General features: G+C 62.8%; 60 protein-coding genes (2 of these 60 only partly in view). 21 read left to right on the top strand and 39 right to left on the bottom strand.

What is annotated here, in order from left to right; genetic code table 11:
• Nucleotides 1-221 carry the final stretch of a threonine aldolase family protein gene (locus tag J3456_RS00865; RefSeq protein WP_349578501.1) on the top strand. Its footprint begins 814 nt before the window's first position, so 221 of the gene's 1,035 nt are visible here — the last part of the coding sequence; the start codon falls outside the window, past its left edge; the stop codon is at nt 219-221.
• Nucleotides 222-225: 4 nt separating this feature from the next.
• Here the strand turns inward: J3456_RS00865 and J3456_RS00860 are convergent, their stop codons facing one another.
• Entirely contained in the window at nt 226-1,023 is a 798-nt protein-coding gene (locus J3456_RS00860) for an alpha/beta fold hydrolase (RefSeq protein WP_349578500.1), read from the bottom strand.
• A complete protein-coding gene (locus J3456_RS00855) occupies nt 1,020-1,616 on the bottom strand; it encodes a 2-hydroxychromene-2-carboxylate isomerase (RefSeq protein ID WP_349578499.1) in 597 nt (198 codons plus the stop codon). Before J3456_RS00855 ends, J3456_RS00860 begins: the two co-directional genes overlap by 4 nt.
• 102 nt (nt 1,617-1,718) lie before the next feature.
• On the opposite strand from J3456_RS00855, the gene J3456_RS00850 reads away from it, so the two are divergent.
• On the top strand, nt 1,719-2,738 hold the full coding sequence (locus J3456_RS00850; RefSeq protein WP_067629570.1) for a ribose-phosphate pyrophosphokinase: 1,020 nt from the start codon (nt 1,719-1,721) through the stop codon (nt 2,736-2,738).
• 80 nt (nt 2,739-2,818) lie between these two features.
• Here J3456_RS00850 and J3456_RS00845 read toward each other — a convergent pair whose 3' ends face one another.
• The 7 genes from J3456_RS00845 to J3456_RS00815 all read right to left on the bottom strand — a co-directional run bounded on the left by J3456_RS00845 (nt 2,819) and on the right by J3456_RS00815 (nt 9,212).
• Nucleotides 2,819-3,169, bottom strand: a complete 351-nt coding sequence (locus J3456_RS00845) for an H-type lectin domain-containing protein (RefSeq protein ID WP_349578498.1) — start codon at nt 3,167-3,169, stop codon at nt 2,819-2,821.
• A 110-nt stretch (nt 3,170-3,279) separates the two neighbouring features.
• Nucleotides 3,280-3,720 (bottom strand): F0F1 ATP synthase subunit epsilon, encoded by a 441-nt coding sequence (locus J3456_RS00840; protein ID WP_349578497.1) that lies wholly within the window; start codon nt 3,718-3,720, stop codon nt 3,280-3,282.
• Nucleotides 3,721-3,732: 12 nt separating this feature from the next.
• Complete coding sequence (gene atpD, locus J3456_RS00835; protein ID WP_349578496.1) at nt 3,733-5,157, bottom strand: F0F1 ATP synthase subunit beta; 1,425 nt, start codon at nt 5,155-5,157, stop codon at nt 3,733-3,735.
• Nucleotides 5,158-5,175: 18 nt separating this feature from the next.
• The gene (locus J3456_RS00830; RefSeq protein WP_349578495.1) at nt 5,176-6,057 is read right to left on the bottom strand and encodes a F0F1 ATP synthase subunit gamma; all 882 of its coding nucleotides are present in this window, start codon (nt 6,055-6,057) and stop codon (nt 5,176-5,178) included.
• Nucleotides 6,058-6,072: 15 nt separating this feature from the next.
• Nucleotides 6,073-7,611, bottom strand: coding sequence for a F0F1 ATP synthase subunit alpha (atpA, locus tag J3456_RS00825; protein WP_349578494.1), 1,539 nt, complete (start codon nt 7,609-7,611; stop codon nt 6,073-6,075).
• Nucleotides 7,612-8,172: a F0F1 ATP synthase subunit delta gene (locus tag J3456_RS00820; RefSeq protein WP_349578493.1), complete on the bottom strand. Its 561-nt coding sequence runs from the start codon at nt 8,170-8,172 to the stop codon at nt 7,612-7,614.
• Between the two features lie 293 nt (nt 8,173-8,465).
• Nucleotides 8,466-9,212 carry a methyltransferase domain-containing protein gene (locus J3456_RS00815; RefSeq protein ID WP_259984325.1) on the bottom strand — a complete coding sequence of 249 codons (747 nt, stop codon included), beginning with the start codon at nt 9,210-9,212 and terminating at the stop codon, nt 8,466-8,468.
• A 63-nt stretch (nt 9,213-9,275) separates the two neighbouring features.
• Between J3456_RS00815 and gloB the strand changes: the two genes are divergently transcribed.
• From gloB to J3456_RS00800, 3 genes are all read left to right on the top strand, one after another.
• Nucleotides 9,276-10,043: a hydroxyacylglutathione hydrolase gene (gene gloB, locus J3456_RS00810; protein WP_349578492.1), complete on the top strand. Its 768-nt coding sequence runs from the start codon at nt 9,276-9,278 to the stop codon at nt 10,041-10,043.
• Between the two features lie 175 nt (nt 10,044-10,218).
• Nucleotides 10,219-12,540: an ATP-dependent Clp protease ATP-binding subunit ClpA gene (clpA, locus tag J3456_RS00805; protein WP_349578491.1), complete on the top strand. Its 2,322-nt coding sequence runs from the start codon at nt 10,219-10,221 to the stop codon at nt 12,538-12,540.
• The gene (locus J3456_RS00800) at nt 12,537-13,487 is read left to right on the top strand and encodes a M23 family metallopeptidase (protein ID WP_349578490.1); all 951 of its coding nucleotides are present in this window, start codon (nt 12,537-12,539) and stop codon (nt 13,485-13,487) included. The genes clpA and J3456_RS00800 overlap by 4 nt, the downstream gene beginning before the upstream one ends.
• A gap of 16 nt (nt 13,488-13,503) precedes the next feature.
• On the opposite strand, the gene J3456_RS00795 is transcribed toward J3456_RS00800, so the two are convergent.
• The 3 genes from J3456_RS00795 to J3456_RS00785 all read right to left on the bottom strand — a co-directional run bounded on the left by J3456_RS00795 (nt 13,504) and on the right by J3456_RS00785 (nt 17,242).
• Nucleotides 13,504-15,441 carry a peptidoglycan -binding protein gene (locus J3456_RS00795; RefSeq protein ID WP_349578489.1) on the bottom strand — a complete coding sequence of 646 codons (1,938 nt, stop codon included), beginning with the start codon at nt 15,439-15,441 and terminating at the stop codon, nt 13,504-13,506.
• Complete coding sequence (locus tag J3456_RS00790) at nt 15,441-16,640, bottom strand: biopolymer transporter ExbB (RefSeq protein ID WP_349578488.1); 1,200 nt, start codon at nt 16,638-16,640, stop codon at nt 15,441-15,443. Before J3456_RS00790 ends, J3456_RS00795 begins: the two co-directional genes overlap by 1 nt.
• 71 nt (nt 16,641-16,711) lie before the next feature.
• A complete protein-coding gene (locus J3456_RS00785; protein WP_349578487.1) occupies nt 16,712-17,242 on the bottom strand; it encodes a gamma-glutamylcyclotransferase in 531 nt (176 codons plus the stop codon).
• 66 nt (nt 17,243-17,308) lie between these two features.
• Between J3456_RS00785 and J3456_RS00780 the strand changes: the two genes are divergently transcribed.
• Nucleotides 17,309-18,316: a DUF2125 domain-containing protein gene (locus J3456_RS00780; RefSeq protein ID WP_349578486.1), complete on the top strand. Its 1,008-nt coding sequence runs from the start codon at nt 17,309-17,311 to the stop codon at nt 18,314-18,316.
• A 17-nt stretch (nt 18,317-18,333) separates the two neighbouring features.
• Here J3456_RS00780 and J3456_RS00775 read toward each other — a convergent pair whose 3' ends face one another.
• The 5 genes from J3456_RS00775 to J3456_RS00755 form a co-directional block, all read right to left on the bottom strand.
• Entirely contained in the window at nt 18,334-19,128 is a 795-nt protein-coding gene (locus tag J3456_RS00775; RefSeq protein WP_349578485.1) for an extensin-like domain-containing protein, read from the bottom strand.
• Nucleotides 19,125-20,045, bottom strand: a complete 921-nt coding sequence (locus tag J3456_RS00770) for a prephenate/arogenate dehydrogenase family protein (RefSeq protein WP_349578484.1) — start codon at nt 20,043-20,045, stop codon at nt 19,125-19,127. Before J3456_RS00770 ends, J3456_RS00775 begins: the two co-directional genes overlap by 4 nt.
• Entirely contained in the window at nt 20,045-21,127 is a 1,083-nt protein-coding gene (hisC, locus tag J3456_RS00765) for a histidinol-phosphate transaminase (RefSeq protein WP_349578483.1), read from the bottom strand. Before hisC ends, J3456_RS00770 begins: the two co-directional genes overlap by 1 nt.
• A gap of 182 nt (nt 21,128-21,309) precedes the next feature.
• Nucleotides 21,310-21,930 (bottom strand): 30S ribosomal protein S4, encoded by a 621-nt coding sequence (gene rpsD / locus J3456_RS00760; protein WP_007118979.1) that lies wholly within the window; start codon nt 21,928-21,930, stop codon nt 21,310-21,312.
• A 168-nt stretch (nt 21,931-22,098) separates the two neighbouring features.
• Complete coding sequence (locus tag J3456_RS00755; protein ID WP_349578482.1) at nt 22,099-22,668, bottom strand: DNA-3-methyladenine glycosylase I; 570 nt, start codon at nt 22,666-22,668, stop codon at nt 22,099-22,101.
• Between the two features lie 106 nt (nt 22,669-22,774).
• Between J3456_RS00755 and J3456_RS00750 the strand changes: the two genes are divergently transcribed.
• The 3 genes from J3456_RS00750 to phbB all read left to right on the top strand — a co-directional run bounded on the left by J3456_RS00750 (nt 22,775) and on the right by phbB (nt 25,756).
• Nucleotides 22,775-23,617, top strand: coding sequence for an EAL domain-containing protein (locus J3456_RS00750; RefSeq protein WP_349578481.1), 843 nt, complete (start codon nt 22,775-22,777; stop codon nt 23,615-23,617).
• Between the two features lie 164 nt (nt 23,618-23,781).
• Nucleotides 23,782-24,957, top strand: coding sequence for an acetyl-CoA C-acetyltransferase (locus J3456_RS00745; RefSeq protein WP_067629601.1), 1,176 nt, complete (start codon nt 23,782-23,784; stop codon nt 24,955-24,957).
• 76 nt (nt 24,958-25,033) lie between these two features.
• Nucleotides 25,034-25,756 (top strand): acetoacetyl-CoA reductase, encoded by a 723-nt coding sequence (gene phbB / locus J3456_RS00740; RefSeq protein ID WP_349578480.1) that lies wholly within the window; start codon nt 25,034-25,036, stop codon nt 25,754-25,756.
• A 187-nt stretch (nt 25,757-25,943) separates the two neighbouring features.
• On the opposite strand, the gene J3456_RS00735 is transcribed toward phbB, so the two are convergent.
• From J3456_RS00735 to J3456_RS00725, 3 genes are all read right to left on the bottom strand, one after another.
• Nucleotides 25,944-26,108, bottom strand: a complete 165-nt coding sequence (locus J3456_RS00735) for a YdcH family protein (RefSeq protein ID WP_082849498.1) — start codon at nt 26,106-26,108, stop codon at nt 25,944-25,946.
• Nucleotides 26,109-26,208: 100 nt separating this feature from the next.
• Nucleotides 26,209-26,976, bottom strand: a complete 768-nt coding sequence (locus J3456_RS00730; protein WP_349578479.1) for a tRNA1(Val) (adenine(37)-N6)-methyltransferase — start codon at nt 26,974-26,976, stop codon at nt 26,209-26,211.
• Nucleotides 26,973-27,188, bottom strand: a complete 216-nt coding sequence (locus J3456_RS00725; RefSeq protein WP_349579121.1) for a putative signal transducing protein — start codon at nt 27,186-27,188, stop codon at nt 26,973-26,975. The genes J3456_RS00730 and J3456_RS00725 overlap by 4 nt, the downstream gene beginning before the upstream one ends.
• Before the next feature lie 55 nt (nt 27,189-27,243).
• Here J3456_RS00725 and J3456_RS00720 point away from each other — a divergent pair, with 55 nt between their 5' ends.
• Nucleotides 27,244-28,242: a polyprenyl synthetase family protein gene (locus J3456_RS00720; protein WP_349578478.1), complete on the top strand. Its 999-nt coding sequence runs from the start codon at nt 27,244-27,246 to the stop codon at nt 28,240-28,242.
• Here the strand turns inward: J3456_RS00720 and J3456_RS00715 are convergent.
• From J3456_RS00715 to soxR, 4 genes are all read right to left on the bottom strand, one after another.
• Nucleotides 28,239-29,111: a 4-(cytidine 5'-diphospho)-2-C-methyl-D-erythritol kinase gene (locus tag J3456_RS00715; protein ID WP_349578477.1), complete on the bottom strand. Its 873-nt coding sequence runs from the start codon at nt 29,109-29,111 to the stop codon at nt 28,239-28,241. The genes J3456_RS00720 and J3456_RS00715 overlap by 4 nt on opposite strands.
• Entirely contained in the window at nt 29,108-30,817 is a 1,710-nt protein-coding gene (locus J3456_RS00710) for a tetratricopeptide repeat protein (RefSeq protein ID WP_349578476.1), read from the bottom strand. Before J3456_RS00710 ends, J3456_RS00715 begins: the two co-directional genes overlap by 4 nt.
• Before the next feature lie 168 nt (nt 30,818-30,985).
• Nucleotides 30,986-32,638 (bottom strand): electron transfer flavoprotein-ubiquinone oxidoreductase, encoded by a 1,653-nt coding sequence (locus tag J3456_RS00705; protein WP_349578475.1) that lies wholly within the window; start codon nt 32,636-32,638, stop codon nt 30,986-30,988.
• A gap of 126 nt (nt 32,639-32,764) precedes the next feature.
• Nucleotides 32,765-33,220 (bottom strand): redox-sensitive transcriptional activator SoxR, encoded by a 456-nt coding sequence (gene soxR, locus J3456_RS00700; protein ID WP_349578474.1) that lies wholly within the window; start codon nt 33,218-33,220, stop codon nt 32,765-32,767.
• A gap of 86 nt (nt 33,221-33,306) precedes the next feature.
• On the opposite strand from soxR, the gene J3456_RS00695 reads away from it, so the two are divergent.
• From J3456_RS00695 to J3456_RS00685, 3 genes are all read left to right on the top strand, one after another.
• Nucleotides 33,307-33,687: a VOC family protein gene (locus J3456_RS00695; RefSeq protein WP_349578473.1), complete on the top strand. Its 381-nt coding sequence runs from the start codon at nt 33,307-33,309 to the stop codon at nt 33,685-33,687.
• Nucleotides 33,688-33,829: 142 nt separating this feature from the next.
• A complete protein-coding gene (gene greA, locus J3456_RS00690; protein WP_349578471.1) occupies nt 33,830-34,300 on the top strand; it encodes a transcription elongation factor GreA in 471 nt (156 codons plus the stop codon).
• A 14-nt stretch (nt 34,301-34,314) separates the two neighbouring features.
• On the top strand, nt 34,315-35,382 hold the full coding sequence (locus tag J3456_RS00685; RefSeq protein ID WP_502989476.1) for a hypothetical protein: 1,068 nt from the start codon (nt 34,315-34,317) through the stop codon (nt 35,380-35,382).
• A gap of 9 nt (nt 35,383-35,391) precedes the next feature.
• Here the strand turns inward: J3456_RS00685 and J3456_RS00680 are convergent, their stop codons facing one another.
• The 3 genes from J3456_RS00680 to J3456_RS00670 are packed head-to-tail and all read right to left on the bottom strand — an operon-like array spanning nt 35,392 to nt 38,649.
• Nucleotides 35,392-37,155 carry a bifunctional molybdopterin-guanine dinucleotide biosynthesis adaptor protein MobB/molybdopterin molybdotransferase MoeA gene (locus J3456_RS00680; RefSeq protein ID WP_349578470.1) on the bottom strand — a complete coding sequence of 588 codons (1,764 nt, stop codon included), beginning with the start codon at nt 37,153-37,155 and terminating at the stop codon, nt 35,392-35,394.
• Entirely contained in the window at nt 37,152-37,754 is a 603-nt protein-coding gene (gene mobA / locus J3456_RS00675; RefSeq protein WP_349578469.1) for a molybdenum cofactor guanylyltransferase MobA, read from the bottom strand. Before mobA ends, J3456_RS00680 begins: the two co-directional genes overlap by 4 nt.
• A gap of 4 nt (nt 37,755-37,758) precedes the next feature.
• Complete coding sequence (locus J3456_RS00670) at nt 37,759-38,649, bottom strand: formate dehydrogenase accessory sulfurtransferase FdhD (protein ID WP_349579119.1); 891 nt, start codon at nt 38,647-38,649, stop codon at nt 37,759-37,761.
• 49 nt (nt 38,650-38,698) lie between these two features.
• Here J3456_RS00670 and J3456_RS00665 point away from each other — a divergent pair, with 49 nt between their 5' ends.
• Together J3456_RS00665 and J3456_RS00660 are read left to right on the top strand one after the other, a co-directional pair.
• On the top strand, nt 38,699-39,424 hold the full coding sequence (locus J3456_RS00665; protein ID WP_342852202.1) for an AzlC family ABC transporter permease: 726 nt from the start codon (nt 38,699-38,701) through the stop codon (nt 39,422-39,424).
• Nucleotides 39,421-39,747 carry an AzlD domain-containing protein gene (locus J3456_RS00660; RefSeq protein WP_349578468.1) on the top strand — a complete coding sequence of 109 codons (327 nt, stop codon included), beginning with the start codon at nt 39,421-39,423 and terminating at the stop codon, nt 39,745-39,747. Before J3456_RS00665 ends, J3456_RS00660 begins: the two co-directional genes overlap by 4 nt.
• Nucleotides 39,748-39,756: 9 nt before the next feature.
• Here J3456_RS00660 and J3456_RS00655 read toward each other — a convergent pair whose 3' ends face one another.
• The 5 genes from J3456_RS00655 to J3456_RS00635 all read right to left on the bottom strand — a co-directional run bounded on the left by J3456_RS00655 (nt 39,757) and on the right by J3456_RS00635 (nt 43,954).
• The gene (locus J3456_RS00655) at nt 39,757-40,365 is read right to left on the bottom strand and encodes a hypothetical protein (protein WP_349578467.1); all 609 of its coding nucleotides are present in this window, start codon (nt 40,363-40,365) and stop codon (nt 39,757-39,759) included.
• 33 nt (nt 40,366-40,398) lie between these two features.
• Complete coding sequence (locus J3456_RS00650; protein WP_067625061.1) at nt 40,399-40,533, bottom strand: aa3-type cytochrome c oxidase subunit IV; 135 nt, start codon at nt 40,531-40,533, stop codon at nt 40,399-40,401.
• A 155-nt stretch (nt 40,534-40,688) separates the two neighbouring features.
• Complete coding sequence (locus J3456_RS00645; RefSeq protein WP_349578466.1) at nt 40,689-41,147, bottom strand: DUF6173 family protein; 459 nt, start codon at nt 41,145-41,147, stop codon at nt 40,689-40,691.
• Between the two features lie 3 nt (nt 41,148-41,150).
• On the bottom strand, nt 41,151-42,227 hold the full coding sequence (locus tag J3456_RS00640) for an MBL fold metallo-hydrolase (RefSeq protein ID WP_349578465.1): 1,077 nt from the start codon (nt 42,225-42,227) through the stop codon (nt 41,151-41,153).
• Nucleotides 42,227-43,954 (bottom strand): acyl-CoA dehydrogenase, encoded by a 1,728-nt coding sequence (locus tag J3456_RS00635; RefSeq protein WP_349578464.1) that lies wholly within the window; start codon nt 43,952-43,954, stop codon nt 42,227-42,229. Before J3456_RS00635 ends, J3456_RS00640 begins: the two co-directional genes overlap by 1 nt.
• A gap of 158 nt (nt 43,955-44,112) precedes the next feature.
• Here J3456_RS00635 and J3456_RS00630 point away from each other — a divergent pair, with 158 nt between their 5' ends.
• A complete protein-coding gene (locus tag J3456_RS00630; RefSeq protein WP_349578463.1) occupies nt 44,113-45,045 on the top strand; it encodes an L-threonylcarbamoyladenylate synthase in 933 nt (310 codons plus the stop codon).
• Here J3456_RS00630 and J3456_RS00625 read toward each other — a convergent pair.
• Nucleotides 45,042-45,596, bottom strand: a complete 555-nt coding sequence (locus J3456_RS00625) for a YqgE/AlgH family protein (RefSeq protein WP_349579118.1) — start codon at nt 45,594-45,596, stop codon at nt 45,042-45,044. The genes J3456_RS00630 and J3456_RS00625 overlap by 4 nt on opposite strands.
• Nucleotides 45,597-45,760: 164 nt before the next feature.
• Between J3456_RS00625 and J3456_RS00620 the strand changes: the two genes are divergently transcribed.
• On the top strand, nt 45,761-46,573 hold the full coding sequence (locus tag J3456_RS00620) for a protein-disulfide reductase DsbD domain-containing protein (RefSeq protein WP_349578462.1): 813 nt from the start codon (nt 45,761-45,763) through the stop codon (nt 46,571-46,573).
• A gap of 9 nt (nt 46,574-46,582) precedes the next feature.
• On the opposite strand, the gene moaB is transcribed toward J3456_RS00620, so the two are convergent.
• Genes moaB through J3456_RS00605 form a run of 3 tightly spaced genes read right to left on the bottom strand, consistent with a single transcriptional unit; the run spans nt 46,583 to nt 48,493 of the window.
• A complete protein-coding gene (gene moaB, locus J3456_RS00615) occupies nt 46,583-47,125 on the bottom strand; it encodes a molybdenum cofactor biosynthesis protein B (RefSeq protein ID WP_349578461.1) in 543 nt (180 codons plus the stop codon).
• Complete coding sequence (locus J3456_RS00610) at nt 47,122-47,736, bottom strand: LysE family translocator (protein ID WP_349578460.1); 615 nt, start codon at nt 47,734-47,736, stop codon at nt 47,122-47,124. The genes moaB and J3456_RS00610 overlap by 4 nt, the downstream gene beginning before the upstream one ends.
• Nucleotides 47,729-48,493, bottom strand: a complete 765-nt coding sequence (locus J3456_RS00605) for a uracil-DNA glycosylase (protein WP_349578458.1) — start codon at nt 48,491-48,493, stop codon at nt 47,729-47,731. Before J3456_RS00605 ends, J3456_RS00610 begins: the two co-directional genes overlap by 8 nt.
• 108 nt (nt 48,494-48,601) lie before the next feature.
• On the opposite strand from J3456_RS00605, the gene J3456_RS00600 reads away from it, so the two are divergent.
• The 4 genes from J3456_RS00600 (at nt 48,602) to plsY (ending at nt 52,279) form a co-directional block, all read left to right on the top strand.
• Nucleotides 48,602-49,549 carry an aspartate carbamoyltransferase catalytic subunit gene (locus J3456_RS00600; protein WP_007118949.1) on the top strand — a complete coding sequence of 316 codons (948 nt, stop codon included), beginning with the start codon at nt 48,602-48,604 and terminating at the stop codon, nt 49,547-49,549.
• Nucleotides 49,550-49,605: 56 nt separating this feature from the next.
• Entirely contained in the window at nt 49,606-50,139 is a 534-nt protein-coding gene (locus J3456_RS00595) for a hypothetical protein (RefSeq protein WP_349578457.1), read from the top strand.
• Between the two features lie 251 nt (nt 50,140-50,390).
• Complete coding sequence (pyrC, locus tag J3456_RS00590; protein WP_349578456.1) at nt 50,391-51,671, top strand: dihydroorotase; 1,281 nt, start codon at nt 50,391-50,393, stop codon at nt 51,669-51,671.
• Nucleotides 51,671-52,279 (top strand): glycerol-3-phosphate 1-O-acyltransferase PlsY, encoded by a 609-nt coding sequence (gene plsY, locus J3456_RS00585; protein ID WP_132444247.1) that lies wholly within the window; start codon nt 51,671-51,673, stop codon nt 52,277-52,279. The genes pyrC and plsY overlap by 1 nt, the downstream gene beginning before the upstream one ends.
• Before the next feature lie 34 nt (nt 52,280-52,313).
• Here plsY and J3456_RS00580 read toward each other — a convergent pair whose 3' ends face one another.
• From J3456_RS00580 to J3456_RS00570, 3 genes are all read right to left on the bottom strand, one after another.
• Entirely contained in the window at nt 52,314-53,684 is a 1,371-nt protein-coding gene (locus J3456_RS00580; protein ID WP_349578455.1) for a glutamate--cysteine ligase, read from the bottom strand.
• Between the two features lie 96 nt (nt 53,685-53,780).
• Nucleotides 53,781-54,311 carry a hypothetical protein gene (locus tag J3456_RS00575; RefSeq protein ID WP_349578454.1) on the bottom strand — a complete coding sequence of 177 codons (531 nt, stop codon included), beginning with the start codon at nt 54,309-54,311 and terminating at the stop codon, nt 53,781-53,783.
• A gap of 16 nt (nt 54,312-54,327) precedes the next feature.
• Nucleotides 54,328-55,033: the 3' portion of a 16S rRNA (uracil(1498)-N(3))-methyltransferase gene (locus tag J3456_RS00570; protein WP_349579117.1), read on the bottom strand. 14 nt of this gene lie beyond the right edge of the window; the window shows 706 of its 720 coding nt (coding positions 15-720); the start codon falls outside the window, past its right edge; the stop codon is at nt 54,328-54,330.

Raw genomic sequence — 55,033 nt, 5'->3', positions numbered from 1 at the left:
TGCGCAAGGCGGGGGCGGAATTTCTACATGAGCCTGCGGCAAATATGATCTTTACCCGTTTCCCCCGCGCCATTCACCGCAAGCTGCATGACGCAGGCGCGCGCTATTACCTCTGGGATGGCACGCTGGACGGCGACGATGATGAGATGCTGGCCGCGCGGATGGTCTGCGACTGGTCGATCAGCCGCGACCAGATCGACCAGTTCCTAAGCCACTTCTAAGCAGTCACGCCAGCGGCACGTCGTTCAGGAAATCGCGTATCGCTTCGGCGACTTCTGCGGGGTGCGTGATCGGCACCATATGCCCTGCCCCGTCGACTGAAATCCGCCGCGCGTTCGGGAGGCGGCGCATCAGCGACGCATTGATCGCATGCGCCGCCTTGGGCGATGCGCCTCCCTCTACCAGCAGCGCGGGCATTGACGCGCGGTCGAACATGCCCGGCGCCAGCAACCCGGCGCTGTCCTCTCCAAGGAAGGGCGAAGAGGCGGGGATGAAACCGATCCGATCCACCATATAGGCGCGGGTCGGTTCGGGAATTTGGTCCCATTTCGTCCCATCGCCCCAAACCCGGTTGAACAGCCGTGCGGCGGTCTCCTTGTCGCCCTCTGCCAAGGCGGCCTCAAATGCCGCGTTCTGGTCGTTGTATTCGGCCATCGCCTCGGGATCGTCCTGCTTGGCAGCGGCGAAATAGACCGGCTCAATCAGGGTAATGCTGCGCACCAAATCGGGGTGCTCGATCGCCAAACGCATCGCCACCGTCGCACCAAAGGAATGGCCAATCAGATCCATCGGCGCTTCGAGCAGGCTGAGCGCCATGTCGGTCGCCACGTCGTGGATATTGCCCTGCCCGTCCCAATCGCCGGACCGGCCGTGCATCGGCAGATCGAAGGCGCGCAGGGTCAACTCGTCCGATAGGGCAGCCCCAACGCCCCGCCACGCGCCGGAATGCGCAAGCGAGCAATGGATTGCCAAGGCCGGGCGCGGGCCGTGACCGAAACGGCGCGCGTTGACCTCTGGGATCACAGCTTACCCCCGAGATGCAGATCAAGGTCTTCCAAACGGTCCTGTCCCCAGAACTTCTGATCACCGACGATATAGAATGGCGCGCCGAAGACACCTTGAGCGACGGCTTCCTCAAGGTTCGCGGCATAGGTCTCGGCCCCCTGCAGCAGCCCGCTGTTCGCCAGATCGGGGTCAAAACCGGCCTCTTCCAAACAGGCCCGGACCACATCGTCATGGCCGATGTCCTTTTCTTCGGCCCAGACAGCGCGGGTGATGGCATGGGTCAATTTGCCCAGATCACCGCCCCCTGCATTCTGCGCGGCGATCACCGCATAGGCCGCAGGTGCGCCGTTGGTGGGCCAATGCGCGGGCTTGAGATTGAAGGGCAGACCCAGCTTGCGCGCCTGACGCGGCAGGTCTTGCGCGCGGTACTCATTGCGGCTGGGGTGACGCTCTGCCGGGGGCATGCCGCCGGTGCGCGGGAAGGCCGCGATAATGTCGAACGGCTTGTACACGATCTCAGCACCGTGCTTTTCGGCGATCTCCTCAAGCCGATTCCCGGCGAGGTAGCAATAGGGTGACAGGGTCGCGAAAAAATAGTCGATCCGGGCCATTTGGCTCTCCTTCGGGGGCGGTGCAGCTTTGCCCGACCGTAAGCGCATGCTAAGCGGTGTCAACGTCACGAATCTGCAACCTACCGCTGCCCCGGAGCCCCTATGCCACGCACTTCAGAACCAAAACTGATCTCAGGCAATGCCAATATGCCGCTTGCCAAGGCCATCGCGCGGCGCATGTCGCTGCACCGCGGCGTTAACGTGGGGCTCGTCGATGCGCGAGTCGAACGGTTCAATGACGGCGAGATTTTTGTCGAAGTCTACGAGAACGTGCGTGGCGAGGATATGTTCATCATCCAGCCCACGTCGAACCCCGCGAACGACAACCTGATGGAACTGATGATCATGGCCGACGCGCTGCGCCGGTCCTCGGCGGCGCGGGTCACTGCGGTGCTGCCCTACTTCGGCTACGCCCGTCAGGACCGCCGCACCAAGGCCCGGACCCCGATCACCGCCAAGATGGTTGCCAATATGCTGACCGGCAGCGGCATTGAGCGGATCCTGACGATGGACCTGCACGCGGCACAGATTCAGGGCTTCTTCGACATCCCGGTCGACAACCTCTACGCCTCGCCGATCTTCGCGCTCGACATCAAGGACGCCTTTAAGGACCAGATGGACGATCTGATGGTCGTCAGCCCCGACGTTGGCGGCGTGGCCCGTGCGCGCGAGCTGGCCAAGCGTATCAACTCGCCCCTGTCAATCGTCGACAAACGCCGCGAGAAGGCGGGCGAAGTGGCTGAAATGACTGTAATCGGCGACGTGAAAGGCAAGACCTGCCTGATCGTAGACGACATCTGCGACACGGCTGGCACGCTGTGCAAAGCCGCCGAAGTCTTGCTGGAGAATGGGGCGAAGGAAGTACACTCCTACATCACCCACGGCGTCATGTCCGGCCCTGCGGTTGAGCGGGTCGAGAACTCGGTCATGAAATCACTGGTTATCACCGACAGCATCGCGCCGACCCCTGCGATCAAGAAAGCGCCGAACATCCGCATCGTCCCGACCGCGCCGATGTTTGCCCAAGCGATCCTGAACATCTGGAACGGCACCTCGGTCTCTTCTCTGTTCGAGGCGGAAACGCTGGGCCCGATCTATGACGGGATGTACGCGGCAAACTAAGCCGCAGGCTGTGATCTAGGGCTGGCCCCCGCGGGCCGCCCTCCCCCTGCTGGGCTGCTCTCTCTCACCGAGCGATGTACCTAGCCGACGACCCAGTCGTCATCCTCCCCAACCGCGCCAATCGCTGTCCATGCCAAACGCGCCCGTGCGACGCGGGTGTCGCCCCATGTGCGAAACACCATGTCAAAGCCGGTCTCGGTCACCGCCTCGGCGCCGATATCGGCGCGGGTGACGGTGCTGGCGTCGATGTCCCAAAGCGACATGTTCACCTGAACATGCGGCGGCTCCCGGAAGGGTTCTGAAAAGCTGATCCGGCGGCGGCGTTCGCGCTGGCCCTCGCCCGTCCACATCGATCCGCCGTCTTCGAACTCAGAAAACAGCATGACATCGCCACTGGCTACGCCGATGGTATGGCTGCGAAGTCGTTTCATATCTCGGGCCTGCTTGCGTTTAGGGTCACCGCTCGATGATGCCGCAGCAGGGGGAAGCATAAAAGCAAAAAGCCCCGCCGAGGCGGGGCTTTTCACTGATTTTCAAAGCATTACAGGCTGGGCTGTTTGCTCGACAATCCGATGTGATCGCCAACGGCAACCATATCGGCCAGAAGCTTGGCTGCGTCATCCACGGGACCGGGTTCGTTTTCCCAGTCGTCCTTGGCGCGGGTGTAGACGGCATGCGCCTCTGCCACCATGCTGTCCATCTGCTCCTGCGTCATGTCGGCACGCGACACGGCACGTTCCGCCAGCACAGACACGCCGCCCTGACCGCCGATTTCGGCGAAACCGCCGGTCACGACATATTCAGACGTGCCCTCCGGCCCTTCCACGCGCAGAAGACCCGGACGCAGGGTGGTGATGGTGGGCGCATGATCGGCCATGGCCGTCATGTCACCCTCAGTGCCCGGAATCTGCACGGCCGTCACCTGCATCGATGCCAGCCGCCGTTCCGGCGAAACGAGGTCGAATTGCATTGTGTCTGCCATTGTCAGCGCTCCTTAAGCGGCGTCTGCCGCCATTTTTTCGGCTTTCGCCTTCACGTCATCGATGCCACCAACCATGTAGAAGGCACCTTCGGGCAGGTGATCGTATTCACCGGCAACCACGGCCTTGAAGGACGCGATTGTTTCTTCCAGCGGCACCTGAACACCGTCGGAGCCTGTGAAGACTTTCGCCACGTCGAAGGGCTGGCTGAGGAAACGCTCGATTTTACGGGCGCGTGCCACGGTCAGTTTGTCTTCTTCGCTCAGTTCGTCCATGCCGAGAATGGCAATGATGTCCTGAAGCGATTTGTAGCGCTGAAGCACCTGCTGCACGTCTGTCGCCACCTTGTAGTGCTCGTCGCCGATGATCAGCGGGTCGAGCAAACGCGAGGTGGAGCCAAGCGGATCAACCGCCGGGTAGATGCCCTTTTCCGAGATCGAACGGTCAAGAACCGTTGTCGCGTCGAGGTGCGCAAAGGAGGTCGCAGGCGCCGGGTCGGTAAGGTCATCCGCAGGAACGTAAACGGCCTGAACGGAAGTAATCGAACCGGATTTGGTCGAAGCAATCCGCTCCTGCATCACGCCCATGTCGGTCGCCAGTGTCGGCTGGTAGCCCACAGCGGAAGGGATACGGCCCAGCAAAGCGGACACTTCGGAACCGGCCTGTGTGAAGCGGAAGATGTTGTCGACGAAGAACAGAACGTCGGAACCGGATTCGTCGCGGAACTGCTCGGCCAGTGTCAGGCCGGTCAGGGCGATCCGCATCCGCGCGCCGGGAGGTTCGTTCATCTGGCCGTAGACCAGCGCAATTTTCGAATCGACGAGGTTGTCAGGGACGATAACGCCGGATTCGATCATCTCGTGGTAAAGGTCGTTGCCCTCACGGGTACGCTCACCGACGCCCGCGAACACCGACAGACCGGAGTGCACTTTGGCGATGTTGTTGATCAGTTCCATGATGAGAACCGTCTTGCCCACGCCAGCACCGCCGAAGAGACCAATTTTACCACCCTTGGTGTAAGGCGCCAGAAGGTCGATGACCTTGATGCCTGTCACGAGGATTTGTGTCTCGGTGGACTGCTCAGCGAACTCAGGCGCTTCGCCGTGAATGGCGCGTGTCGCGTCAGAGTTTACCGGACCCTGTTCGTCAACCGCGTCGCCGGTGACGTTCATGATGCGGCCCAGTGTGGCGTTGCCCACGGGCACGCGGATCTGGTCGCCCGTGTCGCTTACGGCCTGACCGCGAACGAGACCTTCGGTCGCGTCCATGGCGATGGCACGAACTGTGTTTTCGCCAAGGTGCTGCGCCACTTCGAGAACCAGCGTTTTGCCCTGGTTCTGGGTGTGGAGCGCGTTGAGAATCTCCGGCAGGTCGCCTTCGAATTGAACGTCAACGACAGCGCCGATGACCTGTGTGATTTTACCGACAGCATTTGCCATGTCGTTTCTCCGATTTGCTTACAGCGCTTCCGCGCCGGAAATGATTTCGATCAGCTCGTTGGTGATGACAGCCTGACGCGAGCGGTTGTACTGGATGGTCAGTTTGTCGATCATCTCACCCGCGTTGCGTGTTGCGTTGTCCATCGCCGACATCCGCGCACCCTGCTCGGACGCGCCATTCTCCAGCAGAGCCGAGAAGATCGCCGTGGCGACCCCGCGCGGCAGAAGATCGGCCAAAACCGCCTCTTCGCTGGGTTCATAGTCGAACAATGTGGACGCACCGCTGTCTTCGTCCGCGTCTGCTTCGAATTTGGCCGGGATGATCTGCTGCGCCGTCGGCGTCTGCATGACCACGTTCACGAACTTCGCATAGAAGATCGTCGCCACGTCAAATTCGCCCGCGTCAAAGCGGTTCAGCACGTCCTGCGCGATGTTTTGCGCATCACCATAGCCGATCTTTTTGACTTCGCTGAGGTCAACGTGACCGACCAGATGGTCGCCCAAGTCACGCCGCAGCGCATCACGGCCTTTTTTGCCAACGGTGAGGATTTTCACCTCTTTGCCCTGGGCCAGCAAGTCACGCGCATGGGCTTTCGCCTTCTTCGCGATGTTGCTGTTGAAGCCGCCGCACAGCCCGCGTTCGGCGGTCATGACCACCAGCAGATGCACTTTGTCTTCACCCGTGCCGCTGAGCAGCTTGGGCGCGCTGTCGGAGCCGCCGACACTGGCCGCGAGCCCTGCCATCACGGCATTGAACCGCTCAGTATAGGGACGCGAAGCCTCGGCAGCCTCCTGCGCGCGGCGAAGTTTCGCCGCGGCAACCATTTGCATGGCCTTGGTGATCTTGCGGGTCGATTTGACCGACGCGATCCTGTTCTTCAGGTCCTTGAGATTTGGCATTGCCTTATCTCCCGTTTAAGCGAAGTCGGCGGCGAAACCGTCAATGGCGGCTTTGATCTTCTCTTCCAACTCGCCTTTGACCTTACGGTCATTGTTGGTGATGTCCTTGAGAAGGTCGTCATGCTTGCTGCGCAGATGCGCCAGCAGGCCCGCTTCGAAGCGGCCAACGTCGTTCAAGTCCACCTTGTCGAGATAGCCGTGTGTACCGGCGTAGATCACGCAGACGATTTCCGAGTTGGTCAGCGGCGCGTACTGCGGCTGCTTCATCAGTTCGGTCAGACGCGCACCACGGTTCAGCAGCTGCTGAGTTGCGGCATCAAGGTCGGAGCCGAACTGAGCAAAGGCGGCCATTTCGCGGTACTGAGCCAGCGACAGTTTCACCGGACCCGCGACCGAAGACATCGCCTTGGTCTGAGCCGAGGAGCCAACGCGCGAAACCGACAGACCGGTGTTCACAGCAGGACGGATGCCTTGGTAGAACAATTCGGTCTCAAGGAAGATCTGACCGTCGGTGATCGAGATCACGTTGGTCGGAATAAACGCGGAAACGTCACCGCCTTGGGTTTCAATGATCGGCAGAGCCGTCAGCGAGCCGTTGCCAGCTTCGTCACCCAGCTTCGCGGAACGCTCAAGCAGACGGGAGTGGAGGTAGAAAACGTCGCCCGGGTAGGCTTCGCGGCCCGGTGGGCGGCGCAGCAGCAGGGACATCTGACGGTAGGACACGGCCTGCTTCGAGAGGTCATCATAGATGATCAGGGCGTGACGGCCATTGTCGCGGAAATGCTCGGCCATCGCGGTGGCGGCATAGGGCGCGAGGAACTGCATCGGCGCAGGCTCGGACGCGGTCGCGGCCACAACGATGGAGTAGTCAATCGCGCCGGTTTCTTCGAGCTTTTTCACTAGCTGAGCAACAGTCGAACGCTTCTGGCCGATGGCGACATACACGCAGTACATCTTCTTGCCTTCGTCGTCGCCAGCAGCGGCGTTAACCTGCGCTTGGTTCAGCATCGCGTCGAGGGCGACAGCGGTTTTACCGGTCTGACGGTCACCGATGATCAGCTCACGCTGGCCACGGCCAATTGGGATCATCGCGTCAACGGACTTAAGGCCAGTTGCCATCGGCTCATGCACCGATTTACGCGGGATGATGCCCGGCGCTTTGACGTCGGCGATGCCGCGCTTGGTGGCGCCAATGGGGCCTTTGCCGTCGATGGGGTTACCAAGGCCGTCAACAACGCGGCCCAGCAGTTCGTCACCGATTGGCACGTCCACGATGGAGTTGGTGCGCTTTACGGTGTCGCCTTCTTTGATGTCACGGTCGGAACCGAAGATAACAACACCGACGTTGTCCGCTTCGAGGTTCAGGGCCATGCCCTGAATGCCACCGGGGAATTCGACCATTTCACCGGCCTGAACATTGTCCAGACCATAGACGCGGGCGATACCGTCACCGACGGAGAGAACGCGACCCACTTCGGCCACTTCGGTTTCCTGACCGAAATCCTTGATCTGGTCCTTCAGGATCGCAGAAATCTCTGCTGCTTGGATACCCATTTATCCGACCTCTTTCATTACATTCTGGAGGGAATTGAGCTTGGAGCGGATCGAGGTATCGATCATCTTCGAGCCCACTTTGACGACAAGACCGCCGATGAGGCTTTCATCAACGGTCGCATGAAGTGATACTTTTTTGCCGGTGGAGGCATTGAGCGACTTGGTCAGCTTGTCCGACTGCGTCTTGGTCAGTGCCTTGGCCGATGTAACGTCTGCGGTGATCTCGCCCTTGGCTTCGGCAATCGTCTCGCGCAGCGCTTTGACCAGCGCGGGCAGCACAAACAGACGACGCTTTTGCGCCATCAGCGCCAGCGTGTTCGCCATGGTCTTGGTCAGGCCCATCTTGTCGGCCAGCACTTTGATCGCCCCGGCCTGCTGATCGCGGGTATAGAGCGGCGAAGAGATCAGGCGCTGAAAGTCATCGCTGTCGGTCAAGGCCGCTTCAAGCGCGGTAAGATCGCCCTCGATGGCATCGACCTGATTGGCCTCGCGGGCCAGATCATACACGGCTGTCGCGTAGCGTTCCGCGATGCCGGTGGAAATGGAAGCAGGTTCGGACACGTCCATCCTCTCGTTCAATAAGCGCCGGATATGCGAAGATGTCGCGTCACCAGCAGTTGGCGCGGCTTGAAGTTACCCAAGACGTCTAAATCAGGGGCGATGTAGCAGACAGGTTCACGCCCGGCAACACAGTATAGGCAGGTAATGTTCCCCCGTGCTGCAATATTGCAAGGCCAGCGGCCTGTCGCGGCTCTTTGACGCAGTTAAATGCTGGCTTTGTCACCACGAGCGTGCGGGCAGGCGAATCCTCCGCCCCTCACCGTAGGCCCTAAGCCTACATGGCGATGGGGGACTTAAACCGGTTTGGCCTGTGGCTCAGCGATCCCCTCCAGCACCCCGATGGCGCGCCTTGCGGTGCTGCGCTGCGGGCGACCTCGCGGTGGATAGACCAGTTTCGTGGCCTCCACCAAGATCGCACCGCCGCCCATCATCGTCGGCATCTGGCGACCGATTTTCTCAAACAAGGGCGCAGATTTCATCCAGATTCGCTGCTGCGAGGGGAATTGGAACAGCGCACCAAGGTGCCTTTCGGGCAGGAACTGATGTTTGCGCAGCTGCGTTTCCAACTGCCCCGGCGAATAGGGCCGCCCATAGCCGAATGGCGTGCGATCCCGCCGCGCCCACATGCCCGCGCGGTTCGGCACGATGAACAGCGCCTTGCCCCCCGGCCCCAGCACGCGCCAGCATTCGTCCAGCAGTTCACTGGGCCGCTCCGAGGTCTCAAGCCCATGCATCAGCACCAGCTTGTCCACCGCCCCCGTCTCGACCGGCCAGAGCGTTTCTTCGGTCAGGACCGAGGTATTGGGCATCCCCGCAGGCCAAGGCATCACGCCTTGCGGCCCGGGCATCAAGACCATCACGCGCCGAGCATCGGCCAGATAGGGCCGCAGCAGAGGTGCTGCAAAGCCAAAGCCGACGACGGTTTGCCCCTTCGCCTCGGGCCAAAGCTCCAACAATCGCCCGCGCAGGGATTTCTGCGCGGCACGCCCCAACGCGCTGCGATAATAGAAATTGCGCAGATCCTGTACATCAAGATGCATTGCAGCCCGCCTTGGTGAGTGTCACTCTGACCCGACCATAACAACACAGCGAGGTAAGACGCCATGGCCTTTGATCTGGTCACGATTCCCTGTCTGTCGGACAATTACGCTTTCCTGCTGCGCGACCATGACAGCGGCGCTGTGGCGCTGATCGACGTGCCCGAAGCCGCCCCGATCATGGCAGAGCTGGACCGCCGGGGCTGGACGTTGAGCCAAGTCTGGTTGACCCACCACCACCCCGACCACGTCCAAGGGCTGGCCGAGGTGCTGACCCGCTTCCCCGCCGAGGTGATTGGGGCCAAGGCCGACGCTCACCGCCTGCCCCCGCTAGACCGCGACGTGGCAGAAGGCGACACCGTTGAGCTTGGCGCGCTGAAGGCCGAGGTGCTGGATGTCTCCGGCCACACCGTCGGCCATATCGCCTTTCACGTGCCGGATGCCAAAGCGGCCTTTACCGCCGACAGCCTCATGGCGCTTGGCTGTGGCCGTCTGTTCGAAGGCACGCCCGCGCAGATGTGGGACAGTCTGCAAAAGTTGGCCGCCCTGCCCGGCGATACGACGATCTGCTCCGGCCACGAATACACCGCCACGAACGCAAAATTCGCCCTGACCGTTGATCCGGATAATCCCGCTCTTATATCAAGGGCCAAGGACATCGACAGCGCCCGCGCCAAGGGGCAGCCGACCGTCCCCTCACCGCTTTCACTGGAACTAGAAACCAATCCCTTCCTGCGCCCTGCCGACCCGGCCATTCGCGCGACATTGGGGATGCCAGACGCCACCGACACAGAAGTGTTCACCGAAATCCGCAGGCGCAAAGACCAGTTCTGAATGCCTGCAATCATGGCCCAAAGTCCTCGCTCACGGCAAATGTGACCGATTCGGACCAGAATCTTCTTGAAGATGGGCGATGATCAACCAAACTCTAATACTATGAGGCCATGGTCGGACCGGGGCCTGAGATATCTCAGCACCTCACCGACCCCGATCGAAAAGGAGCACGCCCGTGCCTTCATTCTCGACTACACTTGAGCAGGCAATCCACGCGGCCCTCGCGCTGGCAAACGCCCGCCGCCACGAATTCGCAACGCTCGAACATCTGCTGCTGGCCTTGCTCGACGAACCCGACGCCGTGCAGGTCATGAAAGCCTGTTCCGTTGATGTCTCTGACCTGCGCGAAACGCTGGTCGAATTCGTCGACGATGATCTGAGCAATCTGATCACCGACATTGACGGTTCCGAAGCGGTGCCCACGGCGGCCTTCCAGCGCGTGATCCAACGCGCCGCGATCCACGTACAATCCTCGGGCCGGACCGAAGTGACGGGCGCGAACGTGCTGGTCGCCATCTTCGCCGAACGTGAAAGCAACGCCGCCTACTTCCTGCAAGAACAGGATATGACCCGCTATGACGCGGTAAACTTCATCGCCCACGGCGTCGCCAAAGACCCGGCATATGGTGAATCCCGCCCCGTCACAGGCGCACCGGAAGCCGAAGAAGAGGCGCAAGGCGTCACTGATGGCGACAAGAAGGAATCCGCGCTGGCAAAATACTGCGTGGACCTTAATGCCAAATCCCGCGAGGGCGATATCGACCCGCTGATCGGCCGCGAGAGCGAAGTTGAGCGCTGTATTCAAGTGCTCTGCCGCCGCCGCAAGAACAACCCGCTTCTGGTGGGTGATCCGGGCGTCGGCAAAACCGCCATCGCCGAAGGTCTGGCGCGCAAGATCGTCGCTGGTGAAACGCCTGAGGTTCTGGCCAATACCACGATCTACTCGCTCGACATGGGCGCACTGCTCGCAGGCACCCGCTACCGCGGTGATTTCGAGGAACGGCTCAAAGCTGTCGTGACCGAGCTGGAAGAGCATAAAGACGCGGTGCTCTTCATCGACGAGATTCACACCGTTATCGGTGCCGGTGCTACCTCGGGTGGCGCGATGGATGCCTCAAACCTGCTGAAACCCGCGCTTCAGGGCGGCAAGCTGCGCACCATGGGCTCCACCACCTATAAGGAGTTCCGCCAACACTTTGAGAAAGACCGCGCGCTGAGCCGCCGGTTCCAGAAGATCGACGTGAGCGAGCCTTCGGTCGAAGACGCCACCAAAATCCTCAAAGGGCTAAAACCCTACTTCGAGGAGCATCACAGCGTCAAATACACCTCCGACGCGATCAAGACCTCGGTCGAGCTGGCGCACCGCTATATCAACGACCGCAAGCTACCTGACTCAGCGATCGACGTGATCGACGAAGCGGGTGCCGCACAGCATCTCGTGGCCGCCTCCAAGCGCCGCAAGACCATCGGCACCAAGGAGGTCGAAGCCGTTGTGGCCAAGATCGCCCGCATCCCGCCGAAAAACGTCTCCAAGGACGATGTAGTGGTGCTGAAGGATCTGGAAAGCTCGCTCAAGCGGGTGGTCTTTGGTCAGGACGACGCCATCGTGGCGCTGTCGTCGGCCATCAAACTGTCCCGCGCGGGCCTGCGCGAGCCGGACAAGCCCATCGGCAACTACCTCTTCGCCGGGCCAACCGGTGTGGGTAAAACCGAGGTGGCCAAGCAACTGGCGGATACGCTGGGTGTGGAACTGCTGCGTTTCGACATGTCGGAGTATATGGAGAAACACGCCGTCTCGCGTCTGATCGGCGCGCCTCCGGGCTATGTCGGTTTTGACCAGGGTGGCATGTTGACCGACGGCGTCGACCAGCATCCGCACTGTGTACTGCTGCTCGACGAGATGGAGAAGGCGCATCCGGATGTCTACAACATCCTGTTGCAGGTGATGGACCACGGCAAGCTGACTGATCACAACGGCCGCACGGTGGATTTCCGCAATGTGGTGCTGATCATGACCTCCAACGCCGGGGCTTCCGAGCAGGCGAAAGAGGCTGTGGGCTTTGGCCGCGAACGTCGCACCGGTGAAGACACCGCCGCGATCGAGCGGACCTTCACGCCGGAGTTCCGCAACCGCCTCGACGCTGTGATCTCCTTCGCGCCGCTGCCGAAATCGGTGATCCTGCGGGTGGTCGAGAAGTTCGTGCTGCAACTCGAAGCGCAATTGATGGACCGCAACGTGACCATCGAACTCAGCAAAAAGGCGGCCGAATGGCTGGCCGACAAAGGCTACGACGACAAGATGGGCGCCCGCCCCTTGGGCCGCGTGATCCAGGAGCACATCAAAAAGCCGCTGGCCGAGGAACTGCTCTTTGGCAAACTGGCCAAAGGCGGTGTGGTCAAGGTCGGCGTCAAGGACGACGCGCTGACGCTCAAGGTCTTGGGCACAGAAAGCAAGCGCCTGTCGGGTGATCGGCCCCCGCTGCTCACCGCGGAATGATCACACGGGCCGCGCTGGCCCTGATCCTCTCCTCCGCCGGCCCTGCGCCGGCGGAGGATGTGCAACTGGCCTTTCCACTGGATTGCACACTCGGGCAGGATTGCCACATCCAACAATATATGGACCAAGACCCAAGTGCCGCGGCGCACGATTACCGCTGTTCGGGGCTGACCTATGACGGCCACAAGGGCACCGATTTCGCCCTACCCCACCACGCGGCGATGGCGGCAGGTGTCACCGTTCGCGCAGCGGCGGCTGGCGTGGTCAAAGGGCTGCGAAACGGCATGGCCGATGGCGCGCCACTCTCGGAAGTCCAAGGTCGCGAATGCGGAAACGGCGTGGTGATCGACCTTGGCCGCGGGTGGGAAACACAGTATTGCCACCTGAAACGCGGCTCGCTGCGCGTGACGGAAGGGCAAGAGGTCGCTGTCGGCGACGCCCTCGGCCTGGTCGGCCAGTCTGGCAAGGCCGCCTTCCCGCATCTTCACCTTTCGCTGCGCCACAATGGCAATCCGGTTGATCCATTCGCCCCCGAAGGCAACGCTTGCGGGGAACCAGCTAAGTCTCTCTGGCAAGACACCCCGCCCTACCGCCCCGGCGGACTGATCGCGCTCGGCTTTGCGGACCGCATTCCCAGCTATGATGAAATCAAAGCGGGCGATGCCAATCACGACACCCTGCCCACGGATGCGCCTGCCTTGGTCCTCTATGGCTACAGCTATGGCACGCAAAAGAACGACGTGCTGCGCCTCAGCCTTGCGGGGCCAAGCGGCACCGTGATCGAAAGGGATGTGGTGCTGGAGAAACCGCAGGCGCAGTCGTTTCGTGCCATCGGCAAACGCGCCGCCGCCGGAACATGGCCCGCCGGGCGCTATCGCGGCACGGTCACCCTGCTGCGCGATGGCACGGTGATTGACGAAAAGACCGGCGCGATGACGGTCCAATAGACCAGCTTCCCCCCGCTCACTTTTCGGTAAACTTAAGCTCGATCCGCCTGTTCTGCGCCCGCGCGGCTTCGGTATTGCCCTCGGCCACGGGCTGATACTGGCCAAAGCCGTTGGCCGCCAGACGATCCGGTGCGATGCCGAGGAAATTGACCATATATTTGACGACCGACAGCGCCCGCGCTTGGCTCAACTCCCAATTGTCCGCGAACGCCCCAAAGCCGGAAAGCGGCACATTATCGGTATGGCCGTCGACACGGATCACCCAGTCGATCTCTGCCGGGATCTCGTCCACCACGCTGCGCAGAATGCCCGCCACCTTGGCAATCTCGCCTTGCCCGTCTTGGCTCAGCACTGCACTGCCCGGCCCGAAGAGCACCTCGGAAGAGAAGACAAACCGGTCGCCTTCGATCCGCACGCCCTCTTGATTGCCCAGAAGGTCACGCAACCGGCCAAAGAATTCCGAGCGGTACTGGGCGAGGTTCTTGCTCTCCTCCTCCAGCCGCTTGCGCTCTGCCGCTTCAAGCTCGGCGCGACGCCGTTCCTCTGCCGCCACCCGTGCCAGCGCGGTGTTCAACTCGGACCCGAGCGATTGCAACTCAACCGATCTCGCCGCATCCCGCGCCACCGCATCGTCCAGCAGCGCCTGTAGACTGCCCAGTTGCGTGCGCAGTTCCGCGACCTGCTGGTTCAGCAATTCGGTCTGACGCTGCGCCTCGGCACTTACGGCTTTCTCGTCGGCCAAGGTCGCTTCGGCCTGCGCCAGTAGAGCGGCGCGGCGCTCGGCGGCGGTGGTCTTGTCCTCGGCCAGCGTTTCAGCGGCAAGCTTTGCCGCCAGCGCCTGCGCCAGACGTTCGCGCAGATCCGACTGCGAGCCGCTCAGCGCTTCGCCCTCTTGTTCAAGGCTCTGCACGCGGGCCAGCGCCTCGGCCAAGCGGGCATTCAACGCCTGCTCGGTCACCTCTGCCTGTGCTAGTTGTGTGCGCAAGTCCTCTTCGGTGCCCTCTGCCGCGTCCAACTCTTCGGCCAGCGCGGCGCGCTCGGCCTCCAGACCTGCACCGCTTTGTTCAGCCGTCTCCAACCTCAGCAGAGCTGCGGCGAGTTCACTGTCCAAATCGCTTCGCGCCGCGCGGGCTGCGGCCAGCAAGGTTAAGGTGTCTTCGGCCTTCTTGCGCTGCGCCTCAAGCGAGAGGGTCATGGCCGTCAATTCCGCATCCGCACCCTCAAGCCGGTCGCGCAATGCCTGCGCCGCTGCGGCTTCGGCCAGACGGGCGGCTTCCTCGGCGCTGAGGGCCTCTTCGGCCTCTAATACCTCGGCATTGAGTGCTGCGACCTCCGCCTCGGCTTCAGCGTTTTGAGCCCGCAGATCGGCCACCATAGCATCTAACGCCTCGCGCTTTGCCGCGGCCAGCCGGGCCGTTTCCGCCTGCGCGTCGATCTCTTCCCGCGCGGTGCTCAGCGCGAGGTTCAGCGCCTCTTGCTCATCCAGCAGCGCGGCTTCGCGGTCTTCCAAGCTTCCGATGCGCGCCTGATCTTCGGCCTGCGAAGCCAGAAGGGCCGCCACCCGCGCCTCGAACCCGGTGATCTCGGCCCCGGCGGCCTGCAACGCCGTCTCTTGCGCGTCGCGTTCAGAGGTCAGCCCGGCGATCACCGCTTCTTGGCGCGACACTTCATCGCGGGCATCGTTCAGTGAGGCATTCAGCGCGCCAAGCCGGGCCTCCAGCCGCGCGGTGGTGCGTTCTTCGACGCCAAGCGCTTGGGCAAGGGCCGCGACCTCCCCGGCCAATTCGTTCAACTCGCTCTCTTGCCCGCTGATGCGTTCAGTCAGGACGAATTGCACGACCATAAAGATCGTCAGCACGAACATCAGAACCAGCAAAAGCCCGGTCATCGCATCGACGAACCCCGGCCAGATCGAGCCCTGAAACCGTGCGCCTGTCCGCCGGGAAAGTGCCATTACTGGTCCCCGCCACCGGGGGCATCGCCGGCCCGCAGGCGACGGGCCTCAGGCGCGCGCTGCCCGGAAAGCGCCTTGGCCAACAGTGAGATATCCTTGCGGAATTCGGCCATCGTCTCTTGCCGCCCGGCAGAAATCTCTTCGAGAATACGCAGCATCTGCACGTCGATTGAGCGCAGCCGCATCCGGCTCTCCGCGTCGATCCCCTCGCCCGCCACCTGCCCTTCGAGCACGGCAATCAACCGGTCTTGCCCGTCGGCCACCCGATCAAGCGCGCTGTTCGTCGTCGTGTCATGCTCCATCCGCGTGGTCATCCGGTCCACGGCATCAGCAAGCTTCCCCAGCTTGTCGTCGACCATGGCGCGGCTGACGTCGGATTGGGTGAACATCTGCTGCATCTCAGCCATCTGTTCGACCATCTGGTCCATCACGCTGGCCATGATGTTTTGGTCGCCCACATCGTCGCCCGAGGTCAGCCCGACCCGCGTGATGGAGCTCAGCCAATCTTCCAGCTCTTGATAGAAACGGTTCTGCCCATGGCCCGCGAAAAGCTCCAGCAGCCCGACGACGAGAGAACCCGCAAGCCCCAAAAGCGACGAGCCGAATGCCACGCCCATGCCCCCCAACTGCGCCTCAAGCCCGGTCATCAGGCGGCCAAAGACATCAACCCCCGCCTCCCCCTCGCCGGGGGCGAGCGAGCGGATCGTGTCGACCACAGCGGGCACGGTCGTAGCAAGCCCGTAGAAAGTGCCGAGAAGGCCGAGGAAAATCAGCATGTTGACGATATAGCGCGTGATTTCGCGCACCTCGTCGATGCGTGAGGCGACAGAGTCGAGGATCGAGCGGGTGGAGGCCGTGCTGACCTGCATCCGCGCGCCACGCTGCCGCAGAAGCGACGCCAAAGGCGCCAGCAACTGTGGCGGTTGCGCGTCGGGTTCGGCGTTGTCGGCGGCGAAATCCTCAATCCAGCGGACCGAGCCAATCAGCTGCGTCACCTGATAGAAACAAGCCAGCACACCGACGACGAAAACAAAGATGATGACCCCATTAAGCCATGGGTTCGCGGCAAAGATCGGCAGCACGCTGGGCAGCGCCAGAAATGCCCCGACGCCGGTCAATGCCAATACGATCAGCATCAGAGAAATCTGACGCACCGGTTGTGAAAACTGCGGTTTTGCCTTGCGGTCTGGCTGTGCCATGCGGCCTTTCTTGACCCTCTATTCTGCTCTTGGCGCAGCTTACACTGAAACGGCGCGGAGTTGCCAAGTTTTTATGAGGCCAAAGCCTTCACGCGGTCATGCAACCACTCCAACGCGGGGTCGTGCAAGCCCACTTCAGAAAGATGCACGGCAGTGTTGATTAAATACTCGGTATTGGGCCCGCGTCCGCCTACGGCGCGGGCAATGATCTGGGCCTGTTCTTCCAGCGGCAGCCCGCCGCAATATTGGTCATGCGCCGCGTCGATCACATAGGTGACTGCCTCCACATCGCGCCCATCGGTCAGATGCACGGTGAGGTTTTTCTCGACATAGGCCGAGGAGATCAGCTCACGCTCGCGCAGGTAATCCAGCGTCTGTGCCTCATGCCCCTCCGCCACGCGCATCGCCATGCCTTCGCAGGCCGAGCGAACGGATTCGTCGAGCGCCAGCACCAGCCCCGGCTGCTCCACCGTGCCGCGGTGATGGATTGAGCGCATGCAGAACGACCGCGCATAGCCCGGCAGTGTGGCAATCACGCTTTCCGCCACTTCAAAACCCGGGTTCCACAAAAGGCTGCCATAGCCAAATACCCACATTGTCATCCTGCTGGTCCTTTCTGCTGGCCTTCGGTAAACCGCATCTGAAGCACGATTTGAAGGGCTATCGAAATGCGGAAACTGGTTTGGCTGCTGATTGTGCTCGCCGTACTTTGGGGCGCGTGGTGGGCCACTGCGACGACGCAGATGCAAAGCACCCTGACCGGCCTGCTCGACAGCCGCCGCGCGGCGGGGTGGGAGGTCACGCTCAAGGACATCAGCAAATCGGGATTCCCCCTCTCCTTGCAAAACCGGCTGAGCGGGCTTGCCGTGGCGGCTCCCGCCCGCAGCTTGGCATTTGAGGCCCCGCAGCTTGATCTTTCCGCCCCGGTCTGGTGGCCCGGCGACCTTTCTGCGCGCGCTTCGGTTGCAAGCGCCGCGCTGCCTGCGGGTGCGCTGCCCTTGACGCTGAACATACGCGACCTGCGTGCCGATCTGGCGCTGCACCCCGGGACCACGCTTCAACTAGAAGCGATTGAGCTCCGCAGCACGCATCTTGAGGTCAATGGCCCCGACGGGCTGTTGCTGGAAGCCGAAGAGCCCCGGATGCGGGTCACGCAATCTTCGGGCGCGGCGCGGGACTATGACATTGCCTTGCTGCCCGGCGGCATCACCCCCGGCCCGCTGCTGCGCAAGGTTCTGGGGGACGGCGCGGTACAGCCCGGCGGGCAGCCGATCCTGTCTGCGCGGATGGCCGTGACCTTGGCCCGCCCGCTGGATCGTCACAGCGCGGTGGCGGGCACCCTGCCGCAGATCGACGCGCTGACGGTTGAGAATGTCGATGCAGCGTGGGGCGACGTGGCTCTGGGCGCCGAAGGCGCGCTGACCTTTGATGCCGAGGGCATTCCCGACGGGGTGCTGAGCCTACGTGTCACCAATTGGTCCAAACTGCTTGATGCGGGCGAACGTGGGGGCTTCCTGCCGCCCTCCATGCGCGGGCAGGTGAATACCATGCTGCGGCTGTTGGAGGCGCGGGGCGGCACGCCGGGCGGTCTGGATCTTGATCTGGTCTTTGCCGATGGGCAGATGGTCCTTGCGGGCCTTCCGCTTGGCCCGGCACCGCGATTGATCCAGCCCTAAGCGGCCCTTAGCGGCCCTTAGCGGCAGTAGCTGCCGCTGCGATACCGCGCCGTGTCGAAATGGAAATGGTCTTGGTGATAGCGGTCCGCTTCTGGCCCAAGCACCGTGCCGAACGGGCCGCAAGCACCCCGATGCATCCGCCGCATCGCCTTGCTGCTGCGGCGGGCGCGCCAGCCTTTCAACACGGTGACCAAGCTGCCGTCCGCCAGTTCAAACCCGGAGATATCAATCGCGCGGCCCTTACCGTGCTCGGATATCTTGCCGCCTTTGCGGTTGTTCCGCGTCCGGCAAGCGTAATGCGCCGCGACCCTTAGCACTCTTAGGCCGCCGCCCTGCCCCGCCAAAGCGGGCACCGCCGACTGGCGCACCCATGTGTCCAGCGCCTTGGCCGTGGTGCAATCCATCACCGCGGCATTGCTGAGCTTGATGCCCGAGACGGAGCGCACTTTGACCGCGTTCTCGACCCCGCAACCGTTGATCTTGCCGGGCACCCGGCCCACCGGCGTGCCCTGTATTGCCAAGTCTCCGCAGACCGCGCCCTTGGCCAAGATCTGCCGACGTGCGCGGGCGGCTTTCTCGATCTTGCGGCTGCGCAGCGCGGGGCGAAGCGAGTTTCCCAACCCTTGCCCCCCTTCCGCGGCAGCACGGGCGGTAGGGTCACGCTTGGGTTGTTCAATCGCGCCCGAGGGCACGACGATCAGCGGCAAGGTATCTCCATTGTCCCGTGGGACCGGGCGTTGCGAACTGTCCGGCCCCGCAGCGAGGGCGGCTTGCCCCAGCACAATCAGCGGCAGGACAGCCCAGCCCTTCATGACTTGCGCGCCCCTCGGCCAAAGTCGGGCGCATCGGTGTCTTGCCCCGCCTCGATAATGCCGCGCCTTATCGCGCGGGTGCGGGTGAAATAGGCGTGTAGGTGGTCGCCATCCCCGGTGCGGATCGCGCGTTGCAGGGCGAAAAGCTCTTCGGTGAAGCGGCCAAGGATTTCCAGCGTGGCATCCTTGTTGGTCAGGAACACATCGCGCCACATGGTCGGATCGCTCGCCGCGATGCGGGTGAAGTCCCGAAAACCGGCGGCGGAATATTTGATGACTTCGCTGTCGGTCACCCGGCGCAGATCGTCGGCCACGCCCACCATCGTATAGGCGATGAGGTGCGGCGCATGAGAGGTGACGGCAAGCACCAGATCGTGATGCTCGGCGTCCATCTCTTCGACATTGGCGCCCGCCCCTTCCCAAAGCGCGCGCAGCCGGGCGATGGCGTCCTTGTCCGTCCCCTCGACCGGGACCAGCAGACACCAGCGGTTGTCGAAAAGCTCGGCAAAACCGCTGCGCGGGCCGGAATGCTCGGTCCCCGCCAGCGGGTGACCGGGAATAAAATGCACACCCTCAGGCAAATGCAGGCCGACCTGCGCGATGACATCGGCCTTTACCGAGCCTACGTCCGTCACTGTGGCGCCCGGAGACAAGTGCGGTGCAATCTTGGCGGCGACGGCACCCATTACGCCCACCGGCACGCAGAGCACCACCAAATCAGCGTCCTTGACGGCTTCGGCGGCGCTGTCGCAGACGCGGTCGCAAAGGCCAATCTCACGCGCCGTGGCGCGGGTCTCATCGCTGCGGGCATAGCCGGTGACCTCGCCTGCCAGACCACCACGTTTGATCGCCCAGAAGAGCGAAGAAGCAATCAGCCCCAGCCCGATCAGCGCGACCCTTTCATAGACCTGCGCCATCAGCTGCCCCCCTTAAACTGCCGCACAGCATGGACCACGCGGCGGCAGGCGCTTTCATCCCCAACGGTGATGCGCAGACATTGCGGCAGGTTGTAGCCCGCCACCCGCCGCACAATCAGCCCTTGTGTTTTGAGGTGATCATCGCAGGCTTCGGCCTCGGCCTGATTGGCGAAACGGGCCAGTACGAAGTTGGCGCAGGAAACATCCGAGGGCACGCCAATTTCGGCCAGAGCATCGGCCAGCCAAGTGCGCCAACGGGCGTTCTCGGCCCGGCAATGGTCGGTATAGGCGCGGTCGCGGATCGCGGCCTCGGCGGCGGCAAGTGCGGCCTGCGACAGGTTGAACGGCCCCCGCACGCGGTTGAGCACGTCGATCACATGGCCCGGCCCGTAGCCCCAGCCGATGCGCAGCCCGCCCAGCCCGTAGAGCTTGGAGAACGTCCGCGTCATCACCACGTTGTCGCGGCGATCGACCAGCTCGGCCCCGCCGTCATAGCCCTCGACATATTCGGCATAGGCCCCGTCGAGCACCAAGAGCGCCTGCGGCGGCAGCCCTTCGGCCAGCCGTTCGATCTCGGCCAGACCGATCATCGTGCCGGTCGGGTTGTTGGGGTTGGCGATGAACACCAGCCGCGTGGCGTTGGTACAGGCGGCGAGGATGGCATCGACACCCGTCACCCGCTCACGCTCGGGCACCTCCACGGGCGTGGCCCCGGCAGCGAGGGCAGAGATCCGGTACATGGCAAAGCCGTGTTCGGTGTGCACCACTTCGGTCCCCGGCCCGGCATAGGCTTGGCAAAGGAAGGCAATGATTTCATCCGAGCCCGCGCCGCAGATGATCCGCCCCGCATCAAGGCCCAGCACCTCGGCGATGGCGGCGCGCAGCGCGCTGTGATCGGAAGACGGGTAGCGATGCAGATCATAGGCCGCGCGGCGGTAGGCTTCGACGGCGGCGGGGCTAGGCCCCAGCGGGTTTTCGTTCGAGCTGAGTTTGACCACATTATCGAGGCCCGCGACATGCGCCGCACCCCCTTGATAAAGGTCAATCTCCATAATGCCCGGTTGCGGTGCGATCTGTGTCATCTCGCTCTTTCCTCACGCTACTGCCGCCCTTCTATCGGGGCCGCAGCGGTGATGCCAGAATCATTCTGCATCCGCGCCTGCGCTGGACAGGCTGTTGCATTGCTGCGCCCCGCCCCCGCGCAAAGAAAAAGGCCGCGCGGTGTGCACCACGCGGCCTTTCGATTGTCGACTGGCGAAGAAACTTAGTTCTTCGCGTAAAATTCCACAACGAGGTTCGGCTCCATCACAACCGGGTATGGCACGTCGGACAGGCCGGGTGTGCGCACGAAGGTTGCTGTCAGCTTGGAGTGATCCGTCTCAAGGTAGTCAGGCACGTCACGCTCGGGCAGCTGAACCGCTTCGAGAACGGAAGCCAACTGCTTGGAACGGTCACGCACTTCGATCACGTCACCCTCTTTTACGCGGTAGGAGGGGATGTTCACTTTCTTGCCGTTCACACGAACGTGGCCGTGGTTCACGAACTGGCGCGCAGCGAAAACGGTCGCGACGAACTTGGCGCGGTACACAACGGCGTCTAGACGACGCTCCAGCAGACCGATCAAGTTTTCACCTGTATCGCCTTTAACACGCTCGGCTTCGCCATAGATGCGGCGGAACTGCTTTTCGGTCAGGTCGCCGTAGTAGCCCTTGAGCTTCTGCTTGGCGCGCAGCTGGATACCGAAATCGGAAATCTTGCCCTTACGACGCTGGCCGTGCTGGCCGGGGCCGTATTCACGACGGTTCACCGGGGACTTCGGGCGGCCCCAGATGTTTTCGCCCATGCGGCGGTCTAGTTTGTGCTTGGCAGCTGTGCGTTTTGTCACGGCTGTTCTCCTTTATAAGGCCCCGAGGGGCGGTAAAGGGCGTTGTCCTTTGGCCGAAGCCCGACAGGCTTCCCCTTGCGGGGTCCACCAACACCAATGAAGGGGCGCTTATACGGTGCTCTGGCGGGGAGTCAACGGGGGATTTCAGCAGGGGCAATACGCGCTGCCCTAACGCGCCATCGCTGCACAGGGGCCGTGGCGGTGGCAGGTCAGAATATGATCATTCACCAGCCCGCAGGCCTCCATCCACGCATAGGTGATCGTCGGCCCACAGAATTTGAAACCGGCTTTCTTCAGGTCTTTGCTCACCTGTTCTGATAGCGCGGTTTTCGGCGGCACCTCAGCCTGTGTGGCAAAGCCGGGCTGTATGGGCACCCCGTCCACATAACGCCACATGAAGCTGTCAAAGCCCTCGCGTGCCTCTAGCTCCTGCCAAGCACGGGCATTGGTGATCGCGGCCTCAATCTTGCCCCGGTGGCGGATGATGCCCGGATCGCCCAGCAGGCGCGTGACATCCGCCTCGCCCCACTCGGCGATCTGATGCGGATCGAACCCGGCAAAAGCCGCCCGAAAATTATCGCGTTTTTTAAGGATCGTGATCCAGCTTAGCCCGGCCTGAAATCCGTCGAGGATCAGCTTTTCCCAAAGCGCGCGGCTGTCATATTCGGGCACGCCCCATTCGGTGTCATGGTAGGCTTGGTAAATCGGGTCCTCCCCGGCCCAGTCACAGCGCTGCATCTTTACCTCTCCCGCCCGTGATCCACCGCGGAAAACGCCGCTGATTAAGACCGTGTTATCACCTTTGCGCCCATACCCCCGGCAGGACAGAAAGAAGAGTACTGCCGTGCCCCGTCGATTCCAACGCCCTATCGCCGATATCCCCCCCGGAGGGGACAGCCCGCTTAACCATGCGGTAACGCAGCGCGATGCCGCGACCCTAGAAATGGTGCGCGACGCCGTGGCGCACCGTCAGACCCTGCTGGCCTTCCAGCCGGTCATGCGGGCCAGCGATCCGACGTCCATCGCCTTTCACGAGGGGTTGATCCGCCTGCTTGACCCCACAGGCCGCGTGATCCCGGCCAAGGATTTCATGCCCGCGATTGAGGATACGGAAACCGGGCGGCAGGTGGATGTTCTGGCCCTGCGCCTTGGCCTGAACGCGCTGCACCACCACCCCGGATTGCGGCTGTCGATCAATATGTCGGCCCGCTCCATCGGGTATCAGGAATGGACCCGCGTCTTGCGCCACTGGCTGGCCCGCGACGCGACCTTGGGCGAACGGCTGATTCTAGAGATTACCGAAAGCTCCGCCATGATGGTGCCGGAACTGGTGGCGACCTTTATGAATCAATTGCAGCCCTATGGCATTTGCTTTGCCATGGATGATTTCGGGGCGGGGCAAACGGCGATCCGCTACTTCAAGGATTTCCACTTCGACATTCTGAAACTCGACGGGCAGTTCATTCGGGGCATCGCGACGAACCCCGACAACCGCGCCCTGACCGCTGCGCTGATGTCGATCGCCACACATTTCGACATGCTCACCGTGGCCGAATGCGTAGAAAACGCAGCAGACGCAGCGGTCTTGGTCGAGATGGGTGTCGACTGCTTACAAGGTTACCATTTTGCCGCCCCCACGACCCGGCCCGCCTGGCTTGGGGGCGACCACATGCGCGCCACAGGCTGACCGGGTAAAGAGGGTGACGCCATGTCGGCGGCGTGGCGCTGCCTGCTCAGTTGCCGCATTGCAGCGCATCCGCTATCACTACCTCAGAGGGACGGGAGCGCCCACGCCCGACGATGGCGCGTGTCGGTGTGCCCCCGCCCAACAAGGTAGAGGAAAGTCACATCATGACCAATGTCGTCATCGCATCCGCCGCCCGTACCGCCGTGGGCAGTTTCGGCGGGGCGTTTGCCAATACACCCGCCCATGATCTTGGTGCCGCCGTTCTGAAGGAACTGGTGGCTCGCGCCGGGGTGGACCCATCCGAAGTCTCCGAGACCATTTTGGGGCAGGTGCTGACCGCCGCCCAAGGCCAGAACCCTGCGCGTCAGGCGCATATCAATGCGGGCCTGCCAAAAGAAAGCGCCGCTTGGGGCATCAACCAAGTCTGCGGCTCGGGCCTGCGCGCCGTGGCATTGGCGGCCCAGCACATCCAACTGGGTGATGCGAACATCGTCGCCGCTGGCGGTCAAGAGAACATGACCCTCAGCCCCCACGCGCAGAACCTGCGTGCGGGTCAGAAGATGGGCGATCTGCAGTTCATCGACACGATGATCCGCGACGGCCTGTGGGATGCGTTCAACGGCTACCACATGGGCCAAACCGCCGAAAACGTCGCCGAAAAATGGCAGATTTCCCGCGACCAGCAGGATGAATTCGCCGTCGCATCGCAAAACAAGGCCGAGGCCGCGCAGAAAGCTGGCAAATTCGCGGATGAGATCGTCGCCTACACGATCAAAACCCGCAAGGGCGAGACTGTCGTCGATCAGGACGAATACATCCGCCATGGGGCCACCATGGAAGCCATGCAAAAACTGCGCCCTGCCTTTACCAAAGACGGCTCGGTCACTGCGGCCAACGCCTCGGGCCTGAACGACGGTGCAGCCGGTGCCCTGCTGATGAGCGCGGATGACGCCGAAAAGCGCGGCATCACCCCGTTGGCGCGCATCGCCTCCTATGCCACGGCAGGTCTCGACCCGTCGATCATGGGCGTCGGCCCCGTCTATGCTTCGCGCAAGGCGCTGGAGAAAGCCGGTTGGAAACCAGAAGACCTCGACCTTGTGGAAGCCAACGAAGCCTTCGCCGCGCAGGCTTGCGCAGTGAACAAGGAAATGGGCTGGGATCCGGAAATCGTGAACGTCAACGGCGGCGCAATCGCGATCGGCCACCCAATCGGCGCCTCCGGTGCGCGCGTGCTCAACACACTTCTGTTCGAAATGCAGCGACGCGGTGCCAAAAAAGGTTTGGCTACCTTGTGTATCGGCGGCGGTATGGGTGTTGCCATGTGTCTTGAGCGCCCCTAAGACTACACTTGGCGCGCAACTTTATTGCGCGCCAAAACATGCAATTGCAAGAACATTACCTTGAGGGAGGGATTACATGTCACGCATCGCTTTGGTCACCGGGGGAAGTCGCGGTATTGGCGCGGCTATTTCGACCACGCTAAAGGACAAAGGCTATATCGTCGCCGCCACCTATGCGGGCAATGACGAAGCCGCCGCGAAATTCACCGAAGAGACCGGCATCAAGACCTATAAATGGAACGTGGCAGATTACGACGCCTCCAAAGCCGGGATCGAACAGGTCGAGGCCGATCTTGGCCCCATCGACGTGGTCGTCGCCAACGCAGGCATCACCCGCGATGCGCCCTTCCACAAGATGACCCCCGACCAGTGGAACGAGGTTATCGCCACCAATCTCACCGGCGTCTTCAACACGATCCACCCGGTCTGGCCCGGCATGCGTGAGCGGAAGTTCGGCCGTGTCGTCGTGATCTCTTCGATCAACGGCCAGAAAGGTCAGTTCGCCCAAGTGAACTATGCCGCGACCAAGGCGGGCGATCTGGGCATCGTAAAGTCATTGGCCCAAGAGGGCGCGCGCGCAGGCATCACCGCGAATGCGATCTGCCCCGGCTATATCGCGACCGATATGGTCATGGCCGTGCCCGAGAAGGTTCGCGAAAGCATCATCGCGCAGATCCCCGCAGGGCGTCTGGGGGAGCCTGAGGAAATCGCCCGCGCCGTGGCCTTCCTCGTCTCGGACGACGCGGGCTTCATCAATGGTTCGACCATCTCAGCCAATGGCGCGCAATTCGTCGTTTAATCGACACAAGCATGGAATCGAAAAGGCCAGCCCCTCGATGGGCTGGCCTTTTTCATTGCGGCGGGAGGGGCCGTTCCCCCGTCACGCTCAGTATCGCTTCTGGCACCCCCCTGCCTGAGCAAAGGCTGCCGCCCCGCCGCAGCGAAACGACAGCCCTCAAATGAAAATCTCAATTCACGGGTGAGAGTCAGCTCGACAGGCGGCTAATCTCCTCCTTCAGGCGCAGTTTTTCCTTCTTCATGGAAGCCACTTGTAAATCGTCCATACCGGGGGCGCGTTGTGCGGTTTCCACCGCCTCACTCATCGCCTGATGCTTGCGCTTCAAGGTGTCCAGATGTGCGTTCAAAGCCATACAATCCTCCATGATTGGTGTGTGGAATTTCAGTGGACCACAGCGCGACCCACAAGTCACGCAGCACCGCAGCATAGGGGTGAAATTGGTAAAAAAACGCTTAAGAAGTAGGATAAGTCAGCGGCGCGCCGCGACGCAGGACCGCTTCGATTTCCGGCACATAGCTGTTGCCATCCGATTCATGCCGCGCGCCAAGGTGCATAGCGTAGCTGTGGTAGAGCCGGAAAGCGCCGCGGCCATTTTTGCGCGTACGCAAAAGAATCAACTCCGGCATCCGCCCCGCACGCGAGGCCAGAGGCAGCACTTGGACCGATCCCATCTCATGCGGAAGGGCGGCCAGAATCTCGGGCAGCCGTTCGGCACGGTGGATAAAATGTGCCTGCCCTTTGGGTTTGAGCCGCCGCGCCGCGGTGCGGACCCATTGCCGCAGGGGCGTGGCTTCGCCCAAGGCGGTCTCTCGCCCCGGATCGCGGGACTGAACCGAGGCGGCCCGGTCGAAATAGGGCGGATTGGCCAGAACGTGGTCAAATTGCCGCTGGCGCAGATGCAGGGGCATGTCGGTCAGATCGGCCTCGACCACCTCAAGCGCCGCGCCGCCATTGCGCCGCGCGAGTTCGGCATAGGCAGGTTGCAGTTCACACCCCGTCAGCGCCAGCCCCGGCACCCGTGCGCCTAAGCAAAGCACCGCCGCACCGACCCCACAGCCCAATTCCAGCACGCTTTGCCCCGCCGTGGCCTCAATGCTCGCGGCCAGCAAAACAGGGTCCACCCCGGCGCGGTAGCCCCGCCCCCGGCGCGGCTGCCAGAGGTGCAGCTTGCCGCCTAGAAAGGCGTCGCAGGTCAGGTCATCTTCGGCGAAACGGGTCACAGCCCCAGCGGAATCTCATTGTCGCGCATCACCCGCAAAGCGGCGTCATGGTCATCGGGGTGCACCATCAAGCGGCGCGGGAAAATCCCGATGCCGCCTTCGAGCACGCTCATGTTTACGTCCATTTCAAAGCAGTCTATATCCTCCCCCTTAAGAAGGGCGGAGGCAAAGGCGATGATGGTCATGTCGGTGCTGCGCAAAAGTTCCTTCATATCAAAGATGTAGAGCCGGATCACCGGCATGTCGAGCGGGACGCGGGAAATGATGATGAAAAGTGATGCAACGGCCAAACCGCACGACCGCATGGCGGCCTATCTGAGCGACGATATGGCGGCGGTCAGCGCCCTGATCCGCGAGCGGATGGCGTCGAAACACGCCCCCCGCATTCCCGAAGTCACCGCCCATCTGGTCGAGGCTGGCGGCAAGCGCCTGCGCCCGATGCTGACGCTGGCTGCGGCCCGGATGTGCGGCTACGGCGGCCCCTATCACGTCCATCTCGCGGCGACGGTGGAGTTCATCCACACCGCGACCCTGCTGCATGACGATGTGGTGGACGAAAGCGCGCAGCGGCGGGGGCGCCCCACGGCGAACCTTTTGTGGGACAATCAGTCCTCGGTGCTGGTAGGCGATTACCTTTTCGCGCGCAGCTTTCAGTTGATGACCGAACCGGGCTCGATGCCTGTGATGCGCATCCTGTCGAACGCCGCCGCGACAATTGCCGAGGGGGAGGTCTTGCAACTGACCGCCGCGCAGAACCTTGCCACGGATGAACAGGTTTACCTGCAAGTCGTGCGCGGCAAGACGGCGGCGCTGTTCTCGGCCGCGACCGAGGTGGGCGGCGTAATTGCCGACGCGCCAGAGGATCAAGTCAAAGCGCTTTACGACTATGGGGACGCGCTTGGCATCGCCTTCCAGATCGTCGACGATCTGTTGGATTATCAAGGCGATACAGGGGCCACGGGCAAAAACGTCGGCGACGATTTCCGCGAGCGCAAGCTGACCCTGCCGGTGATCAAGGCCATTGCCAAAGCCGATGAGACCGAGCGCGCGTTTTGGGTGCGCACCATCGAAAAGGGCAAACAGGAAGAGGGCGATCTCGACCATGCGCTGATGCTCTTAGCCAAACACGATACGCTGACGGCAACACAGCGCGATGCGCGGGACTGGGCGGAAAAGGCCAAATCGGCCCTTGCCCCCCTGCCCGCCCATGAATTGAAAGACATGTTGATCGATCTGGCCGACTACGTCGTCAGCCGGATCAGCTAAGCGGCCAAGATCGGCGCGGCAGCGACCCACCACTGGGGCGCGGCACTGCTGATGCGATGGGCCGCGTCCTCGGCCTGCGATGCGGTGGCGTAGAGGCCGAAACAGGTCGCGCCCGATCCGGACATCCGCGCCAGCGCCGCATCGCTCAGCGCTTCCAGACAGGCCCCGATGACCGGCTCCCGCGCGATCGCCGGGGCGGCGAGGTCATTGCGCTGTGCGGTTAGGAAATCGATGAACTCGGAAAAGTCCGCAAAGCTCGGGATCACCTCCGGCATCGGCGGTTGGTTCTTATCGGTCAGGGCCGAGAAAACGGCAGGAGTCGGCACATCAACGCCGGGGTTCACCAGCACCATATGGCAGGGTGGCAGTGGCGAAAGCGGCGTGAGGACCTCTCCCACCCCCTGCATCCGCTGCGGGCCGCGCGTGAGGCAAACCGGCACATCCGCACCCAGCCGCGCCGTGTCTGCGGGCAGTGGGACGCCCCAATGCGCGGTAAGCAGGTCCAAAGCCGCCGCCGCATCGGCAGAGCCGCCGCCGATCCCTGCCGCTGCGGGCAGGTGTTTCTCCAGATGCAACGCGGCACCACGGCCCGCGCCCGCATCCAGCATTTCTGCCGCGCGCAGCACGAGGTTGCGCGCATCAGTCGGCACCCCTTCGGCCCGCGGGCCGCTCACGGTGAGGGTCAGATTGTTGGCAGCCGCCACATGCAGCGCATCGCCCACGCCCGCCCGCACCACCAGCGAATCCAGCAGGTGATAGCCGTCTGCCCGCTGGCCGGTGCAATGCAGGGTCAGGTTCACCTTGGCCCAAGCCATCCGCGACGCCGAAGCGTCGGGACCAGCGGGTGCCCCATTGTTCGGAAGGCTCATTCGTCTGCAGCAACCTTCAGCGGGGCCGCGCCCTCTTCGGACAGCACGGCGTCAAGCCCGACCTCCAGCTTGCGGCGCATCCGCTCGGGGTCGGCCTCGGAATCCGCATCCGTTAGATCGACGAAAGACAGCGCCCGACGCCATTGGAACTCGGCCTCGCGCTGGCGGCCCACGGCCCAATAAACATCGCCCAGGTGGTCATTCACCACCGGGTCCACCGGCTCCAGTTCCACCGCGCGCTCCATCTGCTCAACCGCCTCTTCGTAGCGGTCCAGACGGTAGAGCACCCACCCCAGCGAATCGACGATATAGCCACTGTCGGGGCTGGCCGCGACGGCGCGTTCGATCATGTCCAACGCCTCGTCCAAGTTGCGCTGCTGTTCAACCAGCGAATAGCCGAGGTAGTTCAACACCTGCGGCTGCTCTGGGTTCAGCTCAAGCGCGGCGCGGAAATCGGCTTCGGAGCCTTCCCAATCGCCGCTGCGCTCTTTGGCGATGGCACGGGCGTAGAACAGCACCCAACGGGCGCGGGCGGTTTCGGGCGTCAACGCGAGCGCTTCGTCGTAGGACGCGATGGCCGCCTCATAGTCTTCCTCGGCGCGCAGCATGTCGCCCAGCGTGGAATGCACCACCGCCAGTTCCCCATGGCTGCGGGCGAGTTGCTCCAGCACTTCGATGGCCTGCGCCGTCTTGCCCGAGCGCCGCAGCGCATCGGCGCGGCCCAATTCCGCAGCGTGATAGGCGGGGCTGTCGGCAGGTAGGGATTTGTACTCGGAAATCGCCAGATCATGCTCGCCGAGGTTTTCCAAAAGGCTGGCCGTCAGCAAAAGCGCATCGACATGATCGGGGCGCAGATAGCGGGCGATGCGCGAGTAGAGCAAAACGTAGTAGTCCCCCGCCGCCTCATTGCGCAGCACGGCGGCGAAGGTGAAAAACACCTCGGCCATGCCCGCTTGGGCGTCGGGCATATGGCTGAAGGGGGCCGGTGCCTCTTGCTGCAGGGCCTCGATCAGCCGCGCGATTTCGGGATCGGTATCCGCGCCAAAGCCGTCCGAGAGCACGGCGAGTGCATCGTCGCTGCGGCCCAGTTGGCCGAGGATCTCGGCATGAGCCATGACCCCGCGCCGGGTCTGACCCGCAGCACCCGCCGCACCACTGTCAAAGATTGCCTCTGCCCCTTCGAAGTCACCCACACTCGCCAGCGCGAGGGCCTTGTGATACATCACAAAGCCCTGCATCCCGGCCTCTTCGCTCAACCCGTCAAATGCGGCCATGGCGGCGGTGACATCGCCTGCGCCCATATGCGCCCAAGCCTGCACCAACCCGCCGACCCAAGGGCCGATGGCCGAGGTATCCCGCTCTAGCAGGGCCTTGTAATCGCCCTCTTTCGCCATGGCGGCCACGAGGGTCATCTCGGCCACTTGGCTCTTGGTGCCGAGGGTGATCATGTTGCGCGCCAGCGGCAGCGCCTTATCCACCCGCCCAAGCGAGAGATAGGACAGCACCGCGCTTTCCATCAGTTCGATGTTCTTGGGATCACGGGCCAGCGCCTCAGTGTAATAGCGCGCGGCTTCGGGGTAATCGCTGTTCACGGCGGCATGCCGCCCCGCCAGATAGGGGCCCGCGATCGACTGCGCCATCAGAGGCGCAGAAAGGCCGATGCAAAGCGTCGCAACGCTGGTGAAACCTAGGACATTCCGAAACATGCAAACCGCCTCATATCGCTTTGCGCTCAGGCTATCATCTCTGGGCCCGGGCGCAATGGCGGGGCCGCGATGAGACATGCGGCCGACAGGATTTCGCCGACCCGGACAAAGAAAGGACCGACACGCCCTCGCGTGCCGGTCCTTTTATAGTGCCTATTGGCGACCCGTTTACATGTTTGGATAGTTCGGCCCATCGCCGCCCTGCGGGGTGGTCCAGACGATGTTCTGCGTCGGGTCTTTGATATCGCAGGTCTTGCAATGCACACAGTTCTGGAAGTTGATCTGGAACCGGGTCTCGCCGGTTTTCTCATCCTCGACGAACTCATAGACCCCCGCCGGACAATAGCGCGCCGAGGGGCCGGCGTATTTCGGCAGGTTCACCTCGACCGGAATGCTCGGGTCTTTCAACTTAAGGTGCGCAGGCTGGCTTTCCTCGTGATTGGTAAACGAGAAGGCCACGTTGGTCAGACGGTCAAAGCTGAGCTTGCCATCGGGTTTGGGGTAGTCGATCTTTTTGTGCTTATCCGCAGGCTCCGTCGCCTCGGCGTCTGATTTGCCATGGCTCAGCGTGCCCAAAAGCGAGAAGCCGAGCGTGTTGGTCCACATGTCAAAGCCACCAAGCGCCAGCGAAGCGGTGAGCCCGTATTTCGACCACAGCGGCTTGACGTTGCGCACTTTCTTGAGGTCCGCGGCAATCGGACCTTCGCGCACATCGGTTTCATATTCGGTCAGCTCATCCCCGCCCCGACCCGCTTGGATCGCCGCATAGGCGGCTTCGGCTGCGGCTTTGCCCGAGAGCATGGCGTTGTGGTTGCCCTTGATGCGCGGCACGTTGACCATGCCGACCGAACAGCCCAGCAAAGCCACGCCGGGGGCCACCATCTTGGGCATCGACTGATAGCCGCCTTCGGTGATTGCCCGCGCGCCGTAGGCCACACGTTTGCCCCCCTCAAGCAACTCGGCCACCATCGGGTGGTGCTTGAAACGCTGGAATTCCATGTAAGGGAAAACATGCGGATTTTTGTAGCCGAGGTGCACGACGAAGCCGATGTAAACCTGATTGTTCTCAAGGTGGTAGATGAAAGACCCGCCGCCCGCGTTGCTGTTCAGCGGCCAGCCCATCGTGTGGGTCACGGTGCCTTCTTTGTGCTTGGCGGGGTCAATCTCCCAGATTTCTTTCATGCCGAGACCGTATTTCTGCGGCTCTTTACCCTCGTCCAACCCGTATTTCGCGATCACCTGTTTGCTCAGGCTGCCGCGCACCCCTTCGGAGAGGAAGACATATTTGCCGTGCAACTCCATGCCCGGCTCATAGCTTGGGCCGGGGGTGCCGTCGGCCTGACGCCCCATCTCACCGGCAACGACGCCTTTGACTTCACCATTCTCGCCAAAGACGAGTTCGGAACAGGCCATGCCGGGGAAGACTTCGACGCCCAGTTCTTCGGCCTGCTCGGCCATCCAGCGGCAGACATTGCCCATAGAGACGATGTAGTTTCCGTGGTTTTTCATCAGCGGTGGCATGGGAAATTCGGGGATGCGCAGCTTGCCCGCCTCGCCCAGCAGATAGAAGTTGTCTTCTTTCACCGGCACGTTGATCGGCGCGCCTTTTTCTTTCCAATCGGGGATCAGCGCATCCAGCCCGCAGGGGTCAAGCACCGCACCCGACAGGATATGCGCGCCCACTTCCGAGCCCTTCTCCAGCACCACGACATTGCAATCGGCGTCCAACTGCTTGAGCCGGATCGCAGCCGACAGGCCAGCAGGCCCGGCGCCGACGATCACAACGTCATATTCCATCGCTTCGCGTTCAATCTCGGCCATTTTGGTGCTCCCTCACGGCAAATTCGGTTTGGATTTGGCTAAACCACCGCCGCGCGCAATGCAATCGCGACCCTGCGTTTATTGCGCAAAAGGTGCTCCGAGCGACATAACATGACGCGCAACTCATCAGGTCGCCGGTTCGTCCCCCATCAGATAGCGCGGTCCGGGGCCTTTTTCACCTGCGCGGTCGATAGGATTGTAAAGCGCGCAGGCCTCCAAGCTCAGGCAACCGCACCCGATGCAGCCGTCAAGATTGTCACGCAGCCTGTTTAGGGTGGCGATGCGCGCGTCGAGGGCGGCGCGGAAGCCTTCGGAAATGCGGGTCCAATCGGCCTTGGTGGGCGTGCGCCCGCCCGGCAAGCGGTCCAACTCAGCCTTGATCTGTGGCAGGGTGAAACCGAATTGCTGGGCGATCATCACGAAACTCAGCCGCCGCAGATCCGCCCGCTCAAAACGCCTCTGCCCACCCGCATTGCGCCAAGGCGCGATCAGCCCCTGCGCCTCATAGTAGCGAATGGCCGAAACGGCGAGCCCGGTGCGCTTGGCCAAAGCCCCGATCGACAGCCCCTCACTTACCGCCATTTCGCCCCCCATAAATTCCTTGACCTAAAGTTAGGTTTAACAATTACGCTCAGATGGCACAAGCGATCACAAAAAGGATAAACGCCATGCCCGCGCAACTTGAACATGCCAATTTCACCGTCTCTGACCCCGCCGCCACCGCCAATTGGATGCGCGAGGTCTTTGGCTGGCACCTGAGATGGGAGGGCGATGCCATGGCCGGGGGCCATACCAAACATGTCGGCACTAAGACGCATTACGTCGCGCTCTACACTCCCGGCAAGGCGGGCACTCTTATGAACACCAGCTACGAAACCATCGGTGCGCTCAACCACATCGCGGTCGTGGTGGATGACCTTGACGCCACCGAAAAAGCCGTGCTGGCGCAGGGCTTCACCACCGGAAACCACGCCGACTATGAGCCCGGACGGCGGTTTTATTTCCACGATGCGGACGGGATCGAATATGAGGTCGTGCAATACGATTGACGGCAGTCAACCGCCGACCCTGAGGCCGTTAGGCACTTGCAATTGGCGGGCAGTTTGGGTCAGGTATCTGCCAAGTTAACACGCAATTGGCCGCCCCCCGGCGAAAACCCGGGTGCGGCCCTCATTATGTAGGCACACCGCCATGGAAAAGATCCCGATGACCCGCGACGGTCACACCGCGCTCGAAGTCGAACTCAAGCAACTCAAGTCGGTTGAACGGCCCGCCATCATCAAGGCCATCGCCGAAGCGCGCGAACATGGTGACCTGTCGGAAAATGCCGAGTATCATTCCGCCAAGGAAAAGCAGTCTTTCATCGAAGGCCGCATCAAAGAGCTTGAGGGCGTGATCTCGCTCGCGGATGTGATTGACCCCAAGAAACTGTCAGGGTCGATCAAATTCGGGGCCACGGTGACGCTGGTGGATGAGGACACCGACGAAGAGAAGACTTATCAGATTGTTGGTGAATATGAGGCCAATATCGAAAAGGCCCTTTTGAACATCAAGTCGCCCATCGCGCGCGCGCTGATCGGCAAGGACGAAGGTGATTCCGTCGAAGTGCGCACCCCCGGGGGGCAAAAATCCTATGAGGTTCTCAAGATCGTTTACGCTTGATCGGGAAGGCTGACATGGCAGAGCCCGACGCTTCCGCACCCCAAGATCAAGCCCCCCGCGCCCCGCGCGGCGGGAACGGCGCCGCTCGGCCTACGTCGATGGGCGTCTACGACCGCCCCAAATCCAACAGCATCACCGAGATTGAGATCATCGCGGGCGCGCTTTCAGCGCTTTGGCTGCTTGGCACGGCGATCTATTTCACCTTCATCGCCGCAGAGGTGCCGGAAGGGACCAATGACGGGGGGGTGCGTGGGCTGCTGATCCTGTTGGTGGTGATCTTGCCGGTCGCGATGATCTGGGTCGGGGCCACCGCCGCCCGTGCCGGGCGGGTCATGCGCGAGGAAATCCAACGCCTACAGGCCGCGATTGATGCCATCCGGTATTCCTATTTCTCGCAACAGCAGGGTAACAAACCTGCGGGCGACAGCAACATCGCGCGCAAGCTCGATGAACTTGCCGCCAGCGCCCGCAAGACCGAGATCGCGTTGGCCGGGCTTCAGGGCCGCGACGAGACTGCGCGCCCCGTGACCCCGGCCCCCGCGCCGACACCGCCCGCCGCCGAAGACCAGCCGACGCTGGCGCTTGGCACGCAGGCGGGCGACAAGACACAGCCGCTGTCTGCCGAGGATTTCACCCGCGCGCTTAACTTCCCCGAAACGGCGGATGACCAAGCCGGGTTCGACGCGCTGCGCCGTGCCTTGAAAGACCGCTCCGCTTCGCAACTGGTGCAGGCCGCGCAGGACGTGCTGACCCTGCTCAGCCAAGACGGCATCTATATGGACGACCTGCGCCCCGACCGCGCCCGCCCCGAAGTATGGCGTCAGTTCGCCAGCGGCGCGCGGGGCCGTACGATCGCGCCTTTGGGGGGCATCCGCGACCGCTCTTCACTGGCGCTGGCCAATGCGCGGATGCGGCAAGACCCGATCTTTCGCGATGCCGCGCATCACTTCCTGCGCCGATTTGACCGGACCTTTGCCGAGTTCGAGAAACAGGCAACGGATGAGGAAATCTCTTCGCTGGCCGACACCCGCACTGCCCGCGCCTTCATGCTGCTAGGCCGCTGTGCGGGCACCTTCGACTGACGCGCGGCCTTAGCTGGTAAAACTGCCGTAAGGAATGAAACGGACGAGATCGCCGGGCGCAATATCGCGCGCGGTCTCGTCCAATTCGACCAGCCCTTCGGCCCAGCTTAGCCCGCTGATACGCCCCGATCCTTCGGAGGCAAAAACCTCGGCCCGGCCATCGCGCATCCGGGCGCGCAGATATTCCCGCCGCCCGGCCTTTTTGCGTTTCTCAAAGGCGGCAGGCACATCAAAGCTCTGCGGTTCCTGCCAGCCGCCCCCGGCAAGCAGCGCCATGGCGGGCCGCGCGAAAATCAGCGAACAAACCATCGCCGCCACCGGATTGCCCGGCAGCCCGAACACCGGCACGCCCTGCCACATCCCAAGAGCCAAAGGCCGCCCCGGCTTCACCGCGATCCGCCAAAGCTGCATCGCCCCCGCCTCGGTCAACAGGGCCGAGACGTGGTCTTCGTCCCCCGCCGAAGCGCCGCCGCTGGTCAGGAACACATCCACCTGCCCCGCCGCCGCGTCAAGTCTTGCGCGCAGTGTCGCGCGGTCGTCGGCCACGCGGCCCAGATCGACAGCCTCGTGCCCAAAGTCCGCCGCGAGTTGCAGCAACATGGGGCGGTTGGCGTCGTAAATCTGCCCGTCGCGTGCTGCCTCCCCCATCTCGACCAATTCGTCGCCGGTGGAGATCACGCCGACCTTCAATCGCTTGCGTAGGCGCACCTCTGCCACACCCGCTGCCGCCATCAATGCCAGTTCCGCCGGACCAACGCGCGTGCCTGCGGCAAGGATGCCATCGCCCGCCTGCACGTCTTCCCCGGCTTTGCGGGTGTTCGCCCCCTGTTTCACCGGCCCGTGAAACCGCAACATGCCGCCCTCGGCAGTCACGTCTTCTTGCAGGATCACGGTATCCACGCCCTCAGGCAGCGCTGCGCCGGTCAGCACGCGGATCGCTTGGCCCGCAGGCACTGCGCCGGGGCGATCCCCTGCCGCTGCACGGCCCGGCACCAGCGGAAGCTCATGCAACCCTTCGCCGCGCCCACCGGCAAAACCGTAGCCATCGACCGCCGTGTTCGGCAGCGGTGGGTTGGCGCGGATGGCGGTGACGTCTTCGGCCAGGATACGCCCCCCGGCATCGGCGGCGGGAAAGGTTTCGGCCCCCGTCACCGGGTGGAGGCGCTCTTTCAACAGCGCCAGCGCATCATCAACCGGGGTCCAATGCACACCGGGTGGCAGGGCGAAACAGTCGTTGCGCAGGGGCGGCGGTGCGGTGGTGGCAGATGCCGTGGGGGCGGCGATCAGCCCCACTTCGCGCAGGATAAAATCGGCAATCGCACGGGTGTCGTTCAGATCGAAAACAGGCCTGTCCATCTCAAGCGCCACGTCGCTGGCCACCGCCCGCACCGTCGGGTCATCCGGCGCGATCAGCGCGTTTCCGGTCTCAGCCCGGTGCGCTTCGACCTTGGGATGGCCGTCGCGTTTGTAGCCTTCGATCAGCACCAGATCGACGGGCGAAAGCCGCGCCAGATGCGCGTCGAGCGGCGGCTCTTCGGCCCCGCGCAACTCATGCATCAAGGCAAAGCGCGCGCCGGAGGCCAGCAACACCTCGCGCGCCCCCGCGACGCGGTGGCGGTGGCTGTCCTTGCCGGGGTGGTCCACGTCGAAAGTGTGATGCGCATGTTTGACGGTCGAGACGGTGAAGCCGCGCCCGGTGATCTCAGAGACCAACCGTTCCATCAATCCAGTCTTGCCCGCGTTCTTCCAACCGACGACGCCGTAAACCCTCATGCCATCGCCTCTGCTTTAGCCAAATCCTCAGGCGTGTTCACGTTGAAGAAAGCGGCCTCGTCGGGGAACAGCGCCTCGCGCCCATCATGTTTTTCAGTCCACAGCACCACCTTGCGCAGCCCGCCGGCCAAAGCGGCACGCAAGTCATCTCGCAGTGCCACCGGCCATAGGCCAAAAGTCGGATGCCGTGCGCTGCCGCGTTTGGCGTCAGGGGTCGCCGCCAAGGCGAGCGGGTGGGTCATGCCATCAGCGGCGAGCAACAGACGCGGCACCAAATCGCAGGGGAAGAAAGGCGTGTCGGCAGCCGCGGTGACAATCGCCTCCGCCCCCTGCTCCGCCGCCCAATCCAACCCGGCGAGCACGCCCGCGAGCGGACCGGCAAACCCTTCGATACTGTCGGCCAGCACCGGCAGACCCAGATCAGAAAAACGCGCCGCATCGCCATTGGCGTTCAGCGCCAGTCCCGCGACCTGCGGCTCCAGCCGGTCGATCACCGAGGACAGCAAAGTGCTCTGCCCCAGCGGCAGCAGCCCCTTGTCGCCACCGCCCATGCGGGTCGCCTGTCCGCCCGCCAAAATGACGCCAAGTGGTTGTTTCATCTTATTATTCCTTCGCGCCCTTGCGGCCACTTTCGCGCGGCTCTTCAGCCACGCTGGCGGGGTCTGCGTCGCGGATCAACCGGTTTTCCCCTGCCAAACAGGTGAACCGCTGCCCCCGCATCCGCCCGATCAATGTGAGATTGACCTGCTGCGCAATTTCCACCCCCCAAGCGGTAAAGCCCGAGCGGGACGCCAGCACCGGAATGCCCATCATCGCCGTCTTGATCACCATCTCAGATGTCAGCCGCCCGGTGGTATAGAGCACCTTATCCTCGGCCCCCACGCCTTCGGAGAGCATCCAACCGGCGATTTTGTCGACCGCGTTGTGACGGCCCACGTCTTCCATATAAACGAGTGGCCGGTCGCCTTGGCATAGAACGGTGCCGTGGATCGCACCGGCCTCAAGATAAAGGCTCGGCGTCCGGTTGATCTTGGCCGCCAGCGCGTAAAGGTCCGAAGTGCGCACCGGCGTGTCGGGCAAGCGCACATCGGCCAGCCCCTCCATCATATCGCCAAAAACGGTGCCCACGGCACAACCGCTGGTGCGGGTCTTGCGCTGCATCTTGTCTTCGTAATCGGTTGCGCGTTTCGTGCGAACGACGACGGTCTCAAGCTCTTCGTCATAGTCGACGCCGGTGATCTCCTCGTCCGGGCGCAACATCCCCTGATTGCGCAGAAAGCCAAGCGCCAGATAGGCCGGATAGTCGCCAATGGTCATCGCGGTCACGATCTCTTGCCGGTTGAGGAATATCGTTAGGGGGCGTTCTTCGACCACATTGATCGCCACCTCCGCCCCGGTGTGATCCACGCCAGAGACATTGCGCGTCAGCCGAACAGCACTCGGATCGGGGGCGATCAGGTAATTGCTAAGTTCATTGTCTCGGGCCAATTGTATCCCCTTCCGGTTAGGTCTAAGCCTTTGACATTATATTTAAGAGTTCGTCATGGCCATCACCACCACCAAATCCGCCTATCGCAAAGGTATCGTTGACGCATTGCCTTTCGTGCTGGTGATTATCCCCTTCGCCTCGCTCTTTGGCCTTCTGGCGACCGAGGCTGGGTTGAACGTATTCGAGACGCTGACATTCTCGATCGTGGTGATCGCCGGGGCCGCGCAGTTCACGGCGCTGCAACTGTTGCAAGAAGACGTACCCACGGCCATCGTGCTGGCCTCGGCGCTGGCGGTGAACCTGCGGATGGCGATGTATTCGGCCTCTCTCACCCCATGGATCGGGGGCGCGCCGCTTTGGCAGCGGGCACTGGCGGCCTATATGACGGTCGATCAATCCTATGTGGCGGCGATGACCCAATATGAGCGGGAACCGCAGATGACGGTGCCGCAGCGGATGGCCTATTTCTTTGGGACCGTGACGCCAGTGGTACCGCTTTGGTATATCTTCACGCTGGTCGGTGCGATGGTCGGCTCAAATGTGCCGGATAGCTGGGCGCTGGACTTTGCCATCCCAATTACCTTTCTGGCCATGATCGCGCCGATGTTTCGCACGCTGGCCCATGTGGCGGCGGCGCTTGTTGCGGTGATCGTGAGCCTGATCGCTGTCGATGTGCCCTATGCGCTTGGGCTGATCATTGCAGGGCTTGCTGGCATGATCACCGGCGCGCAGGTTGAGGCGTGGATGGAACGGCGCAAACCCGGGAGCACGGCACGATGATCGACAGAACCTCACTTTGGATCGTGATTATTGGGCTCGGGCTGGGCAGCTTTTTCCTGCGCTTTGTCTTTACTGGCTTGGTCGGCAACAAGCAGATGCCCGCCTGGCTGTTGCGGCATCTGCGTTATACCGCCGTGGCGATTCTACCCGCGCTGGTGGCACCGCAGGTGCTTTGGCCCTCGGGCACGGACGGGCAGTTTGATCTGCCGCGTGTGACTGCGGCGGTGGTCACGCTGGGTGTGGGGCTTGTGACGAAGAACGTGCTCGCCGCGATCCTGTCAGGGGCCGCGGCGCTCTATGGGATGCTCTATCTGGTGGGGTAAGCGCGGGCGCTACTGGCGGGCCAGTTGCGCCGCACGCAGGGCGTCGATCACGTCGCCCTCATCATCTTCGTAGTATTTCGTCGTGGTCACGCCCGGCAAGGTCTCAAAACGCTCTTGCAGCTTGACGGGATAGAAGGTCGACCCAACGCCTTGGAAACCGGGGATTTGGCTAAGAATACCGCTGGTGGCATTGGCGCAAAAGGCGCCGGGCACCGCCCCGTTGGAGGTCACCAACTGAAGCGCCCGTTCGGCCACTTCGGGGCTGACCGGGATTTCCTGACTGACCACATGAAAGGTGCTGCGGGCATGGGCGGATTTATAGGCCTGCAGCCACGCGGGCGTCACCCCGTAGAGCACATCGCCCCGCTCGGCCATCCGCGCGTCCCGGAACGATCCGGCAGGGTCAAAAATTACACGTTGAGACCCATTCACCATCAGCGCGGAATGCCCGCCGCTGCCGGTGCGGTTGTTCACCATGGTCATCAATGTGAGGGAGGGCGGCTCGGGCGAGCGATAGGCCGCACGCGCCACGACGTCGGGCGGGCTATCGGGGCTTTGATCCACCGAACAGCCAGCCAGAACGCCAACCAGCGCAATCGCCGTCAAGAGAGTTTTCAAAGAGTTACCCTCTCACGCAGGGATAGGGCGTGATCAACCTGCAAAGATCGCCAGCAGGACCAGGATCGCCAGGATGACAACGGCGCTGCGCGTCACGAAGGTCATGAACCCGTCAAAGGTCTTTTGCTGTGGTTCGTAATTCATGCTGCCGTGTTCGTGTTCAGCCATTTTCGTCTCCCTAAGACAATCTGTTGGCGCTGATTAACCTATTCGTAACACCCTGTCACGGGGGGATGATAATCAGAAAACCATACTAGCGTTACGCGAAATTACGCGCTAAAGGGGAATCTTGCACTTGCGCGCACGCGAAAGAGTCGTGCAGGTCAGGTCTCTTCCAGATCGGCGACCAAACGAAAGCCGATCCTTTGCGGTGCGGCATCGGGCACTTTCTTTGGCAGGGCCCGCAACATCACGTTTAACTGCCCCACATGCTGCACCAATTGTGCCCGCGCCCCTGCCGGATCGACGCCGTAAAAAGTAATGATATCGGGGTCGAAATACCCCATGCCTTCGATCCGCAGCACCCCGGCATCGCCCCCGGCAAAGCCAATCGCCGCCTCATGGTCGTTGTCGAGCTTTTCTTCAAAATTCTTGAGATAAAGCACGACCCGCTCATAGGCCCATTGCGCAGGCGACTTCTGTTTCATCGGCTTGTCGGTTACCGATTTGGGCAACGGCTGGTCGCCTGACTTGGGCTGATCCGCGCCTGTATGCACCTCATGCATACGCGGCAATGCGGCCTCCTCATAGGCTTCGGCCGCCGTTTTCACCTCATCGCCCATCGCTCACCCCTTGCGCTGATACACCCATGCGCCGTCTGCCTCACGCAGCACGCGCGTGGCCTCTCCGGCCTGGTAAAGGTGGCTCAGATGGGCGACGGCTTCAACCAGCGCGAGGCCATATTCCGCCTCGCCGATGTTGCGCTTGAACAGCGATCCGAAACATTCCGAGGCCGATTTCGGGGTGTCGATAAAGGCCAGCAGGCGGCGCAGGGCGCTGTGGTGGTTCTCGATCAACTGTTTGAGTCGCGTCGGCAGGCCGGTGAAGGGCAGCTTGTGCCCGCCAAGCACCAGATGATCCTCGCGCGCCAGGGGGACAAAACGTTCGCAAGCCTCCAGCCATTCGCCGATCGGGTCGGCCATGGGCTCCGTCGGATAGACGCCGATGTTGGGGCTGATGGAGGGTAGGATTTGATCCCCCGCGATCACCAGATTGTCATCCCGGCTCCAGAAGGTGGCGTGTTCGGGCGCATGGCCATTGCCGATATGCACCTCCCAATCGCGCCCACCCATGCGGATCACGTCATCCTGCCGAATTCGGGTGAAGCCTAGCGGCAGCGGGGCCACCACGTCGGAAAAATTGAAAGGCCGTTCGCTGGCGCGTTTAGCGTAGAGTTCCGCCGCCATGCCCGCTTTACGATAAAACGAGAGGGATTCGGCGACCGGCACCTCTTGCACGTCCAGCGTCAGCATCCGCGCGGTGAGCCATGCGGTCCGCGTGGTGACCAGCTCTGCGCCATGCTCCGTCTGCAACCAACCGGCAAGGCCGATGTGATCGGGGTGATGATGGGTGACGACCACGCGCGAGATCGGCTTGCCGCCCAGCGGCCCGGACATCAGCCCGCGCCAGATCTCCTTGGCCCGGCGCGAGGCGAAACCGGTGTCGATCACCGTCCAACTGTCACCCTCATCCAGCGCATAGACGTTGACGTGATCCAGCTTCATCGGCAGCGGCAGGCGGAACCAAAGCACCCCCGGCGCCACTTCGGTCGCCTCCCCCTCGGCGGGAGGCACGTCCCATGGATAGCGCAGCCCCTTTGGCGGTTTCGGCGTGGTGGCGGAGAGGGTTGCTTGTTCTGACATCAGCGTCTCAAGTCTTCGACATCAAGCGCATAGAGGTCTTCGGCCCCCGCCTGTGCATGGGCCAGCAGCCCCTGATGCTCTGGCAAGAGCCGCTGGATATAAAACCGCGCCAGCTTCTCACGCGCGCCGCTGCCGCCTGCGGCTTTCTCAGCCATCGCGGCTTGCAGATGCAAATGCCCGCCCAGCACGCGGGCAAAGGCGCGCAGGTAGGGTACCGCACCGGCGAAGCGTTCGTTCATGTCCTTTTGCGCGGTCATCCATTCGGTCGCTTCGCGCAGGGTCTCGCTGGCTTGCCAGACGGCATCGGCCATGCGGGGGAACGGGTCGCGCGCGGTTTCGGCATCGGCTTCGATCTCATCCAGCAGGCGGTTCGCCGCCTCGCCGCCGTCCATCATTTTGCGGCCCACAAGGTCCATCGCTTGAATGCCGTTGGTGCCCTCGTAGATCGCCGTGACACGCACATCGCGGCTGAACTGCGCGGCACCGGTTTCTTCGATAAAGCCCATTCCGCCATGCACCTGTACGCCCATCTCGGCAACGCTTATGCCTACGTCGGTACCAAAGGCCTTGGTGATCGGCGTCAGGAAAGCTGCCCGCGCCGCCCATTCGTCGCCCTGCCCGGCGCGAGCCATATCGCTGGCATAGGCGCAGCTCAGCGCGATGGCACGAGAGGCAAAGATATCAGCCTTCATGCTCAAGAGCATCCGGCGCACATCGGCATGGTCGACAATGGTGCCCGTGCCGTCCTCGACGGGAGAGCGGCCCTGCTTGCGCTCCAGCGCATAGTCCAGCGCCAGTTGATACGCCCCTTCCGCCGCGCCGATGCCCTGCTCACCAACGCCAAGCCGCGCGTTGTTCATCATAGTGAACATCGCCGCCATGCCGCCGCCTTCCCGGCCGATGATCCAGCCGGTGGCATTGTCATATTGCATCACCGCGGTGGGCGAGCCGTGCAGCCCCATCTTGTGCTCAAGGCTGACCACGCTCACGCCGTTGCGCTGGCCCGGCTCCCCATTCTCATCCGGGATGAACTTGGGCACGAGGAACAGGCTGATCCCCTTGGTGCCCGCGGGAGCCCCCGGCAGGCGGGCAAGAACCAGATGGCAGACATTACCCGCGAAATCATTATCGCCCCAAGAGATATAGATTTTCTGGCCCGAGACTGCGTAGGTCCCGTCGCCATTGTCTTCGGCCCGGCTGCTGAGCGCGCCCACGTCCGAGCCGGCCTGCGGCTCGGTCAGGTTCATCGTGCCGGTCCATTCGCCGCTGATCAGCTTGGGCAGGTAGAGGTTTTTGATCGCGTCAGAGGCATGATGTTCCAGCGCTTCGATCTGCCCTTGGCTCATCAACGGGGCGAGTTGCAGCGACAGGCAAGCGCCGCTCATCATCTCGTTGACTGCGCTGGTCAGGGTCATTGGCAGGCCCATGCCGCCGAACTCAGGGTCGGCCGACATGCCGATCCAACCGCCCTCGGCAATCGCGGCAAAGCCTTCGGCAAAACCGGGAGAGGTGCGCACGATGCCGTTCTCCAACTTCGCGGGATGCAGATCACCGCCGCGTTGCAGGGGGGCCAACACGTCATCGCACAGCCGCCCGGCTTCGGACAGGATCGCCCCGGTGACGTCTTCGCTGGCTTCAGAGAAACGGTCGGTGCTGCGGAGCGTTGCGAAATCCAGTACGTCCTCGATCAGAAAACGGTAGTCATCCACGGCGGCGCGGTACGGCATATCATATCCTCCTGAAAGGCGCGCTTGATCTGGCAAGCCTGACATGGCCCTGATAAAGGCTGGTTTATGTTGCCGCCAGCATGAAATGCCCGGCCGCCCCCCGCAACCCAAACGCGGCGTCACGGGATGCTGCATGATTAGACAGGATTAGCCCTGCTATGACCGAGACGCTGAGCCCCACGCCCCAAGGCATCGCCCGCGCCGCCCGCCTGCTGCAAGACGGCGCGCTGGTCGCCCTGCCGACCGAGACGGTCTATGGCCTTGGCGCGGATGCCCGCAATGGGGAAGCCGTGGCGGGGATCTATGCCGCCAAGGGGCGGCCCAGCTTCAATCCGCTGATCGTGCATCTGCCGGATATCGAGACAGCCAAACGCTACGTGGAATGGACCGACGAGGCCGACCGGCTGGCGCAGGCCTTTTGGCCCGGCGCGCTGACATTGGTCTTACCGCTCAAACCCGACAGCGGGCTGTCGTCACTGGTCACGGCGGGATTGCCCAGCCTTGCGGTGCGCGTGCCAGCCCACCCCGCCATGCGGCAGGTCTTGCAGGCACTCGATGGCCCCGTGGCCGCGCCCTCGGCCAACCCTTCGGGCAAGATCAGCGCGACCACGGCTGCGCATGTGCTGGCGGGCCTCGACGGGAAGATCGCGGCGGTGCTGGATGACGGCGCCTGCACTGTTGGCTTGGAAAGCACGATCCTCGGTCTGACCGGGCCCCGACCTGCCCTGCTTCGCGCGGGTGGCCTGCCGAGTGAGGCGATAGAGGCGGCGCTCGGGCAACCGCTGGAAATCGTAGACGGCGCAGAGATCATTGCGCCGGGGCAGTTGGCCTCCCACTACGCCCCCGGCGCGGCGGTGCGGTTGGATGCAGAAACGGCTGGGCCGGGCGAAGTGCTGCTAGGCTTTGGGACGATGATCTGTGATCTTAACCTCTCGCCCGCTGGCGATCTGACCGAGGCTGCGGCGAATTTGTTCGACCATCTGCACCAGTTGGACGCCACTGGTCAGAGCATCGCCGTGGCGCCGATCCCCGATCACGGCTTGGGCCGAGCGATCAACGACCGCCTGGCCCGCGCCGCCGCGCCGCGCTAGGCGTGGCCGGCTGAGGCCGACAGCCCCAAGGGATCAATGCCCAGCGTTTTGAGCGCTGCCGCCCATTTCTCTGCATCCGGCAGGTCAAAAATCACCTCTGGCGACGCCTCACAGGTCAGCCAGCCGTTCTGCGCAATCTCGCCCTCCAACTGCCCCGGCCCCCAGCCCGCATAACCCAGCATCAACTGCGCGCGCTCTGGCCCCTTGCCGGTTGCGATGTCTTCGAGAATGTCGCGCGTGGCAGTGAGCGCAATGCCATCGCCGACCCGCAGCGTTTCAAGGGCAGAGCGGTATTCGTCAGAATGCAGCACAAACCCGCGCCCCGTCTCGACCGGCCCGCCGAAATGCACCGCCAGAGATTTCGTCTGCGGCGGCGTGTCTTCGACCAATTGATCCAACACATCTGACAGGCGCAGTTCCGGGGCAGGTTTATTGACCATCAGCCCCATCGCGCCCTGTTCGGAATGCGCAGAAAGATAGATCACGGAATGTGCGAAACGTGGATCGCCCATGCCCGGCATCGCGACCAGCAGTTTGCCCGTCAGTTCCATTGTCTGACCCGTCAACGCCCACCTCCTAAAGGTAACCTTTCTTTGAACATGGCCGCTTGCGCCCCACAAAACAAGAGAGCTGCCGTGCACCTGCCCGCATCGGCGAAACATGGATGATGCAAATGTGACTTGGCAGGCGCGGATGGATACCGCATCAAGGCCGCATGTATATATCACGCCTCTTCTCCGCCCTTCTGTCCTGTCTCGCCCTTGCCCTGCCCGCCGCCGCACAGGACGGTGTCGGCACGCCGTTGCAGGGTGATCTGCTCACTGGTTGGCAACAGTCTGACGGGCGGCGGGTGGCGGCGATCCGGCTGCGCATGGCACCGGGGTGGAAGACCTATTGGCGCAGCCCCGGTGACGCTGGCATTCCGCCGGAGTTCGACTGGTCCGGCTCGGACAACCTGCGCGACGTGCAGATCACATGGCCCGCGCCCAAGGTCTTTGACCAAGGTGGTGTGAACTCCATCGGTTATGCGCGCGAAGTGATCCTACCGCTGACCATCACCCCGCGCAGCCCCGGTGCCCCGGTGACCTTGGACACCAGCATCGACCTTGGCGTGTGCAGTGACATCTGCCTGCCGCAGACGATTCACCTTCGTGCTGTGCTTGATACCAACGACAGCAAGCCCACCCCGGCCATCGCCGCCGCCTTTGCGGCGCGCCCTTATTCCGGGGCCGAGGCTGGCCTGAAAAGCGCCCAATGCAGCCTGCGCCCCACCGCGCGGGGACTGGCGATCGAAACCCGGCTCGCCCTGCCCTCTGCCGGGGGTAAGGAGACCGTGGTGATTGAGCCCGGCAACCCCAACATGTGGATGAGCGAGATGGACAGCCAGCGGTCGGGCAATACGCTTGTCGCCAGCGGAGAGATGATCGCCGAGAACGGCACGGCGCTGGCATTGGACCGCTCCGCCATTCGGATCACCGTCATCGGGCAGGATCACAGTGTCGAGATCACGGGCTGCACCTCTGGCTAAGCCACGGCGCTACTTGCGGCGCTGATGCTCGTCCAGCCGGGGCATGATCTCAACGAAATTGCAGGGCATGTGGCGGTAGTCCAGCTGCTTGAGCAAGATACCATCCCACGCGTCCTTACACGCCCCCGGGCTGCCGGGCAGCGCGAACAAATACGTCCCCTGCGCCACCCCGCCCGTCGCACGGCTTTGCACGGCGCTGGTGCCGATTTTTTCCATTGAGATTATGGTGAAAACTGTGCCGAAAACATCGATCTCTTTCTCATAGACATCGCGGTGCGCCTCGACGGTCACGTCGCGCCCCGTAAGCCCGGTGCCGCCGGTGCTGATCACCACGTCGATCTCAGGGTCCGCGCACCAGTCGCGCAGTTGCGCCGCGATGGCGGGGCGGTCGTCGGTCACGATTTCGCGCGCCGCCAGCACATGGCCCGCCGCTTCAATCCGCGCGACCAAAACGTCGCCCGAGCGATCCTCGGCCAAGCTGCGGCTGTCCGAGACGGTCAGCACGGCAATTCTCACGGGGATGAACTCCCGGCTGTCGTCGATCCTGCTCATGTCCGCTCCATCATTGCCAAACGCGCGGCCAGTGCCACGAAGATGCCGCTGCTGATCCAGCCGAGCACACGCCCGCCCCCGGCCAGCCGCCGCCCAATTCCAGCAGCGAAAACACCAACCGCGCCGTTGATGACGAAACCGCCCAAGGCCAGCACCGCGCCGAAGGTCAGGAACTGCGCCAAGACCGGCCCAGCCTCTGGGACAACGAATTGCGGCAGAAAGGCCAGCACGAAAAGGATCACCTTAGGGTTCGTCAGATTGACGGCGAAACCGGTGTTGAAAGCGCGCCAGCCGCCCATGCCGGGCGTCGTATCCCGCGGCTTTCCAGCCTGTCGCAGCGTTTGCACCGCAAGCCAGAGCAGATAGGCCACGCCGAGCCAGCGGATTATGTCCAGCGCCCAAGGCAGCGCGGCGACAACCGCGCCCAGCCCCAACCCGGCCAAGGCCACATGCACCAGCACGCCTGCCGAGATCCCCGCGCTCGCCGCCAACGCGGCACGCGGGCCCGAACGCAGCCCCTGCCCAAGGCAGAACATCATATCCGCCCCCGGTGTCAGGTTCAGCGCCAAGGCGGCGGGTACGAAAGCCAGAAGGGTCAGCGCATCAACCATCGCGCAATTTCGCCTGAACGCTGAGCAGATCGGCCCAAGCCTCACGCTTGGCCTCGGGGTTGCGCAGAAGATAGCCGGGATGGACCATCGGCATGCAAGAGAGATCGAGGGCCTTTGTCCAATTGCCCCGCAACCGCATGATGCTGCGTTTTTCCAGCAACGATTGGCAGGACCAATTGCCAAAGAGCACCAGCACCTTGGGCTTGGCCAATTCGATATGACGCTGCACAAAGGGGCGCATCATCGCAATCTCATCCGGTTTCGGGTCGCGCCCCTGCGGCGTGCGCCACGGCAGGATATTCGACAGATAGACATTGCGGTCCCGCCCCATGTCAATCGCGGCCAACATGCGGTCAAGCATCTGGCCTGTACGGCCGACAAACGGCTTGCCCGCGCGGTCTTCGTCGCGGTCGGGGGATTCGCCAAAGATCATCAAAGGCGCGCCCGGCACCCCATCGGCAAAGACCAGATTGCGCGCGCCCTTGTGAAGCTCGCAATGTTCGAACCCTTGGACCGCGGCGCGCAACTCTTCCAAGGTCTGCGCGCTCCGCGCGGCGCGGCGGGCCAAGGCGACGGGGTCGGGCGTTTCCGACGCCTGCAAAGGCTGGGGGCCCTTGCCGATCTTGGCACTGACTTTGGGCGGGCTTGCGGGCACCTCATAGCGGTTGACCGGCGCGTCGCAAATCGCCTCGGTCGCGCCAAGCTCGACCTGCCACGCCAGCATCTCTGCCGCCTGATGATAATCGAATGATTCCATGGCCGCAGCTTACGCCCTGTCGGCGGGGGGCGAAATGCCCTATCGCTGCGCTTTACCTGCCAAGCCGCCCGCGCCTATAAGGCGGCAACAGCAGAAGGGATCGCCACCATGTCATTCGCCCATCGCCACCTGCTTGGCATCGAACAGCTCTCGCAGTCCGACATCACCACCCTGCTGGATTTGGCCGACACCTATGCCGACCGCAACCGCCAGCCGAACAAGCATTCCGACGCGCTGCGCGGGCTGACACAGATCAATATGTTCTTTGAAAACTCCACCCGCACGCAGGCGAGTTTCGAGATCGCGGGCAAACGCCTTGGCGCGGATGTGATGAACATGGCGATGCAGGCCAGCTCGATCAAAAAGGGTGAGACGCTGATCGACACTGCGATGACGCTGAACGCGATGCACCCCGATCTGTTGGTGGTGCGCCACCCGCAGTCAGGCGCGGTGGATCTGCTGGCGCAGAAGGTGAACTGCGCCGTACTCAACGCAGGCGACGGGCGGCATGAGCACCCCACGCAGGCGCTGCTCGATGCGCTGACGATCCGCCGTGCCAAGGGGCGGCTGCACCGCCTCAGCATCGCGATCTGCGGTGACATCGCGCACAGCCGCGTTGCGCGGTCGAACATCCTGCTGCTTGGCAAGATGGAGAACCGCATCCGCCTTGTCGGCCCGCCAACGTTGATGCCTGCCCAAATCGACCAATTCGGCGTCGAAGTCTTTGACGATATGAAAAAGGGCCTCGAAGGCGTCGATGTGGTGATGATGCTACGCCTTCAGAAAGAGCGGATGGACGGCGGGTTTATCCCGTCCGAGCGCGAGTATTATCACCGCTATGGGCTGGACGCCGAAAAGCTCGCCCACGCCAGCCCCGACGCCATCGTCATGCACCCCGGCCCGATGAACCGCGGCGTTGAGATTGACGGCACGCTGGCCGATGACATCAATCGCTCGGTGATCCAAGATCAGGTAGAGATGGGCGTCGCCGTGCGCATGGCCGCAATGGACCTGCTGGCGCGCAACCACATCGCCGCCCAGCCCGGCGCGGCCTGAGCGGAACTCCAATGGGCCGCGCAGCGTTTTCCTTTGAACAGTCAAAGGAAGCCGTCATGCCCCATACAGAAGTTGCCCCGCAAGAAGCCGGCAAGGTCCGGGTCTATACCCTCTCGCTCTCGGATGACGAGGCGCGGGCCATGCGTGATGATGAGACCGCTCAGGCCGCCGCCCTCGGGGTTGAGCGGATCGACGCCGCCTATACAGAAGTCTTCCGGGTTGCCGACCTCGATCAACTGGGGCTTGCGGGCTATCTGCGCGACGGCAATGGCGTGAACCCCAACCAAATCGAGACGGACCGCAGCAAGCTTGCCGCGCTCGATGGCTGGGTGATGATCGTCTACTCCCGCGCTTTCGCCGGGCAGTCGCTGCAACTGGCTCCGATCCCGGCGCTGACCCATATCGGGACCTATACCGAAGGCGGCCCCGACACGCCCGTGCAAGCGATGGAAGCCGAAGCCGCACAGCCCTACACTGGCATCCCCCGGGTCACTCCGGCTGAGCCTGCAAAGGGCGGTGGCGGCAAGACGATGATGATTGTGGCCATTGTCGCGCTGATCCTGCTGATCATTTGGTGGCTGCTAGCCTAAGGCGAAAACCGCTGGCACCCTTGGTGCTGGCGGGTTACATCTGGCCCATGCAAGAACCTGAACACGATCCCAAGATGTCCGGCCGTATCGCCATGATCGCCCTTCTGGTGGCCTTTGGCGTGGTCGGAATGATGATTTGGATCGGCGGTTAAGGGCGGCACCTGCCTGAGAAAACCACGAAAACCGCTTGGTCTGGGGGGCGATTTGGGGCATGACAGCGGCGCATCCGCTATCGCATCAAAGGCCCGCCCATGACCCAGTTCTTCACCAACCTGTGCCTTCTTGACCCTCTGGCGGGCACGCTTGAGCCTGCCGCGGTTTTGGTCCGCAACGGGGTGATTGCCGAGGTTTTGGCCGGTGACGCCACAGCGCCCGACGGCGCGGAGGTGATGGATTGCAGCGGCCATATCCTCGCCCCCGGCATCGTCGATATTGGCGTGAAAGTTTGCGAACCGGGCGAGCGGCACAAGGAAAGCTACCGTTCTGCCGGGTTGGCGGCGGCAGCGGGCGGGGTGACCACGATGGTCACGCGCCCCGACACCGATCCGGCCATCGACAGCCCCGAAACACTCGAATTCGTCACCCGCCGCGCCAATGAGGCGGCACCGGTGAATGTGGTCCCCATGGCCGCGCTGACCAAAGGCCGCGAAGGCCGCGAGATGACCGAGATCGGTTTTCTGATGGACGCCGGAGCCGCCGCCTTCACCGATTGCGACCGCGTGGTGACCGATACCAAGGTCTTCTCCCGCGCGCTGACCTATGCGCGCAGCCTTGGTGCACTGGTCATCGCGCACCCGCAGGATCCGGGGCTAAGCAAGGGCGCTGCTGTCACCTCCGGCAAGTTCGCCTCCCTTCGCGGCCTGCCTGCGGTGTCGCCCATGGCCGAACGCATGGGGCTGGACCGCGATATCGCCCTGATCGAGATGACCGGCGCGCGCTATCACGCAGACCAGATCACCACCGCCCGCGCCCTGCCCGCGCTGGAACGCGCCAAGCGCAACGGGCTCGACATCACTGCAGGCGTGGGCATCCACCATCTCACGCTCAACGCGCTCGACGTGGCGGATTATCGGACCTTCTTTAAGGTGAAACCGCCGCTGCGGGACGAAGAAGATCGCATCGCCGTGGTGGAGGCCGTCGCAAGCGGCTTGATCGATATCATCTGTTCTATGCACACCCCGCAGGACGAAGAAAGCAAACGCCTGCCGTTTGAGGAAGCCGCCAGCGGCGCGGTTGGGCTGGAAACGCTGCTGCCCGCCGCCCTGCGACTGGTCCATGCCGAGATGATGGACCTGCCGACGCTCTGGCGCGCGCTGTCGCTGAACCCGGCCAAACGGCTCGGCCTGCCCGGTGGGCGGATCGCGGTGGGTGCACCTGCGGATATGGTTCTGTTCAACCCCGACGCCCCCTTCGTTCTGGACCGCGCGACGCTGCGGTCAAAATCCAGAAACACGCCCTTTGACGGGATGCGGATGCAGGGTAAGGTCGTGGCAACTTATGTAGCAGGCTCCTGCGTTTACGAGGCGAATTGATGCCCCCTATCGACACTTCTATTGAAATGATCCTGTTTTGGGCGCTGGCGGGCTACGTCATCGGCTCTATCGCCTTTGGCATGCTGCTGGCGCGGCTGATGGGGCTGGGCAACCTGCGCGATATCGGGTCGGGCAACATCGGCGCGACCAATGTGCTGCGCACCGGCAATAAAAAGGCCGCGGCGCTGACGCTGTTGCTGGACGGGGCCAAGGGGGCCGTGGCGGTGCTGCTGGCCCGTGCCTTCGCGGGCGAAGATGCCGCGCAGGCGGCGGCGCTCGGCGCGATGATTGGCCATTGCTATCCGGTCTGGCTTGGCTTTCGGGGCGGCAAAGGTGTGGCGACCTTTTTGGGCCTTATGCTGGCGCTGGCATGGCCTGTCGGGCTGGCCTGCTGTGCGGTCTGGCTAATTACGGCGGCAGTCTCGCGCATCTCGTCCCTGTCGGCGCTGGCGGCGGCGGCAAGCTCAACCTTTTTGCTGGTGTTCCTCGGCTATGGGGAAATGCTGCTTTTGGGCATCGCCCTGACGCTGCTGATCTTTTGGCGGCACCGCGACAACATCCGCCGCATTCGAAGCGGTACGGAATCGCGGATCGGTCAGAAAGGCTGACACCGCCCGAAGGCGGCATCAGTCAATTCATGTTTCAGTAGGAATATTCGGCGTAGATACGGCTCAGATCGCCGTTCCATGGCCCATGATAATCCGCCAGCAGATCATCCGCAGGCACGCGGCCCGTCTCGATGCTGTCGCGCAGGGCGTTGAGGAAATGCGTCTCGTCCGGGACCAACCCACCGGCGCCGGGACGGGCGCGGGCTTTCAAACCGGTCTCTGACAGGGCCACCGCCTCGCGGGCCAGATCATGCATCTTGAGCCCGCCAACCTCGGCCTGAAGGCCGTGGGTCGAAGCCGCGATACGCAGCTCTTCTCGGGTGTCGGCGTCCCAATCCTTAACCAAATCCCAAGCGCCATCCAACGCGGACTGGTCATACATTAGCCCGACCCAGAAGGCCGGAAGGGCGCAAAGACGCCGCCACGGGCCGCCATCGGCACCACGCATTTCGATGAATTTCTTCACCCGCGCCTCGGGGAACAGCGTGGTCAGATGATCGGCCCAATCGCTCAGCGTCGGCTTCTCGCCGGGCAGCGCAGGCAGCTCGCCTTTCAGGAAATCGCGGAAGGACTGGCCAAGCGCGTCGATATATTTGCCATCGCGGTAGACAAAATACATCGGCACATCGAGCGCATATTGCACCCAAGCCTCAAACCCAAAACCCTCATCAAAGACGAAAGGCACCATCCCGGTACGGGCATCATCCAGATTGCGCCACACCAACCCGCGAGTGGATTTCACGCCGTTGGGCTTGCCATCAAGGAAGGGTGAATTGGCAAAAAGCGCGTTGGCGATGGGCTGCATGGCCACGGCGACGCGCATCTTTTGCACCATGTCAGCCTCACTCGCGAAATCGAGATTGACCTGAACGGTGCAGGTGCGGCGCATCATGGTGGTGCCCATGGTGCCGACCTTTTGCATATAGCCGTCCATCAACTTGTAGCGGCCCTTGGGCATCAAATCCATCTGCTCATGCGACCATTCGGGTGCTGCGCCCAGACCGATGAAGCCCACGCCGATCTCATCGGCCACGTCTTTGACCTCGCGCAGGTGGGTGTTCACCTCATCGCAAGTTTCATGGATGGTTTCGACCGGCGCGCCCGACAGTTCCAACTGCCCGCCCGGCTCAAGGCTGATGTTCGCACCCTCTTTTTCCAGCCCGATAAGCTTGCCACCCTCTTCGACCGGCGCCCAGCCATGACGGTCACGCAGCCCTTCCAGCATCACCCGGATCGAGCGGTCGCCCTCATATGGCAGCGGCTTATGGGTATCGGTGCAATAGCCGAATTTCTCGTGCTCTGTGCCGATGCGCCAATCTTCTTTTGGCTTGCAGCCGTCGGCCAGATACTGCGCCATTTGGTCATGATGTTCGATCGGGCCGCCGCCGGATTGAGGGATGGACATTTGCGAGGGCTCCGTTTTGAAGGGTCGTCTTGGGTGTCTTCTAAGGTAACGACTTGTCGTCGTGTTTAGCAGGGATGGGCGGATTTGCCGGGGCTGTCAATGCAGCAAGACATGCGCCGGGCGCAGCGGCGCGCGCTCCCAGATCACAACGGCGTCATGCCGGGTCTTGCGCAACTCAAAGAGCATCCGCTCGGTGCGCAACCCTGGCAAAGCCGCGAAAGCATCAAACAACGCTTCGGAACCTGCGGCATTTACGGGGATTAACAAGGGCTCTTCGTTGTCGTGGGGTTCAAGCCGCCAATGGGCGGGAAACATCTGCCGATCAAGGCTCAGCCGCTGCAATTCGCGCAGAGAAACCGTGCCACCAGTGAGCGGCCCAAAGTAGGTGATCTGCCCTTCGACCACCTGCACCGCCCCCGCCCCGTCACCTTCATCGCGAAAACGTGCGCGTTGTACGCCGAGCCAAATCAGCGCCGCGCCGCCCGCCAGCGCTGCATAACCCGGCACCGCCAGCAAAAAGCCCGGCCCAGCCACCAGCCAAAGTCCGAAGAGCATCAGCCCGCCGCCCACAATCGCCTCACGCCAGCGCCAAAGCTGGTCGCGCGCGCCTTGGCGCAGAAAACTCATCGGGCCACCCTTTGCATCACCAGTCTCCCAAAGCCTGCTGCCACATGGTCATCGCCGCCACCGCCGCCGTATCGGCCCGCAGGATGCGCGGCCCCAGCGTGACAGCGTAGGCATGATCAAACCCGTGCAGCCGCTTGCGCTCAGCCTCAGAGAACCCACCTTCGGGGCCGATGAGGATTGCCCATGGCCCGCCTGCGCCCGTGGGAAGCGCGCCGCTCTCGCCAGCCAAAGCCTCATCGCAGAACATGATCTGACGGTTGCTGTCCCATTGATCCAGCAGCCGCCCTAGCTTCACCGCCTCGGCGACCTCGGGCACATAGGTGCCACCGCATTGCTCTGCCGCCTCGACCGCATGGGCCTGAAGGCGGGTTTGTTGCACGCGGCCTGCGTTGGTAAATTCAGTCATCACAGGGACAATGCGCGAGGCGCCCATCTCGGCGGCTTTTTCGACAATAAAGTCGGTGCGTGTCTTTTTGATCGGGGCAAAGAGCAGCCACAAATCGGGGGGCATCTGCAAGGGGCGGGTCTGCTCGACGCAGGTCAGAACCCCGCCGCGCTTGCCCGCCTCGGCCACTTCGGCCAGCCATTCGCCATCACGCCCGTTGAACAAAAGCACCCCGGCCCCGACCGACAGCCGCATCACCCCAAAGAGGTAATGCGCTTGCTCGCGCGCCAAAGGAACCGTTTGCCCCTGCCCCAAGGGCTGATCTACATACAATCTG

The sequence above is a fragment of the Sulfitobacter sp. NFXS29 genome (genome assembly GCF_040148765.1).
GTDB lineage: Bacteria > Pseudomonadota > Alphaproteobacteria > Rhodobacterales > Rhodobacteraceae > Sulfitobacter.
The sequence above is the reverse complement of the archived record's forward strand: the minus strand, read 5'-3'. Positions and strand labels throughout refer to the sequence as shown.

Coding starts and splice junctions, on each gene's coding strand:
- J3456_RS00855 (WP_349578499.1), bottom strand. CDS start 1,616: ATGGCCCGGATCGACTATTTTTTCGCGACCCTGTCACCCTATTGCTAC.
- J3456_RS00850 (WP_067629570.1), top strand. CDS start 1,719: ATGCCACGCACTTCAGAACCAAAACTGATCTCAGGCAATGCCAATATG.
- J3456_RS00845 (WP_349578498.1), bottom strand. CDS start 3,169: ATGAAACGACTTCGCAGCCATACCATCGGCGTAGCCAGTGGCGATGTC.
- J3456_RS00840 (WP_349578497.1), bottom strand. CDS start 3,720: ATGGCAGACACAATGCAATTCGACCTCGTTTCGCCGGAACGGCGGCTG.
- atpD (WP_349578496.1), bottom strand. CDS start 5,157: ATGGCAAATGCTGTCGGTAAAATCACACAGGTCATCGGCGCTGTCGTT.
- J3456_RS00830 (WP_349578495.1), bottom strand. CDS start 6,057: ATGCCAAATCTCAAGGACCTGAAGAACAGGATCGCGTCGGTCAAATCG.
- atpA (WP_349578494.1), bottom strand. CDS start 7,611: ATGGGTATCCAAGCAGCAGAGATTTCTGCGATCCTGAAGGACCAGATC.
- J3456_RS00815 (WP_259984325.1), bottom strand. CDS start 9,212: ATGCATCTTGATGTACAGGATCTGCGCAATTTCTATTATCGCAGCGCG.
- gloB (WP_349578492.1), top strand. CDS start 9,276: ATGGCCTTTGATCTGGTCACGATTCCCTGTCTGTCGGACAATTACGCT.
- J3456_RS00800 (WP_349578490.1), top strand. CDS start 12,537: ATGATCACACGGGCCGCGCTGGCCCTGATCCTCTCCTCCGCCGGCCCT.
- J3456_RS00795 (WP_349578489.1), bottom strand. CDS start 15,441: ATGGCACTTTCCCGGCGGACAGGCGCACGGTTTCAGGGCTCGATCTGG.
- J3456_RS00790 (WP_349578488.1), bottom strand. CDS start 16,640: ATGGCACAGCCAGACCGCAAGGCAAAACCGCAGTTTTCACAACCGGTG.
- J3456_RS00785 (WP_349578487.1), bottom strand. CDS start 17,242: ATGACAATGTGGGTATTTGGCTATGGCAGCCTTTTGTGGAACCCGGGT.
- J3456_RS00780 (WP_349578486.1), top strand. CDS start 17,309: ATGCGGAAACTGGTTTGGCTGCTGATTGTGCTCGCCGTACTTTGGGGC.
- J3456_RS00775 (WP_349578485.1), bottom strand. CDS start 19,128: ATGAAGGGCTGGGCTGTCCTGCCGCTGATTGTGCTGGGGCAAGCCGCC.
- J3456_RS00770 (WP_349578484.1), bottom strand. CDS start 20,045: ATGGCGCAGGTCTATGAAAGGGTCGCGCTGATCGGGCTGGGGCTGATT.
- hisC (WP_349578483.1), bottom strand. CDS start 21,127: ATGACACAGATCGCACCGCAACCGGGCATTATGGAGATTGACCTTTAT.
- J3456_RS00755 (WP_349578482.1), bottom strand. CDS start 22,668: ATGCAGCGCTGTGACTGGGCCGGGGAGGACCCGATTTACCAAGCCTAC.
- J3456_RS00745 (WP_067629601.1), top strand. CDS start 23,782: ATGACCAATGTCGTCATCGCATCCGCCGCCCGTACCGCCGTGGGCAGT.
- phbB (WP_349578480.1), top strand. CDS start 25,034: ATGTCACGCATCGCTTTGGTCACCGGGGGAAGTCGCGGTATTGGCGCG.
- J3456_RS00735 (WP_082849498.1), bottom strand. CDS start 26,108: ATGGCTTTGAACGCACATCTGGACACCTTGAAGCGCAAGCATCAGGCG.
- J3456_RS00725 (WP_349579121.1), bottom strand. CDS start 27,188: ATGAAGGAACTTTTGCGCAGCACCGACATGACCATCATCGCCTTTGCC.
- J3456_RS00720 (WP_349578478.1), top strand. CDS start 27,244: ATGAAAAGTGATGCAACGGCCAAACCGCACGACCGCATGGCGGCCTAT.
- J3456_RS00715 (WP_349578477.1), bottom strand. CDS start 29,111: ATGAGCCTTCCGAACAATGGGGCACCCGCTGGTCCCGACGCTTCGGCG.
- J3456_RS00710 (WP_349578476.1), bottom strand. CDS start 30,817: ATGTTTCGGAATGTCCTAGGTTTCACCAGCGTTGCGACGCTTTGCATC.
- J3456_RS00705 (WP_349578475.1), bottom strand. CDS start 32,638: ATGGCCGAGATTGAACGCGAAGCGATGGAATATGACGTTGTGATCGTC.
- soxR (WP_349578474.1), bottom strand. CDS start 33,220: ATGGCGGTAAGTGAGGGGCTGTCGATCGGGGCTTTGGCCAAGCGCACC.
- J3456_RS00695 (WP_349578473.1), top strand. CDS start 33,307: ATGCCCGCGCAACTTGAACATGCCAATTTCACCGTCTCTGACCCCGCC.
- greA (WP_349578471.1), top strand. CDS start 33,830: ATGGAAAAGATCCCGATGACCCGCGACGGTCACACCGCGCTCGAAGTC.
- J3456_RS00685 (WP_502989476.1), top strand. CDS start 34,315: ATGGCAGAGCCCGACGCTTCCGCACCCCAAGATCAAGCCCCCCGCGCC.
- J3456_RS00680 (WP_349578470.1), bottom strand. CDS start 37,155: ATGAGGGTTTACGGCGTCGTCGGTTGGAAGAACGCGGGCAAGACTGGA.
- mobA (WP_349578469.1), bottom strand. CDS start 37,754: ATGAAACAACCACTTGGCGTCATTTTGGCGGGCGGACAGGCGACCCGC.
- J3456_RS00665 (WP_342852202.1), top strand. CDS start 38,699: ATGGCCATCACCACCACCAAATCCGCCTATCGCAAAGGTATCGTTGAC.
- J3456_RS00660 (WP_349578468.1), top strand. CDS start 39,421: ATGATCGACAGAACCTCACTTTGGATCGTGATTATTGGGCTCGGGCTG.
- J3456_RS00650 (WP_067625061.1), bottom strand. CDS start 40,533: ATGGCTGAACACGAACACGGCAGCATGAATTACGAACCACAGCAAAAG.
- J3456_RS00645 (WP_349578466.1), bottom strand. CDS start 41,147: ATGGGCGATGAGGTGAAAACGGCGGCCGAAGCCTATGAGGAGGCCGCA.
- J3456_RS00640 (WP_349578465.1), bottom strand. CDS start 42,227: ATGTCAGAACAAGCAACCCTCTCCGCCACCACGCCGAAACCGCCAAAG.
- J3456_RS00635 (WP_349578464.1), bottom strand. CDS start 43,954: ATGCCGTACCGCGCCGCCGTGGATGACTACCGTTTTCTGATCGAGGAC.
- J3456_RS00630 (WP_349578463.1), top strand. CDS start 44,113: ATGACCGAGACGCTGAGCCCCACGCCCCAAGGCATCGCCCGCGCCGCC.
- J3456_RS00625 (WP_349579118.1), bottom strand. CDS start 45,596: ATGGAACTGACGGGCAAACTGCTGGTCGCGATGCCGGGCATGGGCGAT.
- J3456_RS00620 (WP_349578462.1), top strand. CDS start 45,761: ATGTATATATCACGCCTCTTCTCCGCCCTTCTGTCCTGTCTCGCCCTT.
- moaB (WP_349578461.1), bottom strand. CDS start 47,125: ATGAGCAGGATCGACGACAGCCGGGAGTTCATCCCCGTGAGAATTGCC.
- J3456_RS00610 (WP_349578460.1), bottom strand. CDS start 47,736: ATGGTTGATGCGCTGACCCTTCTGGCTTTCGTACCCGCCGCCTTGGCG.
- J3456_RS00605 (WP_349578458.1), bottom strand. CDS start 48,493: ATGGAATCATTCGATTATCATCAGGCGGCAGAGATGCTGGCGTGGCAG.
- J3456_RS00600 (WP_007118949.1), top strand. CDS start 48,602: ATGTCATTCGCCCATCGCCACCTGCTTGGCATCGAACAGCTCTCGCAG.
- J3456_RS00595 (WP_349578457.1), top strand. CDS start 49,606: ATGCCCCATACAGAAGTTGCCCCGCAAGAAGCCGGCAAGGTCCGGGTC.
- pyrC (WP_349578456.1), top strand. CDS start 50,391: ATGACCCAGTTCTTCACCAACCTGTGCCTTCTTGACCCTCTGGCGGGC.
- plsY (WP_132444247.1), top strand. CDS start 51,671: ATGCCCCCTATCGACACTTCTATTGAAATGATCCTGTTTTGGGCGCTG.
- J3456_RS00580 (WP_349578455.1), bottom strand. CDS start 53,684: ATGTCCATCCCTCAATCCGGCGGCGGCCCGATCGAACATCATGACCAA.
- J3456_RS00575 (WP_349578454.1), bottom strand. CDS start 54,311: ATGAGTTTTCTGCGCCAAGGCGCGCGCGACCAGCTTTGGCGCTGGCGT.